The sequence below is a fragment of the Microcoleus sp. MON2_D5 genome (assembly GCF_036701905.1).
GTDB lineage: Bacteria > Cyanobacteriota > Cyanobacteriia > Cyanobacteriales > Microcoleaceae > Microcoleus.
Genome location: NZ_JAUBRM010000038.1, coordinates 1 through 56190, shown reverse-complemented (window position 1 = coordinate 56190; position 56190 = coordinate 1). Strand labels below are relative to the sequence as shown.

66 protein-coding genes and 1 tRNA gene (1 of these 67 only partly in view) are annotated in these 56190 nt (G+C 45.4%); 35 read left to right on the top strand and 32 right to left on the bottom strand.

Going from position 1 to position 56190, the window contains the following annotated elements; genetic code table 11:
- From QUA47_RS15820 to QUA47_RS15735, 18 genes are all read left to right on the top strand, one after another.
- Positions 1–93, top strand: the final stretch of a protein-coding gene (locus tag QUA47_RS15820; RefSeq protein WP_333431447.1) for a hypothetical protein. It extends 564 nt beyond the left edge of the window; the window shows 93 of its 657 coding nt (coding positions 565–657); its start codon lies off the left edge, out of view; its stop codon occupies positions 91–93.
- Positions 94–98: 5 nt separating this feature from the next.
- A complete protein-coding gene (locus tag QUA47_RS15815) occupies positions 99–539 on the top strand; it encodes a hypothetical protein (RefSeq protein WP_333431446.1) in 441 nt (146 codons plus the stop codon).
- Between the two features lies 1 nt (position 540).
- Positions 541–930 carry a hypothetical protein gene (locus QUA47_RS15810; RefSeq protein WP_333431445.1) on the top strand — a complete coding sequence of 130 codons (390 nt, stop codon included), beginning with the start codon at positions 541–543 and terminating at the stop codon, positions 928–930.
- Positions 909–1349: a hypothetical protein gene (locus QUA47_RS15805; RefSeq protein ID WP_333431444.1), complete on the top strand. Its 441-nt coding sequence runs from the start codon at positions 909–911 to the stop codon at positions 1347–1349. The genes QUA47_RS15810 and QUA47_RS15805 overlap by 22 nt, the downstream gene beginning before the upstream one ends.
- Positions 1339–2046, top strand: coding sequence for a hypothetical protein (locus QUA47_RS15800; protein ID WP_333431443.1), 708 nt, complete (start codon positions 1339–1341; stop codon positions 2044–2046). Before QUA47_RS15805 ends, QUA47_RS15800 begins: the two co-directional genes overlap by 11 nt.
- A 217-nt stretch (positions 2047–2263) precedes the next feature.
- A complete protein-coding gene (locus QUA47_RS15795) occupies positions 2264–2806 on the top strand; it encodes a hypothetical protein (RefSeq protein ID WP_333431442.1) in 543 nt (180 codons plus the stop codon).
- Positions 2807–2952: 146 nt separating this feature from the next.
- On the top strand, positions 2953–3192 hold the full coding sequence (locus QUA47_RS15790; RefSeq protein ID WP_333431441.1) for a hypothetical protein: 240 nt from the start codon (positions 2953–2955) through the stop codon (positions 3190–3192).
- Positions 3193–3196: 4 nt separating this feature from the next.
- On the top strand, positions 3197–3673 hold the full coding sequence (locus QUA47_RS15785; RefSeq protein ID WP_333431440.1) for a hypothetical protein: 477 nt from the start codon (positions 3197–3199) through the stop codon (positions 3671–3673).
- Between the two features lie 25 nt (positions 3674–3698).
- The gene (locus tag QUA47_RS15780) at positions 3699–4520 is read left to right on the top strand and encodes a C39 family peptidase (protein WP_333431439.1); all 822 of its coding nucleotides are present in this window, start codon (positions 3699–3701) and stop codon (positions 4518–4520) included.
- Positions 4521–4558: 38 nt separating this feature from the next.
- Positions 4559–5851, top strand: coding sequence for a hypothetical protein (locus QUA47_RS15775; protein WP_333431438.1), 1293 nt, complete (start codon positions 4559–4561; stop codon positions 5849–5851).
- Positions 5852–5944: 93 nt separating this feature from the next.
- Entirely contained in the window at positions 5945–6283 is a 339-nt protein-coding gene (locus QUA47_RS15770) for a hypothetical protein (RefSeq protein WP_333431437.1), read from the top strand.
- 127 nt (positions 6284–6410) lie between these two features.
- On the top strand, positions 6411–6866 hold the full coding sequence (locus QUA47_RS15765) for a hypothetical protein (RefSeq protein ID WP_333431436.1): 456 nt from the start codon (positions 6411–6413) through the stop codon (positions 6864–6866).
- A gap of 2 nt (positions 6867–6868) precedes the next feature.
- Positions 6869–14680, top strand: a complete 7812-nt coding sequence (locus QUA47_RS15760) for a hypothetical protein (protein WP_333431435.1) — start codon at positions 6869–6871, stop codon at positions 14678–14680.
- A complete protein-coding gene (locus tag QUA47_RS15755; protein WP_333431434.1) occupies positions 14680–15174 on the top strand; it encodes a hypothetical protein in 495 nt (164 codons plus the stop codon). The genes QUA47_RS15760 and QUA47_RS15755 overlap by 1 nt, the downstream gene beginning before the upstream one ends.
- A gap of 9 nt (positions 15175–15183) precedes the next feature.
- On the top strand, positions 15184–15432 hold the full coding sequence (locus tag QUA47_RS15750; protein ID WP_333431433.1) for a hypothetical protein: 249 nt from the start codon (positions 15184–15186) through the stop codon (positions 15430–15432).
- Positions 15433–15437: 5 nt separating this feature from the next.
- Positions 15438–18074, top strand: coding sequence for a hypothetical protein (locus QUA47_RS15745; protein ID WP_333431432.1), 2637 nt, complete (start codon positions 15438–15440; stop codon positions 18072–18074).
- Between the two features lie 7 nt (positions 18075–18081).
- On the top strand, positions 18082–18378 hold the full coding sequence (locus QUA47_RS15740) for a hypothetical protein (RefSeq protein WP_333431431.1): 297 nt from the start codon (positions 18082–18084) through the stop codon (positions 18376–18378).
- A 2-nt stretch (positions 18379–18380) separates the two neighbouring features.
- Positions 18381–20768 carry a hypothetical protein gene (locus tag QUA47_RS15735; RefSeq protein ID WP_333431430.1) on the top strand — a complete coding sequence of 796 codons (2388 nt, stop codon included), beginning with the start codon at positions 18381–18383 and terminating at the stop codon, positions 20766–20768.
- Positions 20769–20771: 3 nt separating this feature from the next.
- Here the strand turns inward: QUA47_RS15735 and QUA47_RS15730 are convergent, their stop codons facing one another.
- Positions 20772–21587 (bottom strand): glycosyltransferase, encoded by an 816-nt coding sequence (locus QUA47_RS15730; protein ID WP_333431429.1) that lies wholly within the window; start codon positions 21585–21587, stop codon positions 20772–20774.
- Between the two features lie 50 nt (positions 21588–21637).
- On the opposite strand from QUA47_RS15730, the gene QUA47_RS15725 reads away from it, so the two are divergent.
- The 4 genes from QUA47_RS15725 to QUA47_RS15710 all read left to right on the top strand — a co-directional run bounded on the left by QUA47_RS15725 (position 21638) and on the right by QUA47_RS15710 (position 23654).
- A complete protein-coding gene (locus QUA47_RS15725) occupies positions 21638–22453 on the top strand; it encodes a sulfotransferase (protein ID WP_333431428.1) in 816 nt (271 codons plus the stop codon).
- Positions 22454–22577: 124 nt separating this feature from the next.
- A complete protein-coding gene (locus QUA47_RS15720; protein WP_333431427.1) occupies positions 22578–22712 on the top strand; it encodes a hypothetical protein in 135 nt (44 codons plus the stop codon).
- Positions 22713–22995: 283 nt separating this feature from the next.
- A tRNA-Met gene (locus tag QUA47_RS15715) sits at positions 22996–23067 on the top strand.
- A 134-nt stretch (positions 23068–23201) separates the two neighbouring features.
- Positions 23202–23654, top strand: a complete 453-nt coding sequence (locus QUA47_RS15710) for a lysozyme (RefSeq protein ID WP_333431426.1) — start codon at positions 23202–23204, stop codon at positions 23652–23654.
- Here the strand turns inward: QUA47_RS15710 and QUA47_RS15705 are convergent.
- The 13 genes from QUA47_RS15705 to QUA47_RS15645 all read right to left on the bottom strand — a co-directional run bounded on the left by QUA47_RS15705 (position 23642) and on the right by QUA47_RS15645 (position 33445).
- Positions 23642–24076: a hypothetical protein gene (locus QUA47_RS15705; protein WP_333431425.1), complete on the bottom strand. Its 435-nt coding sequence runs from the start codon at positions 24074–24076 to the stop codon at positions 23642–23644. The two genes, QUA47_RS15710 and QUA47_RS15705, sit on opposite strands and share 13 nt — an antisense overlap.
- Positions 24077–24469 carry a hypothetical protein gene (locus QUA47_RS15700; RefSeq protein WP_333431424.1) on the bottom strand — a complete coding sequence of 131 codons (393 nt, stop codon included), beginning with the start codon at positions 24467–24469 and terminating at the stop codon, positions 24077–24079. It abuts the gene before it with no gap.
- A 349-nt stretch (positions 24470–24818) separates the two neighbouring features.
- The gene (locus tag QUA47_RS15695; RefSeq protein ID WP_333431423.1) at positions 24819–25574 is read right to left on the bottom strand and encodes a hypothetical protein; all 756 of its coding nucleotides are present in this window, start codon (positions 25572–25574) and stop codon (positions 24819–24821) included.
- Between the two features lie 231 nt (positions 25575–25805).
- Complete coding sequence (locus QUA47_RS15690) at positions 25806–27275, bottom strand: DNA cytosine methyltransferase (RefSeq protein WP_333431422.1); 1470 nt, start codon at positions 27273–27275, stop codon at positions 25806–25808.
- Positions 27272–27835, bottom strand: a complete 564-nt coding sequence (locus QUA47_RS15685) for a BRO family protein (RefSeq protein WP_333431421.1) — start codon at positions 27833–27835, stop codon at positions 27272–27274. Before QUA47_RS15685 ends, QUA47_RS15690 begins: the two co-directional genes overlap by 4 nt.
- An 80-nt stretch (positions 27836–27915) precedes the next feature.
- Positions 27916–28269, bottom strand: coding sequence for a hypothetical protein (locus QUA47_RS15680; protein WP_333431420.1), 354 nt, complete (start codon positions 28267–28269; stop codon positions 27916–27918).
- A 13-nt stretch (positions 28270–28282) separates the two neighbouring features.
- Positions 28283–28999 carry a hypothetical protein gene (locus QUA47_RS15675; RefSeq protein ID WP_333431419.1) on the bottom strand — a complete coding sequence of 239 codons (717 nt, stop codon included), beginning with the start codon at positions 28997–28999 and terminating at the stop codon, positions 28283–28285.
- Positions 28999–29271, bottom strand: coding sequence for a hypothetical protein (locus QUA47_RS15670; protein ID WP_333431418.1), 273 nt, complete (start codon positions 29269–29271; stop codon positions 28999–29001). Before QUA47_RS15670 ends, QUA47_RS15675 begins: the two co-directional genes overlap by 1 nt.
- A gap of 29 nt (positions 29272–29300) precedes the next feature.
- On the bottom strand, positions 29301–29498 hold the full coding sequence (locus QUA47_RS15665) for a hypothetical protein (RefSeq protein WP_333431417.1): 198 nt from the start codon (positions 29496–29498) through the stop codon (positions 29301–29303).
- 325 nt (positions 29499–29823) lie between these two features.
- Entirely contained in the window at positions 29824–30510 is a 687-nt protein-coding gene (locus QUA47_RS15660; protein WP_333431416.1) for a hypothetical protein, read from the bottom strand.
- A gap of 92 nt (positions 30511–30602) precedes the next feature.
- Positions 30603–30998, bottom strand: a complete 396-nt coding sequence (locus QUA47_RS15655) for a hypothetical protein (protein WP_333431415.1) — start codon at positions 30996–30998, stop codon at positions 30603–30605.
- 67 nt (positions 30999–31065) lie between these two features.
- The gene (locus QUA47_RS15650) at positions 31066–32991 is read right to left on the bottom strand and encodes a hypothetical protein (RefSeq protein WP_333431414.1); all 1926 of its coding nucleotides are present in this window, start codon (positions 32989–32991) and stop codon (positions 31066–31068) included.
- Between the two features lie 115 nt (positions 32992–33106).
- The gene (locus QUA47_RS15645; RefSeq protein WP_333431413.1) at positions 33107–33445 is read right to left on the bottom strand and encodes a helix-turn-helix transcriptional regulator; all 339 of its coding nucleotides are present in this window, start codon (positions 33443–33445) and stop codon (positions 33107–33109) included.
- Positions 33446–33617: 172 nt separating this feature from the next.
- Between QUA47_RS15645 and QUA47_RS15640 the strand changes: the two genes are divergently transcribed.
- The 5 genes from QUA47_RS15640 to QUA47_RS15620 all read left to right on the top strand — a co-directional run bounded on the left by QUA47_RS15640 (position 33618) and on the right by QUA47_RS15620 (position 37679).
- Positions 33618–34691, top strand: coding sequence for a hypothetical protein (locus tag QUA47_RS15640; RefSeq protein WP_333431412.1), 1074 nt, complete (start codon positions 33618–33620; stop codon positions 34689–34691).
- 181 nt (positions 34692–34872) lie between these two features.
- Positions 34873–35106, top strand: coding sequence for a hypothetical protein (locus tag QUA47_RS15635; RefSeq protein ID WP_333431411.1), 234 nt, complete (start codon positions 34873–34875; stop codon positions 35104–35106).
- Positions 35090–35497, top strand: a complete 408-nt coding sequence (locus QUA47_RS15630) for a hypothetical protein (RefSeq protein WP_333431410.1) — start codon at positions 35090–35092, stop codon at positions 35495–35497. The genes QUA47_RS15635 and QUA47_RS15630 overlap by 17 nt, the downstream gene beginning before the upstream one ends.
- Positions 35498–35516: 19 nt before the next feature.
- The gene (locus QUA47_RS15625) at positions 35517–36524 is read left to right on the top strand and encodes a hypothetical protein (protein WP_333431409.1); all 1008 of its coding nucleotides are present in this window, start codon (positions 35517–35519) and stop codon (positions 36522–36524) included.
- Between the two features lie 378 nt (positions 36525–36902).
- The gene (locus QUA47_RS15620) at positions 36903–37679 is read left to right on the top strand and encodes a hypothetical protein (RefSeq protein ID WP_333431408.1); all 777 of its coding nucleotides are present in this window, start codon (positions 36903–36905) and stop codon (positions 37677–37679) included.
- Positions 37680–38365: 686 nt separating this feature from the next.
- Here the strand turns inward: QUA47_RS15620 and QUA47_RS15615 are convergent.
- The 15 genes from QUA47_RS15615 to QUA47_RS15545 form a co-directional block, all read right to left on the bottom strand.
- Positions 38366–38659: a hypothetical protein gene (locus QUA47_RS15615; RefSeq protein ID WP_333431407.1), complete on the bottom strand. Its 294-nt coding sequence runs from the start codon at positions 38657–38659 to the stop codon at positions 38366–38368.
- Between the two features lie 44 nt (positions 38660–38703).
- Positions 38704–39012 carry a hypothetical protein gene (locus tag QUA47_RS15610; protein WP_333431406.1) on the bottom strand — a complete coding sequence of 103 codons (309 nt, stop codon included), beginning with the start codon at positions 39010–39012 and terminating at the stop codon, positions 38704–38706.
- A complete protein-coding gene (locus tag QUA47_RS15605; protein ID WP_333431405.1) occupies positions 39013–39444 on the bottom strand; it encodes a GIY-YIG nuclease family protein in 432 nt (143 codons plus the stop codon).
- 4 nt (positions 39445–39448) lie between these two features.
- Positions 39449–41596 carry a hypothetical protein gene (locus QUA47_RS15600; RefSeq protein ID WP_333431404.1) on the bottom strand — a complete coding sequence of 716 codons (2148 nt, stop codon included), beginning with the start codon at positions 41594–41596 and terminating at the stop codon, positions 39449–39451.
- Entirely contained in the window at positions 41596–42138 is a 543-nt protein-coding gene (locus QUA47_RS15595; RefSeq protein ID WP_333431403.1) for a hypothetical protein, read from the bottom strand. Before QUA47_RS15595 ends, QUA47_RS15600 begins: the two co-directional genes overlap by 1 nt.
- Before the next feature lie 15 nt (positions 42139–42153).
- Positions 42154–42903, bottom strand: coding sequence for a hypothetical protein (locus QUA47_RS15590; protein WP_333431402.1), 750 nt, complete (start codon positions 42901–42903; stop codon positions 42154–42156).
- Positions 42904–43143: 240 nt separating this feature from the next.
- Positions 43144–43779: a hypothetical protein gene (locus QUA47_RS15585; RefSeq protein WP_333431401.1), complete on the bottom strand. Its 636-nt coding sequence runs from the start codon at positions 43777–43779 to the stop codon at positions 43144–43146.
- Positions 43715–44149: a hypothetical protein gene (locus QUA47_RS15580; RefSeq protein WP_333431400.1), complete on the bottom strand. Its 435-nt coding sequence runs from the start codon at positions 44147–44149 to the stop codon at positions 43715–43717. Before QUA47_RS15580 ends, QUA47_RS15585 begins: the two co-directional genes overlap by 65 nt.
- A gap of 60 nt (positions 44150–44209) precedes the next feature.
- On the bottom strand, positions 44210–44446 hold the full coding sequence (locus QUA47_RS15575; protein ID WP_333431399.1) for a hypothetical protein: 237 nt from the start codon (positions 44444–44446) through the stop codon (positions 44210–44212).
- Between the two features lie 85 nt (positions 44447–44531).
- Positions 44532–44777 carry a hypothetical protein gene (locus tag QUA47_RS15570; protein ID WP_333431398.1) on the bottom strand — a complete coding sequence of 82 codons (246 nt, stop codon included), beginning with the start codon at positions 44775–44777 and terminating at the stop codon, positions 44532–44534.
- Positions 44778–44854: 77 nt separating this feature from the next.
- Complete coding sequence (locus QUA47_RS15565) at positions 44855–45142, bottom strand: hypothetical protein (RefSeq protein ID WP_333431397.1); 288 nt, start codon at positions 45140–45142, stop codon at positions 44855–44857.
- A gap of 380 nt (positions 45143–45522) precedes the next feature.
- Positions 45523–46020: a hypothetical protein gene (locus tag QUA47_RS15560; RefSeq protein ID WP_333431396.1), complete on the bottom strand. Its 498-nt coding sequence runs from the start codon at positions 46018–46020 to the stop codon at positions 45523–45525.
- Complete coding sequence (locus QUA47_RS15555; protein ID WP_333431395.1) at positions 46013–46231, bottom strand: hypothetical protein; 219 nt, start codon at positions 46229–46231, stop codon at positions 46013–46015. The genes QUA47_RS15560 and QUA47_RS15555 overlap by 8 nt, the downstream gene beginning before the upstream one ends.
- 66 nt (positions 46232–46297) lie before the next feature.
- The gene (locus QUA47_RS15550) at positions 46298–46828 is read right to left on the bottom strand and encodes a hypothetical protein (protein ID WP_333431394.1); all 531 of its coding nucleotides are present in this window, start codon (positions 46826–46828) and stop codon (positions 46298–46300) included.
- 104 nt (positions 46829–46932) lie between these two features.
- On the bottom strand, positions 46933–47211 hold the full coding sequence (locus tag QUA47_RS15545; protein WP_333431393.1) for a helix-turn-helix transcriptional regulator: 279 nt from the start codon (positions 47209–47211) through the stop codon (positions 46933–46935).
- Between the two features lie 218 nt (positions 47212–47429).
- On the opposite strand from QUA47_RS15545, the gene QUA47_RS15540 reads away from it, so the two are divergent.
- From QUA47_RS15540 to QUA47_RS15515, 6 genes are read left to right on the top strand one after another with little or no spacing between them, the layout of a single operon-like run.
- Positions 47430–50594, top strand: a complete 3165-nt coding sequence (locus tag QUA47_RS15540) for a DUF3987 domain-containing protein (RefSeq protein ID WP_333431392.1) — start codon at positions 47430–47432, stop codon at positions 50592–50594.
- A gap of 3 nt (positions 50595–50597) precedes the next feature.
- Entirely contained in the window at positions 50598–50963 is a 366-nt protein-coding gene (locus QUA47_RS15535; RefSeq protein WP_333431391.1) for a hypothetical protein, read from the top strand.
- 15 nt (positions 50964–50978) lie between these two features.
- Positions 50979–51158 (top strand): NblA/ycf18 family protein, encoded by a 180-nt coding sequence (locus QUA47_RS15530; RefSeq protein WP_333431390.1) that lies wholly within the window; start codon positions 50979–50981, stop codon positions 51156–51158.
- Positions 51148–51597 carry a hypothetical protein gene (locus QUA47_RS15525; RefSeq protein WP_333431389.1) on the top strand — a complete coding sequence of 150 codons (450 nt, stop codon included), beginning with the start codon at positions 51148–51150 and terminating at the stop codon, positions 51595–51597. The genes QUA47_RS15530 and QUA47_RS15525 overlap by 11 nt, the downstream gene beginning before the upstream one ends.
- 36 nt (positions 51598–51633) lie before the next feature.
- Positions 51634–52371 carry a 3'-5' exonuclease gene (locus QUA47_RS15520; RefSeq protein WP_333431388.1) on the top strand — a complete coding sequence of 246 codons (738 nt, stop codon included), beginning with the start codon at positions 51634–51636 and terminating at the stop codon, positions 52369–52371.
- Between the two features lies 1 nt (position 52372).
- The gene (locus QUA47_RS15515; protein WP_333431387.1) at positions 52373–52681 is read left to right on the top strand and encodes a hypothetical protein; all 309 of its coding nucleotides are present in this window, start codon (positions 52373–52375) and stop codon (positions 52679–52681) included.
- A 144-nt stretch (positions 52682–52825) separates the two neighbouring features.
- On the opposite strand, the gene QUA47_RS15510 is transcribed toward QUA47_RS15515, so the two are convergent.
- Both QUA47_RS15510 and QUA47_RS15505 read right to left on the bottom strand, forming a co-directional pair.
- Complete coding sequence (locus tag QUA47_RS15510) at positions 52826–53218, bottom strand: hypothetical protein (RefSeq protein ID WP_333431386.1); 393 nt, start codon at positions 53216–53218, stop codon at positions 52826–52828.
- A gap of 89 nt (positions 53219–53307) precedes the next feature.
- Complete coding sequence (locus tag QUA47_RS15505; RefSeq protein ID WP_333431385.1) at positions 53308–53616, bottom strand: hypothetical protein; 309 nt, start codon at positions 53614–53616, stop codon at positions 53308–53310.
- Between the two features lie 229 nt (positions 53617–53845).
- Between QUA47_RS15505 and QUA47_RS15500 the strand changes: the two genes are divergently transcribed.
- Both QUA47_RS15500 and QUA47_RS15495 read left to right on the top strand, forming a co-directional pair.
- The gene (locus tag QUA47_RS15500) at positions 53846–54502 is read left to right on the top strand and encodes a hypothetical protein (RefSeq protein WP_333431384.1); all 657 of its coding nucleotides are present in this window, start codon (positions 53846–53848) and stop codon (positions 54500–54502) included.
- A 62-nt stretch (positions 54503–54564) separates the two neighbouring features.
- Complete coding sequence (locus tag QUA47_RS15495; RefSeq protein WP_333431383.1) at positions 54565–54843, top strand: hypothetical protein; 279 nt, start codon at positions 54565–54567, stop codon at positions 54841–54843.
- A gap of 115 nt (positions 54844–54958) precedes the next feature.
- Here QUA47_RS15495 and QUA47_RS15490 read toward each other — a convergent pair whose 3' ends face one another.
- Positions 54959–56029 (bottom strand): hypothetical protein, encoded by a 1071-nt coding sequence (locus QUA47_RS15490; protein WP_333431382.1) that lies wholly within the window; start codon positions 56027–56029, stop codon positions 54959–54961.
- Positions 56030–56190: the final 161 nt, after the last annotated feature.

Sequence of the window (56190 nt, the reverse complement as noted above, 5' to 3'; positions counted from 1 at the left end):
GCCCGCGAGTTTGAGACAGAATATGAGTTTGAAATTGGTAATTCTAGACTCAATTATCCGATCGAACGCGGCTTTTTAAATTTTAACGGATAGCAACTATGGCAAACTCACTTTACATAGATATGCGTTACGAAAGTAACAATATGAAATTTGATGGAGCCGAGCAGCCTGTTTTTGTTCGATCGGATAGCGTGGTTGTCGTCGGGCCGATCGCTGGCGCTAATTTAACCGGATTGACCGTCAAAGCTTCGGTCTGCAAAGTGTTGCCCGATGGTTCAAATAGCCCACCAATCTATTCTCGAACTGTTGGCAGTGGAATTACGCTTAGCACTTTAAATGCTAGTGAAAAAAAAGCAGCCATAGTTTTAATTCAATCAGGCGACAATGCCGCCGATGAACCAGGGCAAAAGTATGTTGCGGATATTGAGTTTAGTTACGAGCAAGATTTCACTGTTGGCACAACAGTCGGAACAGCTACGCCAATGAGAAAAACAATTAAAGGAGGTTTTAGCATTGAGGAAGATTACACGGTGATTTAGTATGGCTTCTGAATTTCTAGAGTATGCAAATTCCAAGTTATTTGTGTTGGTCAGTTCAAAAGAAACTGAAAAAGATGAATGGGGAAATATTCAACCTAAAAAACAATCAATAGAAGTTGAAACATTTTTAAAGGAATCTCGCGGTAAAAATAGTCAACCTGGTACAGCTAAGCCAGACGATAAGCAAGGAGCAAATTCTTTGAGAACATATCTAAAAGGTTATTTGGTGAATCCAATGCAATGGCCTGGGAATATTATACCAACCGAATGCGAGGTTGAATATTACGGAAAAAAGGGTAAGCTTCAAGTTTTGTCTCAGTTTCCTAGACCGTTTGATACTGAATTATTGACAGGAGTAATTGTGGAAGGATGGGCAACGTTTCAAGCTTAAATGACGAAATCATTGTACTCAGAACAGCCATAGAAGGACTGACAGAAGTAGGGACTTATTTATTCCCGACTGGTCAAACCTTAAAAGCTGTTGCAGTTGCTAAGCCCGACTTTCCGCCAACAGGAACACAAACACAAGGATTAGAAATTGTAATTATTCCAGCAGAAGAGTTGACAATAACACCGATGTTCAACCAAGGCTCAAGCTGGGTTCGGTCGCACAAAATAACTCTCAAACAATGGGACAGTCAAGACACAACTCTCAAAATAATTGAGCCGTTAATTCAATTATTAATGCAGCTAAATTATTCAGTAAGTGTTGGGTTAAGAATTATTCCTAATCCTAAAATTGGAAACATAGAAACCAGAAATCTGACAATATCTAAAACTATCATAAACAGGAGGAAACATGGGAACTAGCTATCAAAACCGAGAATTGCAAAAGGGCTGGAAGACTTCGGTCTACTGCTGGAGACAGAAAACCAAACCTGTATTGCCTTTTGCGCCTGCCACCCTGACATTGACTGCGGCGGCGACAGAAGGTGGAACAACTATGACCGTTACTGGTGCCCCTGCTACGCCGATCGAAAAAGGTAACGTTCTGCTCTTTGTTGATGCCGATGAGCTGGCATATCTTGCCGAAGTAACGGCTAACAGTACGGGTGGCGCGCTAACTGTTCGGGCGTTGGCTGAAACTATTCCGTCGGGTGCGACGGCGATGTGGCCGCCTGAATTGCTCGATCGGACTGATGCCGAAATTAGTCGAACGGTTGACACCACCGACACCCAGACTTTTAACACGGGTGGCAACAAGTTAATCACCACGACTACCAGCAGCCGATCACTAAGTCTGCCGGGCCCGTATATGTTGAAAAACGGCGGGTATTGGACGGCGTTTTTCTCGGCAGAAGAGAAAGTTGCGCTGTGGTTTGCAATCCAACACGAAGCGCCCGATCAGGATTTGGGAAGCATCAAAGAAGCTCCGTTCATTGCCAAAGGTTATGTCACAGACAACACTACTTCGGCGGCGGCTGACGGGTTTAGAATGGGCGATTTGTCGGTCGATATTACGGGCGCTCCTATCAGCGATTTTAGGGTTGTCGGAATTGCCGCTTAATAACCGATGGCTAAAGTTTCATCGCTTCAAACTAAAGGTGTTTTTGCCTGTTGTTGCAATATTCACGATCTCACAATTCATTGTGAACTGCTAGCAGTTAGCGGTAATCAAGAGTCTGAAGCAAAGTTACTAGACGTAGAAACAGGTAAGCGTTATTCGGTTCGCTTGCCTGCTGGTGCTCACATACTATGGGACTACACTATGGAGAGAATTGTAGATGCTGCCATTTAAAACTACTGCCACGCAGCAGGGGGAAAACACTGCGCTAATTGAGGATGGCTTTGGTAATTCAATCGAAATTCCGAAATATGGATGCTTGACCTACAACGAGGAGAACGCCATCAGCCAATACTATATGGGGCTTAAAGATGGGGTCAGTAGGGTTGATGCCCGACTATCAGAAATTACCATTTTGCTTCGTTCTAGGTTTAAACTTCCTGATCTGACAACCGATCAAGTTGCTGACCAAGCCTCAACAATGCCAATGATTGATCGCCTGTACGAATTTGTATTAGGCGAACGCACACGGTGGATACCCAAGGAGGTTTTACTTGAACTGACTGGAGAGGTAGCTAAGGAAATGGCGATCGAGACAGCCCGTCAATATAAAGGCATTGCCGCCGGACGCTCTGACCTCGAACTTGAAAAACGCTGGGTAGTGTTTGCCAAGAAGGGCCCGTGGCTTGAAGGGTTTGAAGTTCTCAAAGATTTTGCGGATGACGAGCCCGTGGGAAAGCCACTGACTCGAAACCTCAACTGATTGATTGGGAAAGCATCTACTGGAAGCTGCGATTAAATTATCCATCGGACGATCGATTTACCGCTGATAATTTTGCAGATCAACCTCTGGTAATTATTGAACAAGCTTTAGAGGCGATCGGCAAAAGAGAGATTGAATTAGGCAATTTGATAGCAACTCCAATCAGTAGAGCGATGTTGTACATCCTCTCTAGCAAAGGAGTTAAACGCCCAGAGCGTGAACTAAATTCAATCAATCCATACGCACAGGCGATAGAAAGCGAAATTGCCAAGAAAAAATATTCTAAAGAGTTTACCCAGACTTTCCTTAAATTATTGAAAGAAGGTAAAGTCCCAAGCTGGGTAGCTAGCGCAGTCGATATCGAAACGATGAATTTAGCAAGGTAAAAATATGACAAGGAATTCAAAGATTATGGGCGAAATAGCAGAACTTCAAGTAACAAAAACTGAAAATGTTACAGTATTAAACTTTGTTTCTACTGCCGAAAAGAAGCAAGTAGAAATTGACGATGGGTTGGGTAATGTGGTGAGTGTTCCGAGCAAAGGCGCTGCCGACTGTGTGGAGTACAACAAAGTCATGCAATTACTTTACCGCATGGAAAAAGACCCCACACAGGCTTTAGGTATGGAGGTTGCTATAGTAATACTCTGCCTCCGCCACCGTTACAAACTTGCAAAAACTGTTACGGATGACAGTATTTTGCTAGACAAAGATGGCGAACCTATACCAATATCTCTTGTTAAAAAACTGTACGAGTTTTTTATGAGAGAACTCCAGTTAGAAAGAGTTTTAGACGCTCAAAAAACGGCGGTTGAAGTGCGAAAACCCGTGATGCGGATGGAAGATGCTGCGCCTTATTTAGAGTAAAACTAATTAAAGAACTTCCAAACTTATGGCAAGAGTATTTGTTCCAACCCAATACCTATCTCAACAAAATAATCGGTTATATCGCTCAGGAACGTGCAACACGACTTCTATTGCAATGGGCATGGGCAATCACGGGGAACCATTAATTCGCTCTGACGGTACTCAACTTGAAGATTACTTGACTCAATATTGTTTAGACAATGGCTTGTCACGACACTCTCCCGGAGATTTGGAGATTTTGGCGCAGAAACACGGATATAGGTTCCGATTTAGCGCTTACGCTACTTGGAATGAGGTAAAGGCTTGGTTGCGTCAAGGCAAAATTTGTATAACTCATGGCTGGTTTACTGAGTTTGGTCACATTTTAGTAATTTGTGGTTACGACGAAGAAAAAGAATGTTGGATCGTGCACGACCCGTGGGGAGAATGGTATCCGGGTGGGTATGATACTAGCGTTTCGGGTGAAGCGTTGGAGTATTCTTTTCAGATGATGTCACGATTGTGCGGGCCCGACGCAGAAAATCAACTTTGGATTCACTTCGTTAATGGCAAAAGTGAAGATAAACGTGTTTGGAAGCCGGGAGAACTTGGAGGGTTGCGACTTCAGGATATTTACGAGCGTAAACTGTCGCTATCGTTGGTGGATGTAAAGAAAGATATAGGGTTGACCAAGCAAGTACAGATTTGCCTTACTCGGTTCCCACAGTTTCATCCAGGAACGCCGGATGGTAGTTGGGGCCCGTTAACTCAAAAAGCATTTGAGAATTTGGCTTTTAGCTTTCAGGTTGACGCGAGGGCGATCGACTTTAAAACTGCAAAAATTCTGATTGAGGGTAAATATAGATAATTTGTAATTTAAATTAGATTTAACTTAAGAATTAAAATATGCCCAACGCTTACGGACGCGCTTTTACCACTGCTAATTTTCTTTCCAATTTGGCTACTTTAAAAGCCATCAATTTTGGCGCGTCCGATCCGATGGGTTGCTGGTTTGTTGTGCCAAATCAAACCACGAATAATGTTGAAATATGGGTATGGGAACCTGCATCAACAGCCACAACTAATGAGATTGATGTTGTTCGCCCCGATTCAGTAGTTCCGGGTAGTCCTGGCAGATGTGTTCAACGATTGAAATTTGATGCCAGTAGCTTAGGTGGAATTCTTGGTGCTATCGCGGCTTTAAACACCGCTGGATTAATTGAGAGGACTGCTGACGGTAGTGCCAGTGTTGTTGGGTTGGGTAATTTCGCTCGAACTTTTCTTGGCAGCGCCTCTGATTCCGATGCGCGAACAACGTTAAATTTAGGTAACGTTACCAACACTTCAGACGCAAACAAGCCTGTTTCTACTGCACAGCAAAATGCCTTAAATCAAAAGGCAGATTTGACGGCATTAAACTCTAAAGCAGATTTAGTAGGTGGATTTGTACCTACATCGCAATTGCCCAGTTTTGTTGATGATGTTCTTGAATTTGCAGCACTTGTAAACTTTCCCGCAACAGGAGAAATAGGAAAGATTTATTTAGCGACTGGTACTAATATTGTTTACCGATGGTCTGGAAGTGTGTATGTTGAAGTTTCAGCATCTTTGGCATTAGGAACAACTTCTGCCACGGCTTATCGCGGTGACTTCGGAAATGCCGCTTATACTCATTCTCAAACAACAGGAAATCCCCACGGAACAACAGCAACGCAAATCGGATTACCGAATCTTACAAACCATTTGCAAGTAAACACAACGGAAAATCAGACAGTTGGAGGCGAAAAAACTTTTACTGGTGTAGTCCGAATTACAAATACAAACCAATCCACTTCTACTACGACAGGCGCTCTAATCGTCGTTGGCGGTGGAGCATTTGGGGGTAATCAATATATTGGAGGATTCACACTTCTAGGAGATAATGTAGCTATAAAACAAAAGCAAATATCTGGGACTACTGGGACTGCTGGTACTGATGTATTTGTTGCACATGAGATAACCGGAACTATTAGAGGAGTTACTTGTATTGTTACTGATATAGCTAATAGGTTAATGTCTCCTGGAATGACTTTAGCGTCTGCCCAAAATGAGTATTATGTCTATACTACTTCCACTCAGTTTATAGTATATGTTCCTCCGACAAACTCAAGTAATGTAGTTAGCAGACCTTTCACTGCTTTAATTACTTATAGTGCATAAAATTATGCAAATTACTCTCATGGGCTCAAATAATATTTCTATTGTCCATATTTCCAAACGGTCAAAAATTAACTTTCAATATAGGAGCCTAAAATGCCAATTGACGTACCAAACCCCAACGGAACAATGCGGCGCGATGTCGCCGAAAGATTTCAAATCCTCAATCTTTTAGAAGCTAACGAAAGTGTTTTTAAAATGCGAATGGAAGCGTATTTTGTGACTTCTATACACTTAGGCGATGAAAAGCTTTCTGAAGTTTGGAACCCTGAAGTTTTGGTCTTTGGCTGTGAAAACGATCCGGAATTAGAAGAGGCAATGATTATCATCCAAACCCGCATTGGGCAAAAGCGTTATGCACAAATTACAGCGCCGCCACCAGAAACTTCTGAACCTGTAGAAAATCCAGAGATAATACCAATTGAAAACAGCTAAAAAACTATAATGAAACAAAAAATAACATTTAACGGCGGTGCAATTAAAGGCACTGCGCTCCGAGCGTTTTAAACTACAATGCTCGAACTGGGAAAAACTTTTCAAGAAGTTATTGAGGATGTGAAAAATGCCAATACGCGGTAAAGTTTCTGTTAATTTTAATGGTATTGCTTTACAAGGGGCCGCTTTACGTGCTTTTGAGCGCACAATGAAAGATTTAGGTAATACTTTTCAAGAAGTCATTAGTGAGGTTGGGGCTTTTCCTGACTTTCCACAAAGTGACATCATTGACACGGGCGCGTTAAAAGAATCACAAACTGTCGCTTTCCCGTCTCCAGGTTCTGTTGTTTTTGATTGGCCTGTAGAATACGCGCCTTATGTTCACGATGGTTATACCTTGCAAAACGGCGCGCAGCAACCCGGCAGACCTTGGACATCTTTAGGTTTGCAAAAGTTTGATCCAGTGGTGCAGTATACCGCAAACTTAAACGCTGAACTAGCTTTCGTCCCGATCGCGATGCGTCGAGTTGGGCTAGTTGCTCGAAGAAAACTTACAACCCGATTATCTAACTGGCAGGTTTAATTATGTACGGTGGCGTCAGTATTCCAGTCAACTTGGGTTTAGGCGGATTTCAGCAGCAAGTCGGAGTAGCTACGCGAGCACTTCAAGGTGTGGGACTAGCAGGCGGTACAGCCAGTCAGAGAGTCGCTCAAGTTGTGATCGCCGCAAAGCAATTTGTCAATTTGGCTGTCCCCGCGTCTATTTTTGCCAGTCAGATAGCGCAATCTGTGTTTGGGATGACGCAGCTTTCGACTAAAGTTGCTGCGGTTGCTAACTTCTTTGCTGCAAACTATTTTCCGTTACCTTTTCTTAATCCTATCAACCAAGGGATACTTCAAACTGTCGTATTTCTGCGACAAGCTGGAGCAATTCAATCTGTCATCTCTTCCGCTATCACAGGTTTTACTAATCTTGGATTTTCAGGGAAACTAGCATTTTCTACGATATTAACTGGTGGATTGGCTGCTGCGCCTCAAGTAATGGCATTTTTTCTTAATCAAGCGGCGTTAGTCAATCAAGTATTTGTTGCCGGATTAATCCCTAATATCATGACAGTCAATGCGTTAATGACTACGTATCAAAGTCTTTTCGCAACCGCTTTAGCTAATCCTGTTAGGTATACAGACTTGGTTGTTTTGGGAGGAATCCTTAAAGAATTAGTACCTAGAGCATCGCTCTTAGGTCAGACATTGAATACAATGATAACTCCCATTAAGTTTGGGAGAGCGGCTCAAGGATTTATTGCTTATTTGAATTTACTGGGAACCGAAGTTACTATGCTTACTACTCAGGTAAACACGCTAACAACGGGACTCGCGGCAAGTGCGGCAAGCTTGATTGGCGGTGGCAGCTTCTTGTTGCCAGGGCAATTATCTCCGGGCCCTACTGTTGTTGATATGTTTCAAAATCAGCAAGGGGTAGAAGAAGCAGTACAATATCAAATTCTTACCGACAATTTACGAGCTTTAAGCGAAACCAGTGGCGCAACCGCCACACAAATAGACAACGTAAATAGAGCTATATTTAGTGTTGGCACAAGTACCAAGCAAAATATAGACCAAGTTGCAAATAGCGCTTCTGCATTGAAGCGTGCCGGAGTAGACGTAGAAGAACTACCAGCGGCTATAAAAAGCTTGGGTTATGCAGCAAGTGCCACAAACGAAGACATGATGGCGCTTGGTAAAACTACGCTAGAACTGACAAACGCTTTCACTGAGTTAACAATTCCCGAAGCTGCCGACGTACTCACAACAATTAGCACACAGACAGGTATAGCCACAAATCAACTAGCAACAAGTATAGTTAGTGCAAGTGGAATAGCTAAATCTGCGGGATTAAGCTTTAAAGAAACTGCGCTTTTAATCGGATCTTTAGGCGCAGCCGGGATTAGTGGCGCTAACGCAAGTGGTACTCTTGAAGCAGCAATAGCATCTTTACAAGGAATAGCTGGAGATTACAATAAGAATACCAAATCCAATGGTGTGTCCGCTCTTAGCGCTCTCGGACTTTCTAAATCAGATATAGTTGACGCTAGTGGCAACGTAAATAGTATTGAATCTATTATCCAAGCTTTTCAAGGTCGAATTACAGAATTTAATAGTGCAGGCAAACAAAGTCAAGTTGCACCCTTGGTTTCTCAAATTTTTGGGTCACAAAGTAGCAATGAAATGTTGGCGTTGTTTAATCAATCTTCGTCTGCCCTCAATGAGCTAAAACAGTCAATCAATAATGCGGGCGGTGTCAGTCAGAAAGTTAGCGACAGTCAAATGACTTCTTTGGCTGGAACTTTGGACAGATTAACTGATGGCGCTCGCGCTGTCTCAATTACTGTTGGTCAGTTTTTAAGTCCGATTCTAAGCGGATTTTTGCAGCCAGTCGCGGCGCTGACAGAAGGGTTCTTAAAACTACCTCCTGCGCTGCAACTGACGGCGTTGTCTCTCAGCGTTGTTGGGCCGTTAGCCTTAGTGGTATTTCAAGGTACAAAGCTTTTAGTAACCTGGACTAAGTTATGGGCGGCAGCTCAAGTTGCTGCTGGTGTTGCGGCTGATATCTTTACAGGCAAACTTACAGCATTGCAAGTAAAACAAGCTATTGCAGCGCAATGGACAGAAATTACCACTAAAGTTACACAAGCTTATTCTTTTGCGTTAGGTGTACTAACAGGTCAAATAAGTGCGGCTGAAGCCAAACAAACTATTTTAAACGCAAGTCAAGCATTTGGTGCGGCTAATAGTAGAGAGTTTTTTAATACTACCAAAGCGTCTATTGCTATATTAGGTGATTATGCCAAGCATTTGATTCTTGGTACAACAAATATTAAATTGTTCTCAATCTCTCAGTTAGCCAGTGCAACAGCTACTGGGATTAAGAATACAATTATAAATACAGCAATTGCGCTCACTAAAGCGCAAACCTATGTAGACTTAGCGCAAAACGCTGTTACATTAACTCAGATCGGAATCAATAAAATAGTTAGTGGATCTATTGCAGCAAAAACATTTGTTTTAGGATTGTTCACTAGGCAACAGGCTACAGCAAACACCCAACAGTCATTTAGTGCAACTATTTCATTAATAGCCGCTCAAGCTAAGAATATTTATGCAATCGCCGTAGGACGAGCATCAGCGGCAACCCTAGGATTTATTGGTACAATGGCAACGCTGGCGGTTAGGTTTGCGCTTCTTACTGCCGCTGCTTGGGCTGTATCGCAAGCGTGGAATTCGTTTTCGGCGGGAGTTAAAGAAGCTAATGGCATCAAAGAAACTGCCGATAACATCAACAAATTAACGACAGAGTTGACCGGGCTACAGGCAAAAGCGAATGATTCTGGAAATGCTTTTCAACAGTTTTGGGAAAGCGTACAAAAAAAAGGACCGATCGAAGCAACTCAACAAACATTGTCGCAAGTGACAGGAGGAAAACCAACTGACACATACGGCAAAGATTTTTCTATAGTTACCAACTCTCAGCTAGCCGCACAACGGGCAATGTTTGCGACAGAACAGGTTTCTAAAGCTGTAAACACCCAACTAGAGCTAGGTGTTGGGGTTATGCAGAAATATGGTATAGAGACTTTAGACGCTGCTGACAAACAGCGACTAGGGGCGCAAGGAATAGCTGATTTTAAAGCGGAAGCCACTCGGCAAGTAGATACCTTAAATAAAACGCTAGAGGCATTAAAAGCTCAACAGCCTGTCAATGACGAGCAAAAAGCATTTATTCAAACTAATATAAAATTAACCGAGCAACAAGTTAGGATTTTGCGCGGTAAAATTGTTGCGTTAGAATCCGAAACAGCTACAACTAAAGTACACATTTTAACCCTGGACGAATTAACTAAAAAGTATAAAGAGGTAGCCTACGCTTCCGAAATGGCTACTCAAAAATCATTAGCTTCAATAGAAGAAAGAGTGGCAAAAGGAAAAGGAAGAGGCGGTATAAATCAAGAGCGAGGCGAAGACCTTAAATTAGGACTTGAAAAAAATGGAGTAATTGAGCGCACTCGAACAAATTCTAACCAACTTAAAGACTTAGAGGCTGCAAGTATTGGAGCAAAGCCAGAAGATGCAGCTAAAATTGCTGAAGAAATTAAACGAATTGAATTAGACCAGGTAAAAGCTAGAATTGACGCTGCCAAACTTGAACAGCAGGCGCGAAAGAATCTTAACGATGATATCTTAGGAAATGTCAAAGAGCGAGAGGACGCTGTAACAGCTAAGCAGCAGTTGTCCAGTCAAAATCAAATAACTGCAATCAAGAAAGCGCAAGCCGCCCGCACGTATTCTGCTGAAGAAGTCGCAGCTAAAATTGCCACGATCGAAGCCACCGATCTACAAGCATCGATCGCCAGTGAAACTGAAAAACAGCAAAAACTACTCCAACTGCGACAGTGGGGGGTGATTTCGGAAGAAGAAGCCCGCAAAGGAGTGCGAGAATCGGCAGTCACAATTGCCAAAACTCAAGGGCAACTTGCCGAAGCTGAGTTGAAGCGGTCAGAAGAACGGGTAGCAGCGCAAGTCAAGAAAATTCAAGAACAGGCAAAGGTTAACTCTGACCAAAAACTCGCAGGGTTAGACGCTCGATCGTTCACTAGCGACCAGCAAGGTAAGTTGGCGACGGCTCAGTCGGGAGTCGGCGACGCCCGATCGGAACTAGACAAACAGCGGTTGGGATTCGCCCTTCAACTGGCAGAACTTAACGGCAACCAGTCACAGCAAGAGCAAATCAAAAATCAAATTTACCAGCAGCAGTTAGTCTCACTAACGCAGCAACAGCAGGCGAAGCGTCAAGAGTTAGTTATCAGCCAGCAGCAGGCAGCGATCGAACTTGAACGCAAGCGGGTGCAATCAGAAATTGCAGTGCTTGAAGCTCAGTCGGCGCTACAAGTTGCCCAAGCTCAAGGTGCGTCTGCTGGGGAAATTGTCGCGCTACAACAGTCGATCGCGCTCAAGCAGCAAATAGTGGCTCAAGTTGCCACAGAGAAAACCAACCAACAGAAGCTCAACACTTTAGCAGGGCAACAGTTAGCAATCCAGCAACAGACTGCAAAAGAAGGACTAGAACAGCAACGCCAAATAGACCTTCAGCGACAGGCGATCGAGAGAAAGACCAAAGCGATTGAAGAGGGAATTAACCGCGCTCGCTCACTTTCTGAGTCTCAACTGCAAGGGCTTGACTTTAAGGGGCAAGATGTTGGAGCCGAAATTAACAAGCAAAAACTACTTGCCGATATTTCTCAATCTCAGGCTAATTTACAGAAGCAGCGCTTAGAGTTCAGCTTGCAAGCTGCTGAGTTGTCAGGCAATGAATCAACGAAAGAGCAAATTAAAGAACAAATATATCAACAGCAGCAAGCGGCTTTAGTCGCTCAACATCAAGCTCAAAAGACTAATCTAGAACTGTCTAGTCAGCAAGCAACTATTGAGTTAGAGCGAAAACGGATTCAAGGTGAGATCGCTCTATTAGAAGCACAAGCAAATCTAGAATTAGCCAAATCAAAGAATGCTTCAGCGGCTGAACTTGCTGGACTGCAAGCAGTAATATCCCTGCGTGAAAAATCAAATAATTATATCTCAACAGAAGAAGCGAACCAGGCTAAAGTCAATCAGTTAACCAGCCAGCATCTAAGTATTGAGCAGCAAGTCGCACAAGAAGGACTCAAACAGCAGCGCCAAATCGAATTACAGAAAGAGGCAATTGAGAAACGAACCAAAGCAATTGAGGAAGGACTGAACCGTGCGAAAGCACTATCGGAAGCTCAATCTCAAAAACTAGAATTTAAAGGACAGGACATTAGCGCGGAAATCAGTAAACAGAAATTGCTGGGTGACATATCCCAATCTCAATCTAACCTGCAAAAGCAGCGACTAGAATTCAGTCTACAAACCGCAGAGTTAACGGGTCAGGAATCAACTAAGGAACAGATTAAGCAGCAAATTTACCAGCAACAGCAAGCGTCGTTAATTGCCCAACACCAAGCCCAAAAGACCAGCCTACAACTGTCTAACCAACAAGCGACGATCGAACTTGAACGCAAACGCATTCAGGGCGAAATAGCACTACTAGAAGCCCAAGCAAACCTGGAATCAGCCCAAGCCAAAAACGCATCCGCCGCCGAGATTAGCAACTTGCAAGCGGTCATCGCCCTGCGCCAAAAGTCGGTCGATTATATCTCAACAGAAGAAGCCAATCAGAACAAAATCAACCAGCTAACCAGTCAGCACCTTACCCTAGAGCAGCAAATTGCCAGAGAAGGGATGGAACAGCAGCGCCAACTGGAAATGCAGAAACTGGCGATCGAAAAACGGACTAAGGCGATTGAGGACGGGCTAATTCGATCGCGCACTGCAATGGAGGGGCAATCCCAGAGCCTCGAATTCAAGGGGCAAAACGTCGGCGGTGAGATTGATAAACAGAAGGGTGTCAGCGACCTCCAACAGTCACAGGCCGCATTGCAAAAACAGCAGTTAGATTTTGCCCTACAGCGCGCTGAACTAAGCGGAAACGAATCAGCCAAAGAGCAAATTAAGGAGCAAATTTACCAGCAACAGAAAGCTGCTTTAGTTGCCCAACAGCAAGCCCAGGTTGTCGGAATTGGGTTGTCGCGCCAGCAAGCTGCGATCGAACTTGAGCGTCAAAAACTGTCGGCACAAATTGCAGTCACAGAAGCGCAAGCAAATTTGGCAAAAGCTCAAGTCACTAAAACTACCTCGGCTGCCGAAATGGAATCGTTGCGGGCAACTGTCGGCTACAGGCAGCAAGCACTCAGCCAGATTACCGCACAGGCAGCCGTCAGCAAGCAGGTGCAGTCAACGGAAGATCAGAAGCTTGCGATCGAACGCCAGACAACAATGGAGAATTTGGTGCAAACTCGCGAGCTAGAGCGCCAGAAGGAGGCTATAGAGAAGCAGAAGCAGGCGATCGAGGAAAGGTTGCAAGCTCAAAAGTCGGGATTAGAAAACCGCCAAGGCAAACTGGAACTATCAAATCAGTTGCTAGATTTAGAATCGCGGCAGTTGTCGGCGCGATCGGGATTAGCCGAAGCAACCAACGGGCTAGAGCAGCAAAGGCTTGAGTTTTTGATGTCTCAAGCTGAGATTACGGGCAATACCGCACAGAAAGAAAGTCTAAAAACTCAACTCTATCAACAGCAGTTAGCAGCGCTTAACCGATCGCAACAAGCGCAGCAGCAGTCGTTTGAGATTAGCCAGAAGCAGAAACAAATTGAACTTGACAGGCAGGAAATTCAAGCCAAGATTGCAACGTTTGAGGCAGAGGCAAATATCGCCAAGGCTAAAGCCGACAATAGTTCTGCTCAGCAAATTTCAGCGTTGGAATCGGTCTACAAACTACGGCAAGAAGCTTTGAGCCAAGTCGGGCAAATGCGGACAGCCGAGGGGCAAATTGCACAACTTGAACGTCAGAAGCTAGGAGTCGAGCAACTGTCAGCGCGTGAGAAGTTGCGCCAGACGAATCAGCTCGAAAAAATGCGGCAGGCGCACGAGGCCAACAACAAGGCGCTTGAGAAGACGAAAGAGCTAGAGAAGAAACCCATTAATACCAGTGGCGGCATGACTTGGATTGACCAAGCTGAGGGGCCCTGGTACGAGAACGCCAAAAACCCATTTCAAGAAACTGCCGACAACTTCTTCGCCGCGTCAATCCCTCCCGACCTAGCACCGATCGTGCCGGATGCACTTAAAACCGATCTACTGACCCAGCAGGGTAAAATACCAGATACCGCGCAGCAGTTAGCTAATATGCAAGTAACGGCTCAAAATGTTTACCTGAACGGGACAATTGCAGAAGCCCAAAAACCCGGCACCGACTGGCTATCTAAAACCCTTTCCGATATCAACGCACCCAGCACCCCATCTCAACCGATGGATGCAAATGCTCAGCGAGAAGCGGCTAAGGCTAAGATCGAACAGGCGCGATCGGCACTGTCAGCAGCACTTGCCCGTCAAAATCAACCAGTCAATATTGACCCTGCTGAAGCGACACGACAAGGGTTAGAGGCTGCGGCATCAGCTAGAGATTTTGCAGCCCAAATCCGAGCCGATTTAAAATCAGGTGTGCTCAAAAACCAAGTGACCGGGCGGACTGTTCCGTTGAATCTACCCCCCACCTTGGCGGAGTTGGCGTCAAACTTAGCTAACGCAGAAGCGGCGCTGAAAGAAGTTAAAGACCCTGTTGGCGTAGAATCAATCTATAATTCAATGGAAGAAATAAAAGCTATATTGAAGAATTTGCCGACTGGAAATTTGACTGTAGTTTCTCAGAACCCTGTTGCCGAATGTGGAGAAATTCTAAACGCCCTTACTAGGAGGCGGTAATGCCTTACCCAACAATTGAAGACTATCCATATTTGCAACTAGATATTGACGGTAAATCTGTTAAGTTAAATCAGTTCACCAGCTATTCTAGGAAGGTTTTGCACGGGGCGAAGATTGATTATGCGTTTAGCGGTAACGCCATCGTCAAGCGCACCCCGCACGAGCCGAAACACTTGTGGACAGTGACGGCGTTGGTAGACTGGGCGACGCGCAATCAGTTTTTATTAGTGGCTAAGTTGGCAGATACTAAAATATTTGCTCCACCGTTTGACGCTTATAAGTTAACTCTCAGCGATGTGTTCCTGAGTATAATTGAGCCGACTATATCTCGCCCCAAAGCTGATGTTTTTCAGTCGGTGGGGATGATTGGGGATATTGAATATTTTGCTAAATTCTTGGTGGCGATTGACTTGAGTTCGATCGAAGAGCAACCATTGGGCGACTGGGTGCAATTAAGCTTTATAATTAATGAATTGGAAAAACTTACTGCATAGGAGCTTGCTATGACACAATCAACAATGAAACAAATCTTAATAAATGAATCTCAAAAACTTTATCGGTTTAAACTTGAAGCCTTAAAACAACACAAAGAAAAAATGAATGAGTTCTGGTTAGGCAGAATTCAACAAGCTCAGCTTTTGGGGGTGACCAAATCGCAAATGGCTCAATTAAGAAGTATATATGTAGATGACATAGAAAAAATAGAATTTGAAATAACGGAAACACAAGCTGCTCTTGACTCTGAAATTTAAAATTCATGACTGTAAACGCAGCCGCTAGACCGAATAAGCTAATCGTCGCCGGACTAGAATTCCCCGGATTTATTCGCTATATCTGCGACGAGAACGAGCTAGACACCAGCGGCGCAATTCTGGCGACAGGTACGATCGAGATTGACAGCCATCACTCCAACCCGCAATCGCTCAACGATAGGCTAAATCGCTGGTGGTGTTGGGGCAAAAGGATCGAAGTTCACATTTTGGGCAGTGACGGCGTTTATCGGCTGCACCCGCGCGGCGTAGTGTACTTGATCCGATCGTTCTACAGCTTAGAAGGGCGGTTGACATTACAGGTTGGTTGCCTGCTGTCGCTGCTCAAAAATCGCTCGATCGACGACTTCCGGGAAGACAACAAAATCCCCAAAGAAACTGAGTCTACAGTCGAAGAACTGCAGGACGGGTACACGGAAGAAACAGCGCTGATTGTCATCTCCTACTCTTCCCCTGGTGTCGCGTTCTCGTCATCAAGTAGTTCATCGCCATCGCCATCTCCCACGCCGACACCAGCGCCCACAGGTGATTTGACACTGCCCCCCATTTTTCGAGAATTTCAAAAGTCAAAATTTTACAGCATCCAGCCGATCGTCACTTTCCTGTTAGGACGCGCCGGGGTGACAACAATTCGCGGCAGTGTCGGGGGACGTATTCGGGGCCCGATTAGTTTTAGCGGTTCGCTGGTTCAACAGGCCGGTGAGTTATGCTTCAAAGCTGATCCACCGAGTTATATCTGGGCTGACAAAGATACTGTCAGGATTACGCCAATTAATATCACCAACAACCCCACAGCCTTAGTTGTAGTTATCGGCAAAGACGAGGTAGAGTATGCACCCCTAGATAGCGGGTTAGACGCCATCAAAGAGCTGGTTGTCACAGGCAATCTAGATAAGAAAAACACTGACAAGCCAGAGGACGCAACCGAAACGGTCAATCCCGATGGCAGTAAAGAAAAAACCTCGATCACCCAAGACTTTGGGCCCGAAACAATTATTGACTTTAACGGCGACCCAAGCCTCGAAATACTGCTTTCGACAACTACGACAACCGAAAGAATTCAAGCTAATCAGAAAATTGTTACCACAATTCGGGTTGAACGCCGGGGGCTTGTCGTGCCAAATACTAAGGTTGATCGCGCCACATTTGTCGAGAGTTTCCGCAGCACATTCACGCAGTATTTCAGCCCAAACCCAGCAAACAACGGGCGGTTAGACTACGAGGAGGAGGAGATAAAAGAGCCAGTCTGTAAAGTGTTGGCGGGGTTCTTCGGCACTTATTCTGATGTTAATTTTTCCATGCCTTTAGGGTTTGATGCGATCGGCGGACAAACCTGGCCCGCTGACAAGTGGCTGCTAAACACTACGCAGATTCTCAGCAGTCGTACCCGCACGAACTACAGCTACGATTCTAAGGGAGTGCAGACGGCAAAAACTGCCGTGACCCAGGAATATGTCTCAAAAATTCTCACAAATTACTGGCCATTCGTCGGAACTCTAGCCCCCAGCAAGCAAACGACAGAGCAGTGGATGCGATGGGGTGATAATGAGATGCACCGCATTACTGCCAAAACTACATATCAAGAGCGCTACTCAACCGAACTCGAAGCTCTGGACGAGAAGCTGTGGGAGGACAAAGCAGCGGCGGGCATGACCGAGATAACCAGTATCCCGACCTACACTCGAACCGGAGATGTCGAAGGGTCGAGCACAGTTAGTTACAGCGCCAGAGATATCAATACTTTTCAGGTCAAGCACGGGACGCGAATGTCGCTGATGACCGAGAAGGACGGCGACAAAGTTGAGCTATCCCGCGCTGGACTTGCGAACGCACCGGCCACCGAATACTTGCCAGCTTATTCATCCGCCGGAGAGGACGGGGAAGCGGCGGACGACTGGGAAGAAGAGGAAGTAAAGGTCAAGAAATACTGGGACTTCGACTTTGATTGTTCGGGGCAAATGCCGCCGAAAGAAGTGGTCAGTATTGGTAAAATTCCGAATCAATCTATCCTGTCCCAGATTGCCGATATTTTGTATTTTTACAGGCAGGGAAAGAGCAAAGCTTACGAATTGACGGTTGAGATTGGCGACTGGTGGCTGTCTAGTTTATACCGTCCAGTCATAGCAGTACAGGTAATTGAACCGGATGACAATGCACTGACTTACCTGCTGACTGGCATTAACTATTCCTGCGAAGCGGATGCCAATTTAATTCTTGGGGACTTGTGGTGGATAGGTGGTACTGCCAATTCTTTAGTCAGCAGCGCGTTGGGTAATTGGCTGGAGACTGGTGTTAGGATTGTTGATGAAGGAATTGGGTTTCAAGTTGGCGATCGAGTGCAGGTTGGTGCGATCGGCGGAATCATTCCCGGTGTTGAGCCTAACCGCTACTGGATAACGGCGGTACAGACTGTTAACGGCGTCCAACAAGTTCAATTATCTGCTACTCAGGATGGAACAGCAATTGCCGTTACGGGCGCGATCGTCGGGGAGCCACGAATTACAACTGTCGTCGCCAAAGAGCCAACACTGGCATTCGCTCAACTCAAGAAATGGCTGCAAATTACATCTACAGATTGGGTTCAAACAGATTTAAATGATTGGCTAATTCTAGAAGTTAATTAAAATATTTATGACTCCCCACCGCTTGAAAGTTAGAGCCGCGATGCGACGGTACGGACAATCACAATCACCCAATCAGATTCAAAATGCTCTCGTGCAAACAGGCACATCGTCAGCCGATCGCCTAACCCCCGCAGCGGAAATCGGAAAGTTTCAGCAGTTTGACGCCGAGGCTGGGTGCTACGTGTTTGCCAGCAACACTCAATCGGTTTCAGTGCCATCCAGCCAAATGCTCAGTAATGGACGTTTGGGCAAGGGACAGAAAGCCCTACTTGCTCAAGGTACAGCCGATTACACCCCCGCTTAATCATGCCAGAAGAAATTAACAACATTAACGACCGCCCTGTAATTGAAACCGACGAACCGATGTCGATTCAAGAGGCGAATGAATGGGCGATCGAGGCACGGGGGAAGGCTGATCCGCGCAAGGCTGTGATCGAGCGGCTGCGGTGCGAGGCGGCAAAGCGTCGGGAGCGCAAACCTGCGAATCCTTTAGAAACGCTCAAACCTAACCCAAGTTACAGAGTTCGCGAGTTTAACGCCGAAGCCGATGCGTTTAACGTTGAGAGTAGCGATGGGAGGAAACTGACAGGAAAAAGCTTAAGCAATGGCAATGTCCGCAACGGGCAGCAAGTACGCTCATTTTTTGTTCCAAACGGTCAGGTTGTTATTGATGTCAAGCCGAAAGGTAGGGATATATTATTTGCTAAGCCTAAAGCGAAACCAAAGATTAAGCCTCCTACAGATAACATTAAAATACTATTTTATGTTAATTGTGAAATATCCCCATTTGTAGGATATGACGAATCAACAGTTGAACGTTTATGGAAAGAGCTTTGGATTGGCGGAACATGGCCTGTAAAAAAAATATATACAGTTCCAAATGGTTATCGATTAGCTGATGCTTTTATTGTTAATACGGGAGAAAAAGAAGAAGACTATGTTGTAATGGGTAGGCTTTTTCCTGTTAAAAAAATACATAAATGGTATAGTCAACTAAATGTAGCAGATTTTGCTATTCCGCTTGGAATTCCCGCAGCTATCTTTTTTACAATAGAAAAAGGTGTTGTAAGCCAGCAAGAATTTACTGAAAACTTTTGTCCTCCTTATTTTTGGCGATACTGTGGTGGAGGCTTTTTCTATTCCGCAGGAAGTGAAATTGGTGTAAATACTATAGATGCAGCTAGCGGACAGGTTCGTGCGTTATGGCCTAAAGCTTATAGTTGGTATAATAGTTCACCCAGTATTTATGATTTCGGATACAACAGTCCTGGGCTGACGAGTGGAGGAAATCAATTTTGTTTTGTAAATTTTGCAATTCATAGAGTTGGGATGTTTGACGGATATGCGTTCGCTGGAACTCCGGCACTTTCGCATTTAACAAAGCCTGTCAATAGCTATACTCCTATCTTGTTAGACCAAGCAACAGCCGAGCGATTAAGTCCACGATATGACGCAGATGGCAATTTGCTTCCACCTGAGATGTTATTTGGTATTGACTCTTCCTCTAAGTGGTATTACAAAACCAAAAGTATTGAAATTGAAAATATAAATACCTTTTACTCTGCGCTTACACTTTTATCTGATCAGAATTCATATGTTGCACTTTTAGGCTTCTCCGGTAATCTTTGCATTACTCCTACCAGGAATGCTTTAATTGATTATCAAGCAAGCAACGGGCTTTATATACGTTTTGAGAACCCAGAACCTATCTCAAGTGGTTTCTTATATGAACCTTTAATTGTTGACAGCACAGGTACAAAAACTTTAGTAATAAAACAACTTGCCGGAGATTATTCAATAAAACAAACTAACTCACTATTATATTTGTCGGACTCTGGCGAAAGTCCAGCTTTTACTAAAATCTCAGGAATCCCAGAGCTTGACAACTTGAGTTCATTGGGTTCACAAGTTGTTGTAGATGAAAATACAACACAAGTTCAAAGACCACCTTTTCTTAGAAGTTTGTATCAAAACTTCGTGTTTTTATCAAACACTATTTGGGAATTTGGTGAACTAAATCATACGCTAAACGTATACTCATATAACGGCCCTGCCGATACTTTTTATTCAAACTTTTTGTTAGCATCTAATCAGTTAGAAACAAACAATGAACTACTGTATTTAAAAGATTTTCTTTTAGCTTTTGCCTATTTTACGCAATTAACTGTGATGCCTTCTCCTGATGCACGTATTGCAGTTAATCCATTTCCAATTACCGTAGATCTATGTACGTATTTTAAACCTTTATCTTCTTATATTGACAGTAGCATATATATTCCTTATGGATTTCTTGATGACGATAAAAAGTTTTTTGGAACGCAAGCAGTTGTTTATGCAGAGCCAGAAAAGACTAGAGTGTTACCTCAAACGTCTAAAGCTGTTGTAAAAATAGTAGAATTAAAATTAGATGAAACTATAGGGCAAGTAGACGTTATGCCAACAGTAAAGGAATTACCTATTTATATGGTCACTCCAGAAAATAGTGGCAGTGGGTCTATAGCATTGGCTTCAGCTAATTACTGGCTCAACAAAGTTGCAAGTAAAGGCAAAGCGCTACCTGCTTTTATTCCAGACCCAATTACTCCTACTCCTACTCCTACTCCTACTCCTACACCTACTCCTACTCCCGGAGATGGAGGTGGCTATGGCTATGGCTATGGCTATGGGAGCAGTGGCGGTTCAGGTGTTTTTTGAAATTTATATTAGTGTTTCTATAGCAAATGTTGGGTTGATTGAAATACTAAGCTTATGTGTTGTATTCATTCCTCTTCTTTTTAGGGCTTGTGTTATAGCTTTTCTACATAACTCAACTCTGTCCATGTCATTCATTGTTACTTTTGTAGATCGGTGGTGAAACCTATACTGATACAAGTAATTGTCTATTTTTTTTATGTTTGTCACTTCAGATAATCGCAAGCACAATTCATAATCTTCAATATTATTAAATTCAGTATTAAATCCACCTGCTTTTAAATAAATTAACTGTCGAATTAATCGAAAGTGAAAAGTCATAAAATCAATTAACAATCTGTCCTTAGAATAAGGGATAACACATCGTTTTCCTGGTCGCATTTTTCTACCATTCTCATCAATATCTAAATAATTTGTATAAACTAAACCACAATCTTTATCATCATCCAGCACCGCCGCCGTCAACTCGATCGCCCGCGCCTCTAAAATATCATCCGAGTCAACTTGCCCGATATACTCCCCCCGCGCCGCGTCAAACCCTTTCTTAAGCGCATGAGCAGCCCCCTTATTAATGGGATTCGACAGCACCCGCACCCGATCGTCCTCCAACGCAAATTGTTCGGCGATCGCCAAGGAACCATCAGTCGATCCGTCATCCACAATTATCAATTCTAAATCCGTAAAAGTCTGGTCTAGTACGCTACGGACAGCGATTCCCAGATACTTTTCGCGGTTGTAAACTGGGATGGCGATCGACACCTTGGGAAACTTTGAGTCTATTACATTTAAATTACCCTTTCCGGGTGATGGTTGTTTATTCACGAGATTGTTAAAGTGAGTGCATTATTAATAATAATTTTACTCATATTAATATGAAACGCAATTTTCTCGTTGGCGCACCCCGCAGCGGCACCACAATCCTACAAAGCTTGCTAGCCGCGCACCCCAAAATCACTTCCTTCCCCGAAACAAAGTTTTTCCATCACTTATGGACTGACAGACTATCTCGCAAATTACCGAACCGCTTGCGCGAATTCTTCTACAAAGAAATCTGTCGTCCTGACCTCTACAGCGAGGTGGAAGTTTACCGCCGCCAATCCACCACCGATCGCATCAACTGGTTCATCGGCGTTCTAGATAAACTAGCGATCGAAGAAGGAAACAGCGTCTGGCTGGAAAAAACGCCAGAACACATTTACTTTTTGGAGTCGATCGCAGACTACTTGCCACAGGCAAAATTCATCCATATTGTTCGGCATCCGCTCGACGTTGTTGCATCCATGAGGAAGGCTACACAAGACCCATTGAACAATGTTCTCTGGGGTGGCGAGTGGAGCTTAGATTTTTGCGTGTCTCGGTGGAATAGTTCAGCATCAATTAGTTACAGTTGCGCCAATAAGTCCCAGCATTTAGTTGTCAAATATGAAGACTTACTACGAGACAAGATTTGGCTGCTGTCCCAATGCTGTCATTTTATTGATATAGCCTACGATGTAGAAATGCTTCGCAACTACCGGGGAGAAAGTCAAAGGTTGAGCCTAGGGCTGCCGTGGCACGAGGGAATCGATCGGGCGATCGAGCCTGCCATTATTGCAAAGTACAAGCAGTTTCTCAGTCCAAATGAAATCATGTACGTGCTAGAGAATACGGTGGAATTACGGCAAAAATTTGGGTATGGGTGCGAGTAGCGGCACTCCGATCGCGACTACCCGGATTTTGAGCGGAAGGAACAATCGGGCAATCAGACGTGTTGAAGATTTGACAATTGAGTGCGCGTTAACATAAAAAATATTAACTCAATTCACAAAAGCAATGACTAAAAAGTTACCAGCAAATCAAACACCTCCGGCTAAAGAAGGCGCTCCGGGTTACTTAGGAGGCACAGGCTATCCTACTGCTAAAGAATTGGTTAACGACGTGAAAGAGATATTTAAAAAGAAAAAATAGTTATAGACCGATCGCCAATTCAGAAAAACAGAACCCGCAGTCTCTCAATCTGTGGATTCTGTTTTCGGTTGGTTCGGTCGCTTGTCTGCTGAATCTATTGTAACTTTGATCGGGTTAATCTAGCGGATGTATTGCGTTATCTAGTGGGCTTGTTGCACTATCTATAGGGCTTGTTGCGTTACCTATGGGGTAGCCCGAAAACTTATAACAGCTTTTAAGTAATGTTCAGCGACCGATGTTCAGTGATGCCAATCTCACGGAATATGCTATTATTGAATCAATCAGGAGGTTGGCCGAGCGGTTAGGCGGTAGACTCATAATCTATTTCAGGTGGGTTCGACTCCCGCATCTCCTATTTCACTGACGGTTAAGTCAAGTGTGCGCCCCCGCTATTTAAAGGGGGCCAAATTTCTTAGCGTGGCATCACTTCGCAAATTGTCATTTTTGTTCGCATGATAAAATATAGACACTCACTACACCGCCACAAGTATGCAAATTAACCAAGAAGGGTTAGACCTCATCAAACAATTTGAAGGCTGCAAATTAGAAGCCTATATTTGTCCTGCTGGTATCCCAACGATCGGCTACGGGCACACTCAATCAGCGACAATGGGGCAAGTTATCAGCGAAGTTGAAGCTGACGCGCTACTGCGGAAAGATTTGAAGGATGCAGAGGATGCCGTTAGAACACTGGTAACTGTGCCGATTGACGAGAATCAATTCTCGACATTGGTTAGCTTTGTATTTAATGTCGGAGCAGGTGCGTTTGAGCAATCTACTTTACTGGCTATGCTCAACGCTTACGCTAGCGCTGAAACAGTGGCGGCTCAGTTCATGCGGTGGAATAAGGCAGACGGGCGGGAACTGCCGGGGCTGACACGTCGCCGCCATGCTGAGCAAGCCTTGTTTCTGGGGAAAGACTGGAGAGTCTACTTATTTTGATTAACGTGGTCAATAGGTTCACTTTCTAAATTTCGATTTGGCTTTTCAAACCCAGAATTCCTGAAAGTAGTCACAGTTAAAACGATAACAGCAAGCCCACTTATTAACGGAGCCAACTCTTTGGGGATTACTCTTTCAGCCCAAATAAGTGAACCATAATTAAATACTAAAAATACTTTAGTTGTTGCCAGACCCATCAATGCGTAGTTAACAAAAGATCCTTTAATTAAGGTATCTGGCTTAAGCTCTTTCTTCAAAGCAGCAGCGGAAAAGGCTCCCATAGCAAGCCCACTAATTAAAGTATATATTTCCGCAGGGATTGTTTTTGTAGTCCAAGTTAAGGCTATGCAAAGCAATAATAAAAGTATAGCTGAAAGTGCTACGCAAATAATGATATAGTCTGCCAACAAAGATGCTTTCATTCAATCCCCTTTGTAATAATCGGTTTCATTAATTTGTCTTTCTGCTTTTTCTTTAGCCCATTTTACTGCTTCTCGCAACTCCTCTATAACAATAGAGGAATCTTTTTCCCCTCTTTCATTCCGAATTAAATTACTAACACCAAGAACTTCTCCTAACCAAATATGAACTTGATTCATCTGCTTCCTAAAAAAAGTTATTGAACTAGCGTTAGACTCTATGACCTTTAATACTCTATTATTTGCAAAATCTAAAGCGTTTAGTCTTTTGTGTGTCGTTCGGTCGTTGCTTTTTAACTTGTCAACGTCTTTTTTTAGATTTATTATAATTGCAACCAAAACAACTACAACTAATATCAATACAATTAAAATCACATCTTCATACTTGCTAAACATTTAATTTATTTAATTAAAAGTTTTATTCCCGCCGAATTGCAACCCACGAAATACACCACTAGCATTATTGTAGTGGTGTATTCTACGGGTTGCAATGCGGAAGCTGAACTTTGAACTTTTGCTTTGCTAGCTAGCCCCGCCACGCATTACCTTTGATGATGGCTCCAATCTTTTACTGACTCCGAAGTGTGCAACTAAGGACTTGCGATCGACTCCCTCAGCAGCCAGACGGCGAATCTCGTCTGCTTGCTCTTGAGTTAGCTTGGCGTTGGGGTGCTGCTCTTTCTTTTGCGGCTGGGGCGGTAATTGTCGATCGGCTGGTCAGTGTTGGGGTTGGTAGGGAAGCCCATCATTTATACACCTCGTGTTTCAAGTCTGGGGAAATCAGACTAACAATTTTTGTCTTTGGGCTTTGGGCCGATTCAATAGCGCGTTGTTTGGCTTCTGTTTCACTGCCCTTAAAAATTTCGCGCATATCTGCTTTTACAACCCACATCGGCTCAACGTGTTTGGGAGTAACAATTGGGTCGGGACGTTTCCATTCAATGATCGGATGGAACGGCGGATGTTTTTTTGGATCAAAATTTTGCTCAATCCATTTGAGAGCCTCAACACTGACTACTTCTTTAATTATTGCCTGATACTTTACGGGTTTTGAAAAACGCTGCTCGGTCGCAACGTCCCAATTACCCGATTTGGCGAAGGAGTGAGATTTAGTCAGGAAATAAACCCAACTATCTATTAAACCTTTGTTGTTTCCTCCCGCATACAAAATGCCATCCACAAAGTCGAGATAGGGCGGCGGTTCAATTGCAGGCACTTGCCGGGATTCCAAACCTCGCAAATAATCACGAAACAGCATTACATTAAAAATCGGTACATTATCCAACCGGATAGCCCCAGTTTGCTGGTGCGTTAAAAATTCCAGCATTGCATTGTCAATATTCAAACGATTTTGCTCAAACTTGATTTGCTCAAGCAAAGTTGTACGCTGATTTTTTTGCTCGTCGGCTTCTTGCGGTGGCTCGGCAAAATGAGCGGCAGTAAATTCTTGAAATCCGGGATTGGTTTTTTCTATTATTCTTGGAATTGGTTGGGTATTCATTTATTTTTCCTAGGTATCTATTAAAAACTCCGGCACCGTATACCCCATGTGTCGAAAAATAATCGCTTCAGACTTCGTTCGGGGCATCCGATGCGGTATTCGTGCCACAAAGTCCCCTCTATCAAACCAAGCACCGAACCCACCGGGGAATCGGAGGAAGATTCGATCGGGCGCAATATCTGTAATCTCACCCCAGCCCCAATCAGGATGTGGAACCATAAAATCACCTCATCAAAATAGAGATAGTTGAATCCCTTCGGTTGCCTTGAACCGATCGCGCGCCATCTGTTCTTTTGCTTCGACTTGAAGCCCAGTCAGATAAACGTCAAGCGCGTCAGGTTGGTCAAAAAATGTTTGATATCGTTGCAACACCATATCCAAGCAATCGGCTATATAGCGCAAACACGGCACAGCCATAGAGTTGCCCAATGCTTTATATCGCAAGCTATTAGGAGAATATGACTTATTTCTCCAAGGGATGTTGGTGTAATCGTCAGGAAAGCCTTGTAAGCGTTCGCATTCGATCGGGGTAAGCCTGCGAATCTCCCAGCCCAAACTTTGCCTACTAACAACAGAGGAAACTTGATCGAGCGACCATCCACCAGAACCTTTTGCTAGTAGAGCGTTAGAGGTTTCTTGACGTAACGTTGCTTGTCGGCAATCTATTGAATAGGCGATCGATGCGCCGCTAGCCGTGCTGCTGATATGCGATTTGTGGAAATTACCGGCCCGCAGCGTGGGAGCGCATTCTTCTCTAGCATCGCCGCCCGCATCAACCTTGCTAAAGCCGACGGCGGGGAATGCCACAGCTGAACTATTTCCACATTTACCAGACCGTAACGTTGGCGACAATTCTGATTGCGCTCCATTTCTGTAGTCGATCGAGCTAAATCCAACGGCGATCGGGATGTAGCAACCTACTCCGTCAATTCGATTCCCGCCGCCTCCATGTCCTTGTCCGAGGGTGTCAGAGATTGGTGGAGGAAATTCAATGCGTGCTGTAAAGTCGGGTGCAATTTTTTCCCTCGCGCTTTGCTGCGACGCAACACTCCCGACACTGCCTCCAAACTCAAATGATATCTCTCCAGATACAGAGAGAAATCGTCGGCTCTCGAACCAGGGTTTCGCTCCAACCAATCGCCCAAATTTTCTAGAATCGACGATAACTGCGTAGACTCGCTCCCTGTTTTGGGCGAGTCCGAAATTTCGAGCATTGAGTGTTCGCCAGGCCACCGAGATATATTTTCCGGCAACCATACCTGCACGTCGCCATCGTCCGCCTGGTGGCAAGATTTCGTCTGAGCCGACAGTGCAGCCCAAAAATTTGCCCCAGGGATTCCCTGCTGCCGATAATATTCCTGGTACATTTTCATAGATAGCAATAGCTGGTTGAATTTGATTGAGCAATTCCAAATATTGAAAGGTCAACATTCCCCGTGGGTCGTCTAGCGACTGCCGATCGCCCGCTACTGAAAAAGATTGGCAGGGCGGGCCACCAATTACTATATCAATTTCGTCGCGCCAGAGCGTCCCGTCTATTTTTGTGATGTCGCCGAGATTGGGTGTTTCCGGGTAATGATAAGCTAATACAGCGCTGGGAAATTTCTCAATTTCGGCGCAGAATTTAAAGTCGTAGCGATCGGTCAGAGCGTGTTCTGGAGCTCCAATCCCGGAGCACAAAGTGGCAGCGCGTAGCTTCATCGCTTTACCTCTATCTGGCTGGCAAAGACAAAATCAGTTTGGGTACCGTCCAGAAATTTGACGTAAATATAACGGTCAAGAAAATCTAAAATAATGGCTTCGCGCCGATCGTTCCGACCATAATCTACAACAACCACGTCCCGAACTTTGAAATCGCGTTGAGCCGGGCTAGAATTTTCTTTGGCAATTAGCGCGGGTAAATCCGTCATCAAGTTACCGAGTGTCTCTAGTGGCATTCGACCAGTGTAAGTGCGAGTCTGACGAATAGATGGAAGTACCTGTTCGCATACCCAGTCCCGAAAAGGTACGGCAGCGGGCAAGTTTGAGCGCAGAATTAATTCGTAGACCCCTGCCTCAGAAATAAAAATTGGTTGTCGTCCTGGTAGCCCTAAATCTAACCGTCGGTTATGTTTGAGCGAGACATTATCTGAGATTGCTTTTGCAGGGTTTTTGTACCCGATCGCTTTACAGACATCAGCAGCGCAGAACCAAATTTGATCCTCGCTATTGTGAATCTCGACTAATTGACTGTTAAAACTAAACATTTGTAAAGCTTGCATGACCTTTAAGTTTTTGCTTGAGGTATAGTTAGATTGGCGGAACCGAATTTGCAGTTGGTTCCGCCGAGACTGAACGAGAATCAAAAAAGGGAGAGCTGATCAGGATTGTAGGTCTTTTTCCTTTTTTCGTTATAGTCGTTAAGCTTGCGCGGTTTTCGGTATGATTGCCGCCACATTTGATAGTTTTTGCAAGCTATACCAGTTGAAAGAAAAATGCCTAAGATCTGCATCTCTTGACACCACACTTTGTACGGATGGTTACAGCGCATCCCAAACGGGTATTTTTGTTTTGATACCCAAGCTTTGCATTTATTAACTTCAACTTTCTCCCCTAAACACAGTTGTTGAGCTTCGTACTCAAGAAGCCCGTTCGCGATTTCGTGCGCGCAATGCGCTTGCCAATCTGTTAATGGTTTATTCCATCGTGGTTTCATTGTTTTACCTCAGCTAAGCAGGTTTATCAGTGCCAAGCAGTTTTTGCAATTCTTCCAGCGTCCGTCTCTTGCCAGAAGGATTAGCCCATTTATTTATTCGGCGAGGTATTTCTTCCTTAACTCGCTCAAATGTCGGGGCTTCGTCTGGGTTTCTGTAAAACAGTGGAATGTCATCTCTTGAGAACGAAATAATCCTGGTCATTCCGCTGATATTGGACTTGTCCCAACAGTAAAGATTGGTCGGGCATTGGTCTGTGGCCCATTTCCCCTTAGCTGATTTTGTATAACAAAATCGAGGAACATTGAGGATTAGAGTTGGCGGGTGATGTTTGATAAAATCAACCCGATCGGCACATACTTCAAACCAATTCAATCTGAGCACCATTACCACTCCCCGTCGTGAGTGTTGATAAGCGTTTTGCACGATTGGAGCGCTCAAATGGCTGTAGGGCGGGTTAGAAAAAATCCAGTCAGCTTGCGGTAGTGTCGCCCAGTGTTCTGGTTTTGTCGCATCGCAGTGATAGTCAGCAGGCTTGGTTGTGTCTATGTCGTTGCACCAAACTTTAAAACCAGCTTCTTTCATGATTGAGGCGATCGCGCAGTGACCCGCGCAAGGTTCCCCAATAGTCCCAGAGAACGGAATATGAGCAAGAGCTAAAAGGGTCAACCATGCGGGGGTTTCGTAGAAATCAAGCTCGTGCCTTCCTAGTCTTAGTTGCTCAACATTCATTAACTTTCTCCCCAGCATTTTCCAAGAAACTGTCGATAAACCGACAAATTTGGGTCTTCTTGAGGTGGCAGTATTTCTTTGTCGAGTTCTTCATAAACTAGATCGAGCAAAGATACTGCCATATCTAAAGCGTCATTCAGAGAAACCTCTGCGCTGTTATCAACGGGAGCAATCAGAGTTGCTTGTGCTTTTTGAAATTCTGGTTGGGTGGCAACCAGTTTTAAGGCTTCAGCCATGCCGCCGATAATTGCTTTTAATCCATCTCTATCCATGAGGAAACTGGGAGCGATCCAGCAATTCGCTAAAACAAACACAGTTGACCGTTTGGGTTGACCGAATATGAAGCGGCTTGAACTTGAAAGTGTCGCAGTAGCACTTCTTTGTCAATCAACTCTGCGACATAACGACGTACCAGCTTTCGGCAGTAAGAGAAAGACTCAATTAGCCGCTCTAATACGCGAACTCTTGCTTGTACCTTTTCTAGCTTTTTTGGATTCATTGATTTCCTTAACTCTGTTTCTTGGACGAGGACGAGTTGCTTCAACCTTGTGAGTTTCCGATCGCCCCGTAGAAGACGAACGGTACTCTTCACTCATGACCAGGTTTAAGTATCGACGGACTAACTCAGGGCCGCTTTTAGGGTAGTCCGCTAAGAATAAATCAACCTGTTCTTGAACTCCCTCTGGTAAGTTGTCCGGGATTTGGACAGATGGGCGGAGAATAGCGATCGGTGGAATTGCGAGAAAGTCTGCTGGCTCTGGTTGCATGGTTGTGTGAGGGGCGATCGGCTAGATAGTAATTAACTACCTAGCCTTGGCGTAAAACTAGCTTGCGGACGGTAGCGCTGGGATATCTAGCACATCATTAACTGAGGTAAATGCTGGCTGAGAATAAGTATCTCCGCGCATAATATACGCTGCCTCTTGTGGCGAAAGATTGTCGAGACATTGCATAGCCTTTGTTCCGTCCCAGTCAACCATCCGAGACAGATTGCTAGGGTCTGACAACACCGCTGCGGCTTGGTCAATTACAGCCCAGTCTTTCCGCTCCTGCCAAGACCATTTCAAACTGTAGTAGTTGATTGGCTTAACTACGCCACTGTCGTCTGGTTTCTGACCGGAATGCTTGACAAATTCGGGAATAAAAATTCCGGTTGCTGGTTCTACGCCACGAGATTGAACTGATGCTACCAAGCGGTTAAAGTCGTTCAACGTGCGATTCTTGATGTAAGTCACCATTACCGTTCCTTGTGGTAAATCACCACTTTCGGCAACGAACCAGAGTTGACCCCATAAAGTGTTTGAGGTTTGACCGAGGGAGCCAAAAAACTTGGAGAATTTGAGGATTGTCATTGAACATTTTGAACCGTAGTCCGCATCCCCAATCGCCCACTGCCCTGACTGGCAGTTGTTACGAACGGCGATCGGGATTTCTGGAACGAGTAGTTCGTTGGCTGCTTTGCTTCCGAAGACTGAAAAGATAGAGCGTTGATTTTCTGTTTGCTTAGTCATGATTGTTAGGCTTGGTTTAGTTCGGTTTGTTTTTAGTTTATTTGTTGCGGTTCTGTTCAGCCTTACCGCTGGTTGGCGATTTGGCTTATAACTTAGCTTTTGTTTTGGATCTCACTAATAAGTGAATCCGCGTAATCTACAGCTAATTTAACCAAGATATTCAACGAGGTAGCGCCTTCAGGGTTAATATCGCTACAGGCTATGTCACTTGATATAAGTGCAGCCAGTAAAGGCGTTGCAATTGACAATCGTAATTGTTGATTTTGATGTGTTGTCATGCTATTTACTAGCGTTGACACATAGGGACTTGACGTAGTAGGTTTTTCCGATTGTTTGTTTTCTTGAATTTTGCGGATTGCATTTTTAATCCGTGTAAGATCGCTATCTATTTGAAGTAAAGCGATAGGTGATTTTTCGCTAAGCGTCTTGAGCAAGGTTTCGTAATCTGAGTTGAGCAAGTCGTCAAGCCAACCGTAAGTTAATGTCATATTTGCATAGCATTTGATTTAGTTTCACCAGCCGTTTTACCGCTCCCGCTGGCACTGAGCAAATTTACTATTTCGTGCAAGTTATACTTTGTTTTGCAAACTGGTGTCGCTCGGCAATTTTATCTAGATAGCTGAGCGCTAAATTCTCATACGGGAAGGGTTGACCTGTAATCCCATCGTTTGCCCAAGCCCACCAGCGACCATCTAATCCCTGCATAATGCGACCGATGCCGCGATAGTTTTCAGTTTGGGCTAAAAATTGTGGGGAATCTTTAAAAGCTTTTGGGTTAAAAGTACGTCCAGCTTCAATTGCTGCTCGGATTCGTTGGTGGTGAATATTTGGAGCTTTGCGTTCGGCGGCAGTAAAGTCCGCACTAATTACAACCATGATTTCGTAAGTAGCTGGATTGCTGATATCCAAATAAACTAAAGCGTTTCTTGTTCTGAAATAAAAGTTGCGGAGCGCACCTTTTTTGCCAACAATAGTTCCCGTAGTGGGGCTATGCCAGTGGATAGTACCTTCTGGTTCAATCTCGGTTGCTGATTGCTCATCCAAATCTTCATCGTGAGTGGGCAGAATAGATGGGTCAAAAGCTGTAATTTTAAACAAGCTCAATACGTCAGTTTTAAGTTCTTTCATTTGTGTTTCTAATTGTTGGACTACAGGGGAAATCTGAGGTTCTGGTACGGGGCGATTATAGAACTCAATATCTCGTTCAATTTGCCGTAAATGAGTGTAAGCAATCGCCTCTGCTTCTGAACCAATCACAGTCCGCTCAACAGCCAATTGAGCCTCCATTTCCAATTGGGACAGATAGGCTAAATCGTTGAACTTGCGATCGCCTTCGCTCTCTTTCGTAAAAGCTGTCATGAAATTATTGTCAGCTTTTGGCTTTGTCGCATGGGGTAATACGATCGTAGCTTCCGGCAAAGCGGTCAATGTCGTTACTCGTCCGCGTCCGTTATCGCCTCGATTTGGGGGTGCGTCGTCTGTTGTTGCTGTCGCTGTGAATGCTGGCGCTTCCAGCCACACTTCTTCCGAAAAGATTTCTCGGTGGCTGATTCCGCAATTAAGAATGAAATGAATGCGTCCGTCGCTTAGGATTTTTTTGGAAGCAACTACTTGCGTTTTACGACGAGTAATTTCATAGTCCGTTTTGAGGTAATCACCGACCTCCATTTCTTGACAAAGCTTGGTGTACAGTTTGCTAGGTTTAGGTGCATCAGGTAAAGATTTTTGATACTCCCTGATTTCAGCCATCATTTCAATGTACCAAGCAGGTTGGGGCCAAGCGGATTGAGGGTAAGCAGCAGTTTTTTGAGAAACAATTGCTGTCGGTTCTACCCGCCCGCGACCGTTGTCTCCCTGTGGCGGTTCATCTTCCGGCCCGGTGACGGTTGGATTGATTGGATTGCATTTATCACACCAGCAAGTGAATGAATGCCAGCCTTGATTCCAGCGGTAGCGGTAGGGTTTTTTAGTCTCCGCAGCAATGCCGTTGTCGCCGCAATTTGGCGGTGCGTTGTCTGAGGTTGCAGTGACTGGTTGAATTGTGACGGCTTCTTTAGGGGCTGACTCAACTGGGGCGATCAGAGCTTCTGGTTGAACTTCACCTTTACTAGCAATTTCAGTAACCGGGATTTCAGAAGAAGCAATCAACTCAGTCATTTCAGTTTCGAGATTAGCAAGTTCTTGGTAACAGTCGCTCTTAGCTTCCCAGTGTCCGCGAGTCACGGCGTCGGTCAGTCCGCAGCAGTAGCGGTTGTCATCGTTGTCGATGCGGCGGGCTAGGGGACAAGTGGCGCAGGTCAGTGGGGTGGCGACGTGTTCCGGTTCAACTACGGGCTGCGGTTGTGCAGAGATGATGCGGTTTTGATAGTCGCGGCGGGTGCGGGTGGTGGCGGTGGCTTTCAGACTCAAGGAAGAATGGAGTTTTTGGACTTCGTTCCAGGTCAGTTGGTCTAACGATTTTTGGGTGTGGAGTGGTAACATGGTGTTGTCTCACTGTAATGGTGGGCGATAAGCGGGCGGTCTGCATTACTTTTCGACGAGTGGGTGCAGGCCGCTTTTGCTTGTAAGACTAATGTAACTACTTTTAGTAGTAATGTCAACCCCCAGTAGTAAATTCTTCGGGGTAGTCCAGATTGGCCACGGGTAGAATTTGACCTAGGCGAATCTCTAAAATTTCACAAATCGCCAAAACCAAGTCTAGCGGTACAGTTAAAGCTCTGCCGTCCTCAATCTTTTGAAGATATTGATGGCTATATTCATGGTTTGCGGCAGTTAGTCTTTCAGCGAGTGCTCGCCTAGATGTTTTACCCCTAAGTCGCTTAAGTCTAGCTCCAAGCTCCTCAGTCCACGATATTCGAGCGACATATTCAAGCGGAATCATTGGCGTCCCCTTTTCGTAATACTTAGATAATATTTTATTACCTGTGGTTGACATTATATCTCCAATTTACTACACTGAGTAGCATTGTTTCAGTAAATAAGGAGAATTCACTGGCAGGTAATAACTGTTGTCAAAAATAAAAACTCTGCGATGCTAGAGCATTTAGGGACTGCTCAACCCAAAAGTTACAAAAGGTCAGCGCAACTAAAAAATGAGAACTAATACCATGAACGCAATTTTTCAACTAGATAATGCCATCAGCAAAGAACTTACCGTAGAGGCTGATGGCAAGGCTTATGTCAGCCGCCGAGGAATTGCTCGGTTGTGCGGAGTTGATGAAAAAGCAATTCGACTTGTACTTGAGAGATCTAGTTACCAAGTAGGTGCGGAGCTAAACCCATTGGAATGGGTTGAAAGTATTACCAAGCAAGGATTTAAGGGTGCGGAGCTAGACTTGCCAAACTCACTTAAACCTCTTGTCGGACAATCATTTGAAGGTGGTGCGCTAATTCCCGACACTGCCGCCACTTGCATTATTGAATACTACGCATTCGACGCGGGTCGGTACTGTACAGAGCAAGCGCGTTTGGTTTACCGGACATTCGCCGCGATCGGTTTCCGCATTTGGGTTCAGTCAGAACTGGGTTGGAAACCCGCGCCAACCTCTGAAATGCCGCTACCGACAACGCATCTAGAACTAACGGTTACACTCGGTCAAGAAATGGTCAAGCTAGAACGCAGGGTCAACGAGCATTCAAATGCCATCGCTGAGTTAAAAACCACAGTTACCCAACTAGCTGATGCCAAAGTGGAAAAACGAATTATTGAAAAAGAAATCCCCCACATTTCGGAACCCTTTTCAGACAACGATTTGAACCCTATTGTGGGGGTTGTGGAGGCTGTGGAGGCTACAAACAAAACCAAAGAACAAATCCGGCTAGAGATTGAAAGGCTAAGGCTGGAAACAGTCAAAGAAAAGAATCGGGGAATTCAACTGCAGATTGAATCCAAGAAAAAAGGCGTCTCGAAGGCAGTTTTGAAAATTGTCCCGCCCCGCTACCAGACGAGAATTCTGGTAATGGCAGAGCGGAATGGTGGAGAAGTAACACTTCGGGAAGTGCAACATACTATCAGCGCACATTATAGACCATCTTCTCAAGCAGCGCGGGAGTGCTTCAAAGAAGTAGCTAGTTTGGGTTACGGGACACTTACAGAGACTGGGCGGTCTTTAAAATTCCATATTGGCGCAGAGGGTCGGCAACTACTAGAAAGTCTGCATTCCGATCGGGCGATCAACTAACCTTAAAAACCGTCCCCGCCGTCCCCAAAAGCCTCAAAGCTTTGTGCAGCAAATGTTTGGCGCGGGAATAAAACCTTCCCGGTGTTGTCCCCGTCCCCGCTTTTTTAGCTTACAGCTCCAGAAACCAAAAAGCTACCACTGACTTTGCTGGTAGCTTTTTAGTTAATCATTTTTACAGGAATTGCCCGCCTACATTCCAACTAAAGACCGCACTGGTACGATCGTCCGCAACTACGGTCAAGCGAAATTGTCCCCGTCCCCGGTTTACGACATAGAGCTGTACCCACTTGTAATCATTGCCAAGCAAAGTATTCAAGCTGCCGGGGACGGCGGGGACGGGGACAAAGTTAGACTTTTAGTATGTCAATCCAGTTCGTTTTTAAACCGAGGCAAACAAAATGCACAAGTCAATTAGAGCGATCGTAGCGTCAATATTGAGCTTTACCGTTGCAACTGCGGTTCAAGCTCAGGGTCAGCAACAATGGGTACAAATAAGCACAAGTGCAAACGGCGATCGAGTTTTTTTCGATCTTGGCTCCCAAATAAAAGTGTTTGATGCGGGCATTAAGCAAAATACTTTTCGCACTCTAATGCTAGCCACTTCCCCTGAAAGGCGGTCTTTCAGGCAGAAGTATCACGCTGATTGTCTAAAGGGGACTCTGGCTTTGCGCGGAATTGACTTGGTAAATTCCCAAGGTTCTTTAATCAGAGAAGTCCCCCTAGAACGCGCAGACAAAGACCCGACTATCCCCGCAAAAGATTCAATTGCAGCAGATGTTTGGCGATATGCCTGCGCTCAGTTTTAAAACAACAAGGACTAATATCATGAACACGATCGCAACTGAAATTTTGCTCGAATCCAAAACGGCCCGCAACGGACAGTTGACCCAAGTCAATAATGAGGTGGCATCAGACGTGCTCAGTAAAGCTAAGGCTCTGGTTTTTGCCCTGTGGCAGGGAACCGGTGCGGCAACTACTGAGCAAATGGCTGACTACTACGAAGTGCCAGTTGAAACAGTGAGAACAGTTTTTAAACGCCACCGTGACGAACTAGACTCTGATGGTGTCAAAGTGTTGCGCGGCAAAGCTTTGAGTGAAGTAAGGGTCATCATGAACCTTACGGAATTTAATCGCCCTCACCTCACAATCTGGACACCCCGCGCCGCCTTCCGTTTGGGAATGTTGCTGCGAGATTCCGAGGTTGCCAAGCAAGTGCGAACAGTGTTGCTGGATGTGGCTAATGGCGATCGCATTTCAGAGCCAAACCCAAACCCACAACCGCTACCAACGCAGGCAGAATTGACCGCCATGCTGGCACAGGAGACGGTGAAGCTGGAGAAGAAGGTGAACGCACTGGTTGACATAACGGCAGAACACGATCGCGCAATATCCGAGCTCAAAGAAAAAGTGGGGACAGTCATTCCAGAACCAGTACCTCTAACGGCTAAAGAACAGATCACGCTAGAGATTGAAAAGGTAAAACTGGAAACCGAACAATTCAGGCTAGAGGTAGAGAAAGAGCGCAATCGGGGGATTCAACGGCCGGCTAAAACCAAAAAGCGCGGTCCTGAAATAAGTCAACCCACCAAGCGCCCAACTTTAACGATTGTTCCTGTTCTGAATGTAACAAAAATCCTAGAATTGGCTGAGCGCAATGGCGGCATAATTTCAGCTCGCGATGTTTCAAAGTCTTTCACAGCTGACAACCGACCAACAACACAGCAAGTTAAGGAGTGGTTTAACGAACTAGCTAAGTTGAAATATGGCGAAGTTTCGGTGAAAGGATCGAGTACCAGATTTATTCTTGCCTCAAATCGTCCCCGTCCCCGGTAAAACAGACCGCTCTATCCCCAGTATCAAATCCTTAGTTGGCAAGGATTTGATACTTACTGGGGGCGACGGGGACGGGGACAAGCTCGATCGGGCTATTGAAAAAAAACTACAACATCAGCGCCTTACTACAGGACGTAGGATTTATGTAGTAAGACGGCCACATTAGTTTAAAAATTTTCCACATTCAACAGTTTTTTCGACTAACTTAGAAAACCGTCCCCACCGCCCCCAGTAGCCTCAACGCCTTGTGCGGTAAGTATTTGATACAGGGGACGGCATCTCCCCCAGTATTGTCCCCGTCCCCGGTTTTTTAACTTGCAGCCTCAGAAACTAAGAAAAGATCCGCCAGTTATCCGTCGTAATTCAAGGTCAATAACCATGAAAACCCTACTAAAACCAGTAACACAAGAGCGCGTCCTGAAAGCTTTGAACGCACTGCACGGCCGATTGCACCAGAACAAAGTAATGCAGCAAGCCCAAGCTTTCGCGCTGCACGGCCTGAAAACAATTACTAACTCTATAACAGAAACCGACGCCCAGAAACTCGGACTAGAACTGCAACTGCTAGAAGAACCAGTCCCAAGTCCTGCCGAGTTTTCCGCAAGGTTTGATCAGGTGATGGGCATTCATTGGGCGCGACAAGACAGAATATTAGAAATTCAAACCAGTAACAACATCAGCGGATTGTCTTGGCAAAGCATTGGAGCCAACCCCAACAGGGAGCCGCTTAGTTACCCGTACTTTCATTACTTCTTGCGCTCGATCGCCAGTGACCTTGACATCCTCAAACAGTTCAAGTCAACCGTCATCAGTTACTGGGTAGACTACGCCGTCGCCGCTGGTTTGACCGCTTACAAAATGGGAGTTGATGACGAATCTTTAGAAGAGGAGTGGTGCGAGATGGACAGCCCGAATAACGTCTGGGCATTAAGCGAACCATTCGACTGGGCAAATATCTGGGCTGAAAAATACTATCTATCTCCCAGCCTGATGCACTCACAGGGCTTTGACAGCCAGCGGAAAGAAGCATTGCATCCGGACGATCGGTTGTTCAACGAAGTGCATTTAGTTTTGGGCGTAGGAATCACGGACTATGACACCACAGGTAGTCAATCTTTGTGGTTTTGCGCGTCGAATTATTGCCCTTCACATTAACTACTGACAACACAGCCCCCAAAAAGCCTCCTCTGGCCACCGGGGTAAATTGCAGGGGATTTGTAGCAGATTTGTAGTACGTTGAGACACAATTACCCAGCGATTCTCCGGTAACATCCCCAATGTTACCGGAGAATCGCTGGGTAATTGTAATGGGATTCATAGTTGTTGGGCAGGTTGCCAAAACAAGGGGTAAAACAGTTCCAAGCCATGCAGGCTGATAGTTTCACAGGTTGCCAAAACCAAAACAGGAATTCCTGTTTTGAGACGTAGCAAGGGTTTTGAATTTTCTTGATCGATCAGGAAAACTGCTAACCGTCAGTTTTTAACCTTTTGGTTAAAAGGTCGGTATGTTGTGCTTGAAGTGTCTGAATGGGTTGCTCTTACTGCTGATATTTTGAAAAAATCGGCTGCAAGTCAAAGCTTATACCCAAGCCCAAGCAGCCGGTCGACAATTGAGGAAACAGCATAGATTTCGCGATTGAGCCGATTAGCCTCCGATATCCACAATCTTACCAACAAACCCCAATTGCGGTAATTGGGGTTTTTCATGCGCCTGTTTGAGAGGGTGTGCGTGTTGCAATTTATCAACAGTAGCCGGAAAGAATGACTAATGCCCAATGACTAATATGCCTAGTAATTGCCACTTGCGATCGCCTTAAACAATGTATGCGCCACCGGGTAACTCAATCGCCCCAAATTTCCTGAATCTCTTCTGCATCATCCAAGCACAAATGCCTTGGATTCTCTATTTCTGAAAGCTCACCCGGTTCGTCGTTGTACGACTCGTAGTAGCTCAAGTCAATTACGAAACCACGAGCCAACGCCATCTTGTTGCCGTTGAAATACCACTCGGCATCTCGCCAGATAGCAAAATATGCAGTGTTGCAAGTCGGGCAATCCCAGCGCGTGCCGATGTGCGGGGGTTCCGTGTGGAAACGCCGGCGGAACTCGATCGGCTTACCCCGCAAGTCCGACAACCGGACGGTGTTGTCGCAGCAGGACGATCAACATAAGTTTCGGCTCATTTATAACTCCTCTCAAATCGAGTGTATTTTTTCTGGATAAAACACGCCCGATCGTCGTCATCGTCCGATTTCCAATACTCCCACCCATCCGGTATGCCTTTACTCCCAAACTCCGACCAAGAGGTCGGTCGATTGCAGGGATAGTGGTGGCTACCATCTGCATTTTGTACGAGATAATCGTCATCAAGCCATCCCTTATATCGGTAAAATCTAATCGGGTGATCGCAGAACTCGCACTTGCAAGTCTCGCTGATTGAATCGTCATCGGTTTCTGTGAAATTGAGGTTAATTTCGTGTTTTTTCATTTAAAACACTCCTACAATCACAACTACGATTAAACCAATCAGCGCGATCGCACCCAACGCATAACACCCATTGACCGCCCAGCATTTACCCAGCAAACAGGCTTTGGCATACGGCACAACCCACCAATCAAAATCAAACCACTCCGTACCGCCATCAACTTTACCCCGATACATCCTCACTAATTTAAACTGTTTGTGCAGCGACTGTTCTACAAACAGCATATTGAACGTCCAGGCAACTTGCAGCAGTTTTAATTGACTACCGTATGATTGTTTGAGGTATCGCAGTCGGGTTGCGGGCGATCGGGATAACCCTATTTTGTAGAGTTGGGCGGTAGGGTCATAAATTAGATAGACGTAACCAGGGACGGCGTGATTAAGTTCTGGTTTGGGTTTACGGTCAGCGCGTAAAATTGGGTTTTGAGTTTTCATTATGTCAACTTTCTAAAAACTTTTTAATTTCAGGTAATGCGCTAATCGTCCCATCATCGTAGTTGTCAATCAGCCACAGCAAAAGTGATTTACCATGTCGTGTATAGCTGCGAGTTGGATGGTCGTTTTTTTCACCGCATTTTAAAATTGACCTAATAATGTCTCTAGGTTTTTGCCCTTGTTGTGCAGCTTCTGACACTGACTGAAATAGCTGCTCAGGAACCTGATTTGGGTACATTTGACCAAAACCCCTGACAGTCCAAATAAAGCCTGACACCTTATCTGACAACGGTTCTGAGTCGTCTAACTGAATTTCACTGCTGTCAGATGGCGAACCGTCAGCCTGACAGTCAGACTCCTTCGCCTCAAGACTGTACAGTCTCTTAAGATAAGCAACGCTGTCTTCAGATTGAGTTGCTTCAGTGTTTGGCTTGACTGAATCAGTCTCTTTTGGCTTGATTATTTCTGTGCCTTCAGTGTTGGTTTGATAGCGGTGTTGGTAGTGTCTTATGTCAGCCTGTAAACAAATAGTTGGTGGCTCTAGAGTTACAAACAGTATTGGGCGCTCGTGTTGCATAGAAACAGGTTTTAGTCGCTCAAATTCACTCAGCAGTTGAATTCGCGTTTCTTTGTTTGGAACCATAAAATGATCGTTGATCATGTTATTCAACACACCATAACTTTCATTCACTCCTTCGTCGTTAGTGTAATAATTGCCCAATCCTAGCAAGTTAAAGTTTTGGCGACTGTTTTTATCCGCTTTCATTCCGATCGCCTCAAGATTAAACGACTGCAAATCAGCCCAAAGACAAACGTTAAAATCTCGACCATTCAAAACGATATCCACCATTTCAACTAAATACTTAGAAGCTTTAACGGCTGGATGTGAACTTAGTTCTTCCAATGCCAAACTAATGCTAAACCAGTCGCCAAGCAATAGCCGAACAGGGGAAAGGTTCTCTCGTTTTTCTTCTGGCAGCATTCGTCTAGTATTGTAAATTTTCCAAACATGATGAATAACATCTAAAGTTGCCTGAAGATTGGTAATGTCAAAAATTGTTATTCGACCTTTTTCTCGCAACCCACAATAACTGTCATTTTTTTGAGATACTCCCCAAAATTCTGTCTTCGGACACATTTCTAGCAACAAACTAATTAGGCAAGATTGCGTAACTGTTTTACCTCCACCTGTGCCAGCAATATTTAACAGTGATTTTCGAGAACTAGCAAGTCTTTTGAGGATTGGCAGAGCTTTAGTTTCCGAGGGATGGAGTAAACCGAGCGCAATTTCAGGCTTGTTGCTGGCAATTTCGCTAATACCAAAAGTATCAACATCGTTATTGATATTGGGACTATTACCTCTCATCTCAGTAAAACTAGAATCTTCAATCTTGTCGCCAGGATAAGCGATACTGTCAAGCGTCTGTGTCCCGGTCAACATAAACGGAGTTTTTTGACTTTGCAAGAAATCCATGTATTCGCGCTTCTTCTCTTCCGACAGACCAGCGGTTTCTGCCTCAAAAACAGCTTCCTCTGCTTCAAGTGCAGCAATCTTAATGTCTGCTTCTGCCAATACTTCGCACTGTTTGAGAGTCGCTGCCCGATCGTTCGCGGCCGCTTCTAAGTCAGCTTGCAAGTGAAGTTCGTCGATCGCGACGCCCCGATAATCTTGTAACAATTCAGCGCGGGCGTAAATTTGTCCCTTTGCTAAATCCCGTTTTTCTGCAATAAATTCATATCCCGCAAGTTGGCGCTCGGAGTTTTGTAGACTTCGGAATACTACGCCAGCAACACCAATACTGCCAGCAGCAAGTAGCATCCAAGCAGCTTTGTGCGGGTTGGTCGCGGGTATTGTTTTTTGAAAAACTACTTCACTCGGTACGCCGTCAGCCTTCCATTGTTCCGCGTGGTACTTGGTCATTATGTAGGGTTTGCCTATTTTGTCCGCGCATTGTAAAGCTTGTTTGTTGCGAATACAGACTTGCACCATGTCGCTTGCTGTACCCTTAAGCGCGTTAATTCCAGCGTATACGCCGATTGTCAGTGCCAGCCCTGCAATGGACAATTTAGCTACCAATGGGAACCCCTCAAAGGTCATCATCAGCGCCCGATTTGATTGGAGTAATTGGGCGTGTTTAGTTGTTAATGGCATTACTTGGATGCTCCTTTGAATTTGAGAAGCAGGCAAAAAACAATGATTGCAAGGGCGATCGACGGCAGATAGTCGAAATATGCAGGAGTGGATTTTGCAGCCGTCTGTAGCTCTTTTATGGCGCTTCCGATACGTGTTCTAGCTTCTGATGCACCTTGCCATTCAGACAGTGGCTCGATCGAGCTGAAGATCATAGCTCCCGTCACTCCAACACCGACAATTGCCGAAGTTAGCCGACCACTGGATTGTCCGCTGATTTTACCCAAGAGATAAATCTGATAAAGTCCGATCGCAAATATTGAACCGCCCGCGACTTGCATTGAGTGAAAGGCAAACACTACTGCCGAACCAATGGCGGCTGGTGCCATTGTTTCGCAAAAATTGGCGGCGTCTCTGTAGTTTCGTTCGGCATTATTCTCAGGGATTGGTTGGTCGATCGTTGGTGTCGTAAATTGCTGTTGATACTGCGGTTGCTGTAGTTGTTGTTGCTGGATTCCCCCTCCCGCAAAGGAAAGGGGACTTGATCCTATGAACTCGTGCATACGTCCCCTTGGGTTTTACCGATTAAAATTGATTAAATTTGTGAACCAATTACCGTTTTGATTAGATTTTGAAGGGTTAGCAGAACCCCAATTTTGACTACCAACTCTTCCCCCTGATGACACAGATTGACTTGATTGACCGACCATGACAGGCACTTTGTCTTGAATACCCTGGTTGGTTCCATTGGTCGCCCGGTTCAAGAGTTGTTGGCGTTTTGCCCTTAATCCTTCTTGGATTGATTGACGGGTCTGTGCAACTACTCCCCTATTTGCGATCGCCCCCATTTTGTTCTCGTGTGCCCACATCTGAGCCTGCAAATCTTGTTGGAGTTCGTGGGCAATTTCAGTTAATCCCTTCTGCCTTTTGTCCTCAATCTTGAGCATTGTAGCCCGGTCTTTGGCGTCTAATAGCTCCATTTCAGAGCCAAATTCTGCATTGAGTTTGCGAATTTTGGCGATCGCATTGGCTACTTTAGTGCCAAATGTTTTTCTCAATTCTGTCCACGTCACCTGTCCTTCGGCAACTTTTGCCATCGCCTCAAAGTAGGTGCGGGCGTTGTTTAAAAACGGTTCCAGAACTAAGGCAAGCTGTTCAGCATTATTCGCTTTGTCAGCAAAGGCTTCGAGTTGACTAACGTCCGATAGATAGGAGATGATGTCAGATTCTACACCGCCCCACTCTGAGGTTTTTTCGTCAATGTGCGGGCTGTGTCCAGCGGTGGGATTAGCGATTACTAAACTACTGTTATTTCGTCCGTGATCCATTACAATCTCCTTAGACAAACTTTCCTTTTTCAAGGGAGGATTTACACAGAACTAGCGGTTTTCTTGCTGTTGCCGTTGGTTCTGTTGATTAACACATTCCATACATAACCATTTCGATCGACCGCTCAGACGGCGGACAGAATAAACTTTGTAACCATTTAAGCATTTGCTTTCTCCTGATTAAATTTGGGTCAGTATTGACCACAAAAACTAAACTTACACGCTCTCGTTGACAGAGACCTACGATTTGTCGCGCAAGTTTTTGAGGATCTGACTCAAATCGGATTGAATTGCAGTTGCAGTCGATTGAGCAGTTGCAAGCGCTTCCTCGCTCTCTGAGTAGCTTTTGCAAGGATTCTGCAACTCCCCCAACAAGCCGTTATCCTGGTCTGCCAAGAAATTGGCACGGTTAGCAGATTGAATTCCTCGGTTAGCTCGATCAACATCAGAATAAGCTTGCATGACGGTCATGTAGCCGTCGGCTTCTCCTTGCTTGTGAATCAATCCTAAAAGTACCCCCGCATCCTGTCCGTCGGCATATTCGGCGCGGGCGGCAGCTTTAAATAAGTTATCCGCTTGAGCGTTTTTAGCCTCTTGAGTTTTGCCAAGTTGAATGTGTGTTTGAGCTGCGATCGACGGTGCAGAATTTTGGGTTTGAACCATCTGTTCTTGGGGTTCTTGTTGCGGCTGTTGGGGCTCCGATTGCCCTGGAAGTTGTGGGCGGGTGATCGACTGCTCCTCAACTTTTTTGAGTTGGGCAATTTGTTCGGGCGTTAACTGGGTATCGTGACTGATTCTTAAGTTAGATTTTTTAGCCCGCCCCATCAGTTCCTGTACAGGGGTGTTCCATATTTTCGCAAGCTCGCTTAGTCGCATAAAATTCCTCAAGTTCTTTCCAAAATTGTTGATGGCTGTAGGAGTCTTGGTGACTCGCCACATGTTCTTCTAGCTCGGCGTAGGTCGGTTTAGGAAGGCACGACATATACCGCTTAATTTTTTTGAGTACCCACTGTTGATGAGCATTCCAAGGTTGTCTAGGGGCCCAAAGATACTCCCCTGTTGCTGGGTCGATCAAGTAGTCGTCAAGGGTAAAAGCAAGTATTTTGTCCCATTCGTTGACTGTTACCCACGATCGCCGGAGCTGGACTTTGCAAAAATCTCGACGCCCCCATTCGGGATTGACTGAACGAAATGCGAGGGCTTTTACTTGCCGTCCCGTCTGCACTTCAGAGACTGCGGTGAACATTATTTTTATGTTTGTCGGTGATGTTCAGCGTTCGATGTTCAGTGGTTAAATCAAAAAAAATTATCGTCCGTTTCCCCGATCGGGTGCAGAATCTTCTGGCGCAGGATAAACGGCGGTTGCGTCGTAGTAACCATAGGATGTGGCGTTTCTGCGAACACTTTTGGCGGCATCGTCAGGGGTGCGACCGTAGCCTTTGGTTTTGACAGTGGGATTTTCTGAGCGCTCAACAACAACATCAAACTGTTGTGGAATGGGTTGTGCTAGGCGTTGAGCTATAAGGATTTGGTGAAAAAGCATAAGTTGTACCTTTGTCCGATTGACCAACAATAAACCCCTCACTTGGAGGGGTAAATGGATAAAATCCTGATTGTGAAATTTAGAGTTAAAAACCCCACTCGCGCTTAAGTGTAGCTGCACGAATTCGAGCCAAGCGCGAGCACTTGCGGGTTGAACCCCAATGGTAAACAGTGTCAGGTTCAACCCCAAAAACTTGGGCAAATTGCTCAGCAGTTATTTCGTATTTGCCCTGAGCTAACCACAGCAATTCGATCGGGTCAAATTCATCTGGAAATTCTGTCACGCCCTGAAATATTGCAACAGGGTTCGCAATTGTTGATACACTAGACATATCGTTATTTCTCCTAGCCTGGATTAAGTAATGGTCGGCCCTGGGTGTTTGTCACGCACCGCAGGGCATTTCAACGGTTATCGATCAAGATTAAGTGGCTGGTGCAAATCAGCCAACAAAGCGATTCGAGGTTTAGCGTCATCAATGTTCTGAAAATCGCTACAAATTAACGTCAGCAAATCTTTGAAATAATCTGCACCAATTTCTTTCTGTGTAATTACTACAGGTTCAGATATTCCCCTGTACCAAAGATGTAAATGGTTGTGTTTGTCGAGCTGAAAAGCAACAATTTCGTCAGTATCAATCCCTAACCACTGGCTTGAGCCGTCAGTTGCATTGGCTTTTAATGGAAATCTAATTTTCACTCCTTAACCTCCATAACTTTCAACTCTCTCTCGGAAAACCCCAAAGCTTTTTCAGTTCCTCCTGTTTTTTGGTGGTAAAAGCTCAGCTTTTGCGTATCCGTAGTCGGCAAAATAATCCCTCCAGTTGCGCTCTTGCATGACGCCCTCTCCATTTATTGGTGGGTACAGATTGTGGAACTTTACCAACCAGTAAGGAGAGTCAAAGGTCAACCGATCTCTCTCCGTGTAGGTCATTCTGGCTAGAGGCAGAGGCCAGGGCCTAGACCAGGCATAGCAGGTAAAAAATTTATGCAACTGTTGCTGCCTCGCGAAATGCAATCTTCTATTCCGATCGGACACGGTTTTTTACTCATTGCTTACCACCAGTTTTGTTGTTCCTCCTAATTGTTTCTCCGCCACTGTTCGCGTTTGTTGTGGCACGGGACGCAGACGCACTGCACTTCTAAATGATTGATAGCTGCGTAACCGAGATAGTGATCGTATTCGTGCAGTCTGTCGCTCCCAATGTGCCCGCAGTCGGTACAAGGCACAGTTTGAGCGCGAGGTAATTTACCGTTACGAACTTCCCGGTTTACCCAATTGCGTGCTTGCTGTTTGTCGCCATCCCTGGGAGGGTGAACGGCAAAACCACGCGGTTTTTGTTGATCGGGTGGGACGGGTTTGTAGCGCTGGCGGTCTTTAGTCCGAGTGCAACTTTTGCACCTGTTACTTTTACCGTCGATCGCTCCTGAATCTTTATTAAAAAAGTCGAGCGGTGCCCAATTTTTACAAGCTGAACACCACTTAAAACCCGATTGGCGTTTTTGAGAATACTCTTGCCAGGTGCAGCCGATTCTACAAGCGGCTGATTTTTGCCCTCCTAATTTTGTGTTAGCCATAAATTTTCTCTAAAAGCAGATCCGCACAGTCTAGAGCTTCCCCAACCATTTGGGTGTGCGTCATGTGGAACTCTGGTTCTGAAATCCAAAGCATTGTATTACTTTGAACAAGAGCAGCCAGTATTGGCACGGCTACCGACAATCGCTGCTGCTTTTTCTGATGCTCGGCAAACATCGCTACATATTGCTGGGAAGTTTCTGCTTCGTTCATTCATTACCTCACTACTAATTGAATTTGCCACCACCTCAGCCGATCGCGCTTCGAGTTCGCTACTTCTCAGGGATAATAAAGGTCGGTAAAATCTCGCTGCAAATGCTTGAGGCTTCTTTGGTTAATAGGAAGTGCTACGTTAAGTGAATAATGACTTTCCCATTGATTGCTAAAATTCAAACCCAAAGTTAAAGCAGCCATAATCAAACATCCGTTGGAGATATAAGGACTTCGGATAGGAGAAAGCTTAAGTTGTTCTTGAGCACGTCTCCACCAATTTTCTGCTCCGTGCTTATATCCGTAACTAGAATGACGCCTGTTAAGCGTTTTAGTAAACTCAAGTTGCGAAAGCCAATAGCGAGAACGGTAGATTTGATCTAAATAATCCTTATTTTTCCATTGGCTTACGTTCCAATCGGTGTTTGTGATTTGCATTGAACGACAATACCTCTGCCAAGACAATTCGCTATCGAAGTATCCGTGATAGTTTGACCAAGGATGCTTCTTTGCGGTGGCTCGGACTTTTATCCATTCGGAATGAAAGTCAATTGCAGGCAAAAAAGGAAAGTCACATTCACTGAGATATTTTGTGGTCATATCATCTCACTACTAACTTTATTGCCCACCGCTTCAGCAAATCGCTGTCATTGAGGCTGCTAGTTCTCAAAGGTTGGCGGCGGTGGCTTATCACTTTTCACTTACTACCTCCCGTTTAAAGTTTCCTCCATTTCCACTGCTTGATCAACCTCGGTCGCATCATCTTCTAAATAGAAAAGAAAGTCGCCCGGTTGTATTTTGAATGCGCGACAAATTAACTGCAAGGTAGAAGTATTAGGCAGCCAAAAAGGATCGTTCCACGCAGACAAAGCAGTAGCCTGTCCAATTCCTTTTTTGCGAGGATCGGCTTTTTTGGTTGCGACCTTCAGTTGATTTGCGTTTTCGATTCCTTTTGCTACTAAAACACTTCTTAATTTGTTCATTACTGGCATTTGCACAATACTTTATCAATATAGTCTATACGTTGACAAGTTGTCAAGCTGTAGACTATATTGATGAAAGTCCTGATAGGGGACAAAAAAACAGCCTTGTCAGGCCGCCGGGTAGCGGGGATGGAAGACACGCCGAACCTGCTACTCCCTTTAATTTTTCAACGCAATCGCCACAAAAAATCAGTAACTTATCCAGAGCCGAGGCCGCTATGTCCACCAAAAATCCCAGCCACATCGAAAAACTGATTGAAGCGATCGTCAAAATGCCTCCAGAATGGGCACTTACCCTCTGCGTGGGGAAGAAGAATTTATGGCCCGCTTGGAACACTGCCAAGCTCGATCACAACCTGTTAATAGATGCGATCGCAAACCAACGGAATCATGCAGGCAAGCACACCGCATGGACTGGAGTCAGCCTCGTCACTGGCCCGATGTCGGGTGGCGTCATGGCGATCGACTTTGACGGCGAAGCTGCTCTGCCAAAATATGAAGAGCTCAGCGGGGGCGTTCCGCTTCCCGTGACTCGGATGTGGACATCAGGCAAGCCCGGACACTTTCAAGTTTTGCTGCGAGTGCCACAAGCGCAATGGTCAGATTTAAAGCCGCTAAAATTTCACATTCTCAATGCAAAGCACCGAGAAAATTTAGGACTATCCCAGGAAGAACTGGCCCAACGCCTTGGTGAAGGTGTACGCCCTGAACAAATTGCCGAGTGGGAATCAGGTTCTTTGCAGCCAATCCCCCCAGCGATCGGCAAAAAAATCGCAGAAATTTTCGGAATGGCCGACACAGACCCCACCGAAAAACTGGAATTTCGCTGGAACCAGTGCAGCACTTTACCCCCCAGCATTCACCCCGATACTAAATCTCCTTATTATTGGGAAAACTGGGACGAGAACTACGACTGGGAGAACTGGCAGGAGTTTGTACCGATCGCGCCGGATTGGGCGATCGACTTGATGCGCGGTTCCCAGCATTCTGAAACTCAACAGTCCAAGCCCCAGCAGTCCGAACCGATAATATACGAGAAAAGTTTAAGCGATATTCTCGAAAGCGATATTTTGCCGAGGCTGGACGCCGAAAGTTTTTACGGTGAGCGCGTCAAGCTCAAGAAAGTTGGCAAGAATCTTGTGGGCTTGTGTCCGTTCCACGATGAAAACACAGGCAGTTTTACGGTCAGCTCAGATACCAAACTTTTTAAATGTTTTGGGTGTGACGCTGGTGGCGGGCCCGTCCAATTTCTTCATCAGATCGGTGGCGGTAGTGGGTCGCCATCGGGCAAGGACTTTGTGGAAGTCGTGAGACAATTGGGCGATCGGGTTGGGGTGAGTTTGCCGGACTTGGGCGACGTTAGATCCAAATTCAGTAGCCAACAACAGCCCAAAGCTGTAAAATCGTCGTTGACAAATAACGGCGGTACACCACTTCAAGAAACTGCCACCGCAACACTAAATTCAATTGAAGAAGCGATCGACTTTGAGATTAATTCCGGTGTCATCGGTTCAAGGCTATCAGTTGGATTAAATAAAATAGCGGCTTTTTCAAAATTTGGGATTAGGGAAATCCGGCAGATTTATGACGAAAGGGTAAAAGAAAAAACGCAGGCAGAAGATCGAGAAGATACGGCATCAGAAATAGCGCAACTGTTGGCGTCGAAATCGGCGAAGCTTGATATTGCCGAAATTTTGCCGGGAACGTTAGCTCAACCTATCAAGAAAATGGCACAAAAAATGAGCCTCCGAGCAGAATGTTACCTACTCGCATTATTGACCCAGTGCGCGTCGCTGCTGCCGGCGAGTACCCAAACAATGCTGCACCCGCCAACAAACTACCGAGTTCGCCCCAATTATTTCGGAGCGACGATCGCCGAGAGTGGCGAAGGGAAAAGCCCAGTCGGACGGGCAATAATCACCGATCCGATGGCCGCGTTGCTAGATAAAGCGAAAGCCGATTATGAAAATGCTTTGGCTGCTTACGACGTTGATTTTGCAACTTGGAATGACAATAAGAACAAAGAGGACAGGGGCCCTGCGCCAGTTGCGCCGGTTCGCAAAGTTTACTATTTCACGAAACAAACTGGCGAAGGAATTGCGGCGCAAGCTGGCAGGATGCCAGAGCAGGGAATGCTTTATTACTGCGACGAACTCGCAAGTTTGTTCAAGTCAGCGAATCAATACCGAGGAGGAAAAGGGTCAGATGAGGAAGATTTATTGGAGTATTGGAGCGGTGGCGGGGCTACAGTGCTTCGCGCAGGAGGTTTAACCGTTGACGTTCGCAACGTTTCTCTGTCGATATTTGGAAACATCCAGCCAAAAGTTTTGGCTAAATTCATGGGAGACGGTGAAGATAACAACGGGAAATTTGCCCGGTTCGATTTCATCCGCCAACCGCCGACAATAACGAGATTGTCGGGCGATTCAACAACTCTCGATTTGAGCCCGATGCTCACCAGCCTTTATCAAAATTTAGATAATTTATCAATAAATTATTTCGAGCTAGATAAAGCCGCTCACGATTTATTTACATCTTTTTACGATAGCTGCTCGGAAAGAAAATTTGCACATCCCAAGCAGGGTATGCGAGCAATGCTGGGTAAAGCTCCAGAAAAAGTTGGGAAAATCGCCACTATTTTGCACTGCATTCAAGCTGCCCATCACGGCACCGAAGTCCCTCAATACATATCAGCAGATAGCGTTCGAGGTGCTATCAAATTTGTTCAATATACGATCGATCAAGCCTTAAGTATAAGCACAGAAGGAGAAGCCGAAGCCGAAGCTAGTTCTTTGGCACCAAACTTGCTGAAAATTTTGGAACTAGCCGAGCGCAAAGGTGGCAGCATTTCCGCTCGCGATACTTCCAAGTCTTTCACCTCAAAAAACAGACCGACAACACAGCAGGTTAGCCAATGGTTTGGTGAATTGGCCGAGCTGAAGTACGGGGAGGTGACAACAAAAGGTACGAGCTTCCTTTTTACCCTCTGCCCCCAGTCCCCACCGCCCCCAGCAGATGAAAATCAAGAGTCAGTAATAGTTTCAGTAGTCCCCGACAGTGATTCTAGCAGTCCCCCACCGCCCCCGGCAGAAGACATTACCGGGGGCGCAGGAAATGCCGCCCCCGACGCTATCCCCGAAGCCGTCCCCGGCGTCAAAACCTCACCAGATAAAGGTTTAGAGCCTGTCGGGGGCGCTGGGGACGATTTTCTAAGCAACTTAGTACCCAGAGTCCGATCGGCTCAGACATGGGCAGAGGTCGAGGCGGTCTGGAACGGCAATGAGGAACTGAAGGCCCGAATTAAAGCCGCACTTACTCGCGAAGAACTTGCGAGGATTGGACGACTGTATAAAGCAGCTAACCCTAGTAATAGTGAGGAATAAAAAATGCAAAAAAAACCCGGTCTTAAAACAATTCTTTCTTTAGTAAAACCAAAAATAAAGTGCATTCATTGTGGCGGAGAATGCCCGCCGACAGACACCGCTTATTCAAATTGGTGCGATGAGTGTTTCCTTAACCCGCCACTCGGTCATCGGTTCCGGGAAGCCACGCCCGAAGATATCGCACAAATGTTGAATTATCAGGAAAAGAGTAAGGCATCTTTGGCTGCTAAAAAAGCGAATAAGAAAGCTTTCGCAACAACTAGCGATACTATTAGCCAACAGAAGGGTACAGGTAAAAAACGGACTATAACTGTAGACAACAACAACTTAAACAGTGATGACGATTTAATTTTTAACTGTCAGGCTTGAATAAAAGGAGAAGTAATGCTACCAAAACTAAATCTTGAGTTAACAGTCGAGCAACAATTTATGTTGCAAGTTTACCAGAAGCAAATTGCGAATCTTTCCCCAGAGGACTGCTGCAAAATGTTGCTCGAAACAATTACTCAAAACATGATGAAAGATAACGCAATCAAAACTTTATTGAGGGTTGATGGAAGATAATTTAAAACCGTCAAGCTTAGTTAAGCTCAGAGATGAAAGACGATTGCAGTCAATTTCAATGTCGCCAATAGAAGAAGCTCAAAAATATCTATTTGCTTACACCGACAATCCCCCGTTTTCTCCCGGTCGAGAATACGATCGCGAAACAGTCGAACTTTGGGCTCAATCCGAACGGGCTGAAATAGGCGACATTATCCTCGAACTTTACCGCCGCCAGTTTGATGACTGCGAACTGGAGTTAGTCGGGTTCGTGCGTTGGGCTATCGTAAGTGGCGACCCAGAAACTGCCCAGCAAATTCAAGAAATTCTCAAGGAAGTTTGCAGCAGCGGTCATGCCGATCGGCGCAAGATATGGAACGCGCTGAGCCAGTCGGAGCAATCGGCATTTAAGGCGTTGCTTGCGATCGACTCCAAACCTGTGGCTTTAACTAACAGATAGACACAACCACTTTTAGTACCAAAGGATTTTTTGCCAATGACAATGCTTTTTGTTGTAGACACTGAAACTACTGGATTGTCCGCAGAAATCGCGCAACTGTGCGAAATTTCTGGAACATTGTACCGCATTGGATCAACTAAAGAAACCACAGGCATGATTGCATCAGTGTCAACATTAATGCCTGTAAGAGAAGATGTTTTAGTAACTAAGGAATCTGAGGCGATTAACGGCATTTCACAAGAACTGACAACTTCAGTTTGCGGGTACGCAAAAGAATACGGGTATCACAAAAACGCAGTGGACTTGTTCATAGAAATGGCTAATTCTGCCGATTATATGTTTGCGTTTAACGCCGAATTTGACAAAGCGTTTCTTAAAACGTTGATTCGTACTGACAATTGGATTTGCGCGATGCAGGATTTTGATTGGGGCTATCCCAAAAAAGCGCACGGCAATTACAAATTAATTGATTTGGCTTTGTGGTTGGGAGTTGGAATAAGTACCGTCCACCGCGCCGGGGATGATGTGAGGCTTTTAGTAGAGTGTTTGAATCGCTGTAAAGACAATCTCGGAGAGTTGATAGATAGAGCCGCTATTCGAGCCAATTCTCCAATACTTGAAGTACATGCGCTTGTTAGTTATGCCGATCGGGAATTAGCCAAAACAGCGGGGTTTATTTGGGAGCCGTATCAAAAAATTTGGTTAAAACAAGTTAAGAAATGTGATTTTCAGGAATTTGTGCAAACTTTAAATTTTGAAGTAGAGGTATTTTAAAATGATGAATCCAGAAATTGAACAATTAACCCGCTGCATTGAACAGCTAGTCTGTCGTATAGAAACACTTGAAGCAACCATCAGAAATTCTGGATTGATAAAACAAGAATTTAAACCGCTAAAATCGGCGGCAATAGCGCTCGAACAATCCGAACTAACACTTAGAAAATCTGTAAATGCTGCAAGGTTAAATCCGCGCAAGCACCGCGCTAAAGCTGGTATTCACTACAGTTTTAAAGGCAATCGAATACTTATTAATGTTGCGGCGTGGCAGAGGGATATTTGCTCAATACCACCAGAAAATCTGTGATTTTACAAATCGCCCAAACTCCCCAGCCGCTACACTGGAATTAATTGGGGTAGCACCCGGTGCCAATTACCAATTATTCATTACCCATCATTAAGCGCCCCCGACCTTGTGCCGGGGGTTTTGTTTGAGGGACGATCGACTGCACTAATCCTCCTTTGCTTCCAGAAATTTTCTCAACTCGGGTATTATCCGCTTGGGCCACTTTGTGTCTGGGGGGAGTGATTGCTTCAAGAAATTTACAATCTCGCCCACTTGTTCTGGTAGATCGATCGCGGGTGCTAGCTGCTGTTCCGCTTCTGGGGGTTTGGATTGTAGATTTTGGATTTTAGATTTTAGTTGCTCTATTTCAGTGTCGCGGTCTGAGATTTTTTGGTTGGCTGCTGTCAGTTGCGATCGCGCTTCTTCTAATTCCTTCTCTATCCTGCCAATCTTTGCCCCGGCCTCATTCATCACGCCAGCATAGTAGCGCGTGTTTTCCGTTGCTGCCTGCTTTAGCGCTTCATTCTCGGTCTGCACTGTCGCAAGTTGCGATCGCACTTCTGCCAGCTCCTCTTGGGCTTTCTCTAATTTGTCGGTGTGGGCTTTCTCTAATTCCTGCCTGAGCGATTCGTCATCGTTGCGATCGGTCAGGCGCTCAACTTTTCCAGCCGTTCCTCCATTGCCTCCATCTTTTCAGCCATCTGCCGTATCAGTGCCAGTGTGGTATCCGGTGTATTGTTTGATATGTTACCCGGTGCGCTGTCTAGTGTGGTGCGCGGTGTGGTACTTGGTGTGAGATTCTCTAGTTGAAAGTATTGTGCTAGTGCTTTGTTTACCGCCGCCGAATACATCAGCCCCTTTTTAGATTCTAAGCCGTGTGTGGTGCAAAACTCAACCAGCGCTTGCTCTACAGCGGGGTCAAGGTATACGGCGATGTGCTTTTTATCGGTTGCCATAGTCTGTTATTCCCTCAGTCGGTACAATATCAATATACCATACCTAATAGTAGAGTAACAGATTATAAGTTATTTAGTATCCTTTAGTATCACACTATAAGTTATCTGTATGTTACTGGTATTGTACATAGTATTGTATCAAGCTATGATGGTAGCATACCAAGAAAACAAAACCACCGCCCAAAGTTTACGAGGCCGAAGGCGGTGGCTAATCCCAAAGGATCTAACAATGAACGTAACACAATCTGCTACGACGATCGACACTGCCGCACCCGCAACCTTCACCTGTTCCCAGTGTCCGTTCGCCAGACAAATCGAAGACAACCGTTATTGTTGCCAAGTCTCCCAAACCGCCAGCGACGTAAAACGCGGCCACTGGGAAGCAACCATCTCCTGCTACGAAGCACTGGCAGCAGCCGAAGCCGAGAAAGTCACCGCCGAAACTGAAGCGCCGATCGCCCCAGCACCGACTGAAACCGCACCCGCACCGATAGCAACACCCGCAACACCTACAACATTTCCAGCACCGACACCCGCAGCACCCGCACCAATCACCGCTGGCATTGATGAAGAGCCGCCCATCCGAGGTGATGGACGCGGGCGAGTGCAGCCAGCCAAATCGCACGATCGAACCACAGCCCAACTGGCAATTATTCGGGATGAGCTAGCAGCTATTGGAATCAAGCTCGGCAAGCTAATCAAGAGTCGCGAAGATATCAAAGGTTGGCGACTCGACTGGGATGGCGACAAGGCTGGCTTGTACTGGACGATCGGCAATGGCTGGGAAATTGCCTCGCTCAAGTATGAAGCGGAACTGACCGGGAACTGGGAAGGCTTCGATCTGATGGAACATCTCGACTGCAATGGGATTAAGCTTCCCGAATAGTCGATTGCGATTGGGGGAGCAATCCCCCCTCTCTACACCAACAACACCATAGGAAAAAAACTATGCAAGCTATACCGCAAAAAGACTGGGATAAATACCTCGATCGCAAAGCAGCCGAATTCCTCGCAGCCAAACAGATTATCAAATCTCACCTCGTCCCGGGAGACGGCGCTCAAGCCCCCGGATTTGTAACCCTCCGGCAGTGGGGTCTGCAGTACGCAACCCATTTCTACAACGCACAGGATGGCGGCTTCCACCACGGGCATTACTTTCCTAACCTCCCTCAAGCCGAAGCCGACTTCGCCCGTCGCGTGAACGACTACGCACCCGCTACTAACTAACACCCGCGTCCCTTGCCTCACTCTAAAACAGTGGGGCTTCTTAAAGTTCTTGAATCTAAAATAATATAATTAATTTTGCTTAACTACTTATTAACTCAATCCCACCAAAAAAAGTTCAGTTTTTGGTGGCTCGTTTCCAAGCTTCCTCAAAATCGCGCTTGCTGATGTGTTGGTGATATTTGTCAAAGTGAATTTTGAGCGAATGCCCCATCCATCGAGCAACGATTGCCGGATCGATTCCGAGCACAGATCCGCGAACGGCGTAGGCATCGCGCAAGTGGTAAGCCGTCAAGTCAATGCCTTGTGCACGCAGACCGGGAGTAACTTTCGCACCAATACTTTGGTTTGTTCTGCCTTCAGTTTGCGTGTTTGGTAAAATCCCATCCCAGAGTTGCCAGTCCGATCGCCACTTAGGCATCAACGGCAAAATCAACCGCTCTTTGGTTTTGGTGTCGGGCAACACGCGCAGCCAGCCCGGTTCGGAATTTACCTCGGAGCAGTCGAGTTTGAAAATTTCGTGAGGTCTAAGGCCGTAAGCGGCCAGCATCCCAAAAACCCACTGCCATGCGGGGTTGCTAATAGATTCGCGCATCGCTTCAATTTCCAAATCTGAAGGCAGATTTCGTTGGATTTTTGCACCGCACCCCGCAGCTAATTCCGAAAATTTATTTTCAATTCCTGCAAATCTGGCGATCGCCCCGTAGGCAAAGCACAATTTTTGCCGGGTGCGGGTTCCCGGCTGGGATTTTAAAATTTCGGTTTTTAGTAATTCTTCTGTCAGGGGCTTGCTCGGATCGAGCCGATCGAACGCTTCTTGATACGACGCTTTCCATGTCGAAATTTTTGCCAGCGATCGCTCCCGCGACTCCCAATAATTATTTTCAAACTTGCTCACCCATTCACCAACAGTCTCCGCAGGTTTGTGCTTTCCTTTGAGCCAGGGCGTCCAATCAAACTTTTCTCGGATTAACTGCCCTTCAATTTCCAGGGCCTTAGCTTTGGCAAACTTCAATCCTTCGGCGTGAGCTCCATAGCCGGTGCTAAGTTCGCAGCGCTTGGGCTTGTCACCGTCGCCTGGTTTTGGCGGCAAGGTCGCTCGCAGGTACAGCCGATCGCCCTTCTGTCGAATCTGCACTCGATCGAGCGCAGCGTTTGCTTTCCCCAGTGCTTCCCCAAAATCGCGCATAAGATATATCAAAATAATGGCAATATCTTGATATATCTTATTTGACGGGTAAAAGTAAATCAATTAAAAACTTGTTGAAAGCCTTATTTAGAACGGAGAGGGAGGGATTTGAACCCTCGAAGGATGTTAACACCCTTAACAGATTAGCAATCTGCCGCTTT

Coding starts and splice junctions, on each gene's coding strand:
- QUA47_RS15525 (WP_333431389.1), top strand. CDS start 51,148: ATGGAAGATAATTTAAAACCGTCAAGCTTAGTTAAGCTCAGAGATGAA.
- QUA47_RS15700 (WP_333431424.1), bottom strand. CDS start 24,469: ATGTTTAGCAAGTATGAAGATGTGATTTTAATTGTATTGATATTAGTT.
- QUA47_RS15640 (WP_333431412.1), top strand. CDS start 33,618: ATGAACGCAATTTTTCAACTAGATAATGCCATCAGCAAAGAACTTACC.
- QUA47_RS15780 (WP_333431439.1), top strand. CDS start 3,699: ATGGCAAGAGTATTTGTTCCAACCCAATACCTATCTCAACAAAATAAT.
- QUA47_RS15755 (WP_333431434.1), top strand. CDS start 14,680: ATGCCTTACCCAACAATTGAAGACTATCCATATTTGCAACTAGATATT.
- QUA47_RS15580 (WP_333431400.1), bottom strand. CDS start 44,149: ATGTTCACCGCAGTCTCTGAAGTGCAGACGGGACGGCAAGTAAAAGCC.
- QUA47_RS15650 (WP_333431414.1), bottom strand. CDS start 32,991: ATGTTACCACTCCACACCCAAAAATCGTTAGACCAACTGACCTGGAAC.
- QUA47_RS15710 (WP_333431426.1), top strand. CDS start 23,202: ATGCAAATTAACCAAGAAGGGTTAGACCTCATCAAACAATTTGAAGGC.
- QUA47_RS15505 (WP_333431385.1), bottom strand. CDS start 53,616: ATGGCAACCGATAAAAAGCACATCGCCGTATACCTTGACCCCGCTGTA.
- QUA47_RS15685 (WP_333431421.1), bottom strand. CDS start 27,835: ATGCAAGCTTTACAAATGTTTAGTTTTAACAGTCAATTAGTCGAGATT.
- QUA47_RS15540 (WP_333431392.1), top strand. CDS start 47,430: ATGTCCACCAAAAATCCCAGCCACATCGAAAAACTGATTGAAGCGATC.
- QUA47_RS15490 (WP_333431382.1), bottom strand. CDS start 56,029: ATGCGCGATTTTGGGGAAGCACTGGGGAAAGCAAACGCTGCGCTCGAT.
- QUA47_RS15545 (WP_333431393.1), bottom strand. CDS start 47,211: ATGAACAAATTAAGAAGTGTTTTAGTAGCAAAAGGAATCGAAAACGCA.
- QUA47_RS15600 (WP_333431404.1), bottom strand. CDS start 41,596: ATGCCATTAACAACTAAACACGCCCAATTACTCCAATCAAATCGGGCG.
- QUA47_RS15555 (WP_333431395.1), bottom strand. CDS start 46,231: ATGAACGAAGCAGAAACTTCCCAGCAATATGTAGCGATGTTTGCCGAG.
- QUA47_RS15605 (WP_333431405.1), bottom strand. CDS start 39,444: ATGAAAACTCAAAACCCAATTTTACGCGCTGACCGTAAACCCAAACCA.
- QUA47_RS15655 (WP_333431415.1), bottom strand. CDS start 30,998: ATGACATTAACTTACGGTTGGCTTGACGACTTGCTCAACTCAGATTAC.
- QUA47_RS15720 (WP_333431427.1), top strand. CDS start 22,578: ATGACTAAAAAGTTACCAGCAAATCAAACACCTCCGGCTAAAGAAGGC.
- QUA47_RS15805 (WP_333431444.1), top strand. CDS start 909: ATGGGCAACGTTTCAAGCTTAAATGACGAAATCATTGTACTCAGAACA.
- QUA47_RS15570 (WP_333431398.1), bottom strand. CDS start 44,777: ATGTCTAGTGTATCAACAATTGCGAACCCTGTTGCAATATTTCAGGGC.
- QUA47_RS15595 (WP_333431403.1), bottom strand. CDS start 42,138: ATGCACGAGTTCATAGGATCAAGTCCCCTTTCCTTTGCGGGAGGGGGA.
- QUA47_RS15660 (WP_333431416.1), bottom strand. CDS start 30,510: ATGACTAAGCAAACAGAAAATCAACGCTCTATCTTTTCAGTCTTCGGA.
- QUA47_RS15495 (WP_333431383.1), top strand. CDS start 54,565: ATGCAAGCTATACCGCAAAAAGACTGGGATAAATACCTCGATCGCAAA.
- QUA47_RS15815 (WP_333431446.1), top strand. CDS start 99: ATGGCAAACTCACTTTACATAGATATGCGTTACGAAAGTAACAATATG.
- QUA47_RS15500 (WP_333431384.1), top strand. CDS start 53,846: ATGAACGTAACACAATCTGCTACGACGATCGACACTGCCGCACCCGCA.
- QUA47_RS15810 (WP_333431445.1), top strand. CDS start 541: ATGGCTTCTGAATTTCTAGAGTATGCAAATTCCAAGTTATTTGTGTTG.
- QUA47_RS15765 (WP_333431436.1), top strand. CDS start 6,411: ATGCCAATACGCGGTAAAGTTTCTGTTAATTTTAATGGTATTGCTTTA.
- QUA47_RS15620 (WP_333431408.1), top strand. CDS start 36,903: ATGAAAACCCTACTAAAACCAGTAACACAAGAGCGCGTCCTGAAAGCT.
- QUA47_RS15735 (WP_333431430.1), top strand. CDS start 18,381: ATGCCAGAAGAAATTAACAACATTAACGACCGCCCTGTAATTGAAACC.
- QUA47_RS15760 (WP_333431435.1), top strand. CDS start 6,869: ATGTACGGTGGCGTCAGTATTCCAGTCAACTTGGGTTTAGGCGGATTT.
- QUA47_RS15785 (WP_333431440.1), top strand. CDS start 3,197: ATGACAAGGAATTCAAAGATTATGGGCGAAATAGCAGAACTTCAAGTA.
- QUA47_RS15515 (WP_333431387.1), top strand. CDS start 52,373: ATGATGAATCCAGAAATTGAACAATTAACCCGCTGCATTGAACAGCTA.
- QUA47_RS15550 (WP_333431394.1), bottom strand. CDS start 46,828: ATGACCACAAAATATCTCAGTGAATGTGACTTTCCTTTTTTGCCTGCA.
- QUA47_RS15630 (WP_333431410.1), top strand. CDS start 35,090: ATGCACAAGTCAATTAGAGCGATCGTAGCGTCAATATTGAGCTTTACC.
- QUA47_RS15535 (WP_333431391.1), top strand. CDS start 50,598: ATGCAAAAAAAACCCGGTCTTAAAACAATTCTTTCTTTAGTAAAACCA.
- QUA47_RS15560 (WP_333431396.1), bottom strand. CDS start 46,020: ATGGCTAACACAAAATTAGGAGGGCAAAAATCAGCCGCTTGTAGAATC.
- QUA47_RS15745 (WP_333431432.1), top strand. CDS start 15,438: ATGACTGTAAACGCAGCCGCTAGACCGAATAAGCTAATCGTCGCCGGA.
- QUA47_RS15740 (WP_333431431.1), top strand. CDS start 18,082: ATGACTCCCCACCGCTTGAAAGTTAGAGCCGCGATGCGACGGTACGGA.
- QUA47_RS15575 (WP_333431399.1), bottom strand. CDS start 44,446: ATGCTTTTTCACCAAATCCTTATAGCTCAACGCCTAGCACAACCCATT.
- QUA47_RS15520 (WP_333431388.1), top strand. CDS start 51,634: ATGACAATGCTTTTTGTTGTAGACACTGAAACTACTGGATTGTCCGCA.
- QUA47_RS15590 (WP_333431402.1), bottom strand. CDS start 42,903: ATGGATCACGGACGAAATAACAGTAGTTTAGTAATCGCTAATCCCACC.
- QUA47_RS15695 (WP_333431423.1), bottom strand. CDS start 25,574: ATGAATACCCAACCAATTCCAAGAATAATAGAAAAAACCAATCCCGGA.
- QUA47_RS15625 (WP_333431409.1), top strand. CDS start 35,517: ATGAACACGATCGCAACTGAAATTTTGCTCGAATCCAAAACGGCCCGC.
- QUA47_RS15670 (WP_333431418.1), bottom strand. CDS start 29,271: ATGGATAGAGATGGATTAAAAGCAATTATCGGCGGCATGGCTGAAGCC.
- QUA47_RS15530 (WP_333431390.1), top strand. CDS start 50,979: ATGCTACCAAAACTAAATCTTGAGTTAACAGTCGAGCAACAATTTATG.
- QUA47_RS15675 (WP_333431419.1), bottom strand. CDS start 28,999: ATGAATGTTGAGCAACTAAGACTAGGAAGGCACGAGCTTGATTTCTAC.
- QUA47_RS15795 (WP_333431442.1), top strand. CDS start 2,264: ATGCTGCCATTTAAAACTACTGCCACGCAGCAGGGGGAAAACACTGCG.
- QUA47_RS15705 (WP_333431425.1), bottom strand. CDS start 24,076: ATGAAAGCATCTTTGTTGGCAGACTATATCATTATTTGCGTAGCACTT.
- QUA47_RS15690 (WP_333431422.1), bottom strand. CDS start 27,275: ATGAAGCTACGCGCTGCCACTTTGTGCTCCGGGATTGGAGCTCCAGAA.
- QUA47_RS15585 (WP_333431401.1), bottom strand. CDS start 43,779: ATGCGACTAAGCGAGCTTGCGAAAATATGGAACACCCCTGTACAGGAA.
- QUA47_RS15610 (WP_333431406.1), bottom strand. CDS start 39,012: ATGAAAAAACACGAAATTAACCTCAATTTCACAGAAACCGATGACGAT.
- QUA47_RS15750 (WP_333431433.1), top strand. CDS start 15,184: ATGACACAATCAACAATGAAACAAATCTTAATAAATGAATCTCAAAAA.
- QUA47_RS15665 (WP_333431417.1), bottom strand. CDS start 29,498: ATGAATCCAAAAAAGCTAGAAAAGGTACAAGCAAGAGTTCGCGTATTA.
- QUA47_RS15800 (WP_333431443.1), top strand. CDS start 1,339: ATGGGAACTAGCTATCAAAACCGAGAATTGCAAAAGGGCTGGAAGACT.
- QUA47_RS15770 (WP_333431437.1), top strand. CDS start 5,945: ATGCCAATTGACGTACCAAACCCCAACGGAACAATGCGGCGCGATGTC.
- QUA47_RS15645 (WP_333431413.1), bottom strand. CDS start 33,445: ATGTCAACCACAGGTAATAAAATATTATCTAAGTATTACGAAAAGGGG.
- QUA47_RS15680 (WP_333431420.1), bottom strand. CDS start 28,269: ATGAAACCACGATGGAATAAACCATTAACAGATTGGCAAGCGCATTGC.
- QUA47_RS15725 (WP_333431428.1), top strand. CDS start 21,638: ATGAAACGCAATTTTCTCGTTGGCGCACCCCGCAGCGGCACCACAATC.
- QUA47_RS15775 (WP_333431438.1), top strand. CDS start 4,559: ATGCCCAACGCTTACGGACGCGCTTTTACCACTGCTAATTTTCTTTCC.